57 protein-coding genes (1 of these 57 running past the window's edge) are annotated in these 57,399 nt (G+C 54.4%); 28 read left to right on the top strand and 29 right to left on the bottom strand.

What is annotated here, in order from left to right; genetic code table 11:
- Positions 1 to 633, top strand: a complete 633-nt coding sequence (locus MOY_RS07825) for a glutathione S-transferase family protein (protein WP_009098375.1) — start codon at positions 1 to 3, stop codon at positions 631 to 633.
- Between the two features lie 41 nt (positions 634 to 674).
- Here MOY_RS07825 and cheZ read toward each other — a convergent pair whose 3' ends face one another.
- The 6 genes from cheZ to ribA form a co-directional block, all read right to left on the bottom strand.
- On the bottom strand, positions 675 to 1,361 hold the full coding sequence (gene cheZ, locus MOY_RS07820; protein WP_035540399.1) for a protein phosphatase CheZ: 687 nt from the start codon (positions 1,359 to 1,361) through the stop codon (positions 675 to 677).
- 391 nt (positions 1,362 to 1,752) lie between these two features.
- Positions 1,753 to 2,184, bottom strand: coding sequence for a response regulator (locus MOY_RS07815; RefSeq protein ID WP_009098371.1), 432 nt, complete (start codon positions 2,182 to 2,184; stop codon positions 1,753 to 1,755).
- Entirely contained in the window at positions 2,181 to 3,494 is a 1,314-nt protein-coding gene (locus tag MOY_RS07810; RefSeq protein WP_009098369.1) for a sensor histidine kinase, read from the bottom strand. Before MOY_RS07810 ends, MOY_RS07815 begins: the two co-directional genes overlap by 4 nt.
- Entirely contained in the window at positions 3,494 to 6,052 is a 2,559-nt protein-coding gene (locus MOY_RS16680) for a PAS domain-containing protein (RefSeq protein WP_009098367.1), read from the bottom strand. The genes MOY_RS07810 and MOY_RS16680 overlap by 1 nt, the downstream gene beginning before the upstream one ends.
- A gap of 26 nt (positions 6,053 to 6,078) precedes the next feature.
- A complete protein-coding gene (locus MOY_RS07795) occupies positions 6,079 to 7,389 on the bottom strand; it encodes a GGDEF domain-containing response regulator (protein ID WP_009098366.1) in 1,311 nt (436 codons plus the stop codon).
- 70 nt (positions 7,390 to 7,459) lie between these two features.
- Positions 7,460 to 8,095, bottom strand: coding sequence for a GTP cyclohydrolase II (ribA, locus tag MOY_RS07790; RefSeq protein WP_035540358.1), 636 nt, complete (start codon positions 8,093 to 8,095; stop codon positions 7,460 to 7,462).
- Positions 8,096 to 8,332: 237 nt separating this feature from the next.
- Between ribA and hemE the strand changes: the two genes are divergently transcribed.
- The 8 genes from hemE (at position 8,333) to MOY_RS07750 (ending at position 16,422) form a co-directional block, all read left to right on the top strand.
- Positions 8,333 to 9,448: a uroporphyrinogen decarboxylase gene (hemE, locus tag MOY_RS07785; protein ID WP_009098362.1), complete on the top strand. Its 1,116-nt coding sequence runs from the start codon at positions 8,333 to 8,335 to the stop codon at positions 9,446 to 9,448.
- On the top strand, positions 9,445 to 10,305 hold the full coding sequence (speE, locus tag MOY_RS07780; RefSeq protein ID WP_009098361.1) for a polyamine aminopropyltransferase: 861 nt from the start codon (positions 9,445 to 9,447) through the stop codon (positions 10,303 to 10,305). The genes hemE and speE overlap by 4 nt, the downstream gene beginning before the upstream one ends.
- 127 nt (positions 10,306 to 10,432) lie before the next feature.
- Positions 10,433 to 11,443: an amino acid ABC transporter substrate-binding protein gene (locus MOY_RS07775; RefSeq protein ID WP_009098360.1), complete on the top strand. Its 1,011-nt coding sequence runs from the start codon at positions 10,433 to 10,435 to the stop codon at positions 11,441 to 11,443.
- Positions 11,444 to 11,687: 244 nt separating this feature from the next.
- A complete protein-coding gene (locus MOY_RS07770; RefSeq protein WP_009098359.1) occupies positions 11,688 to 12,713 on the top strand; it encodes an amino acid ABC transporter substrate-binding protein in 1,026 nt (341 codons plus the stop codon).
- A gap of 84 nt (positions 12,714 to 12,797) precedes the next feature.
- Positions 12,798 to 13,988, top strand: a complete 1,191-nt coding sequence (locus tag MOY_RS07765) for an amino acid ABC transporter permease (RefSeq protein WP_009098357.1) — start codon at positions 12,798 to 12,800, stop codon at positions 13,986 to 13,988.
- Positions 13,989 to 14,009: 21 nt separating this feature from the next.
- A complete protein-coding gene (locus tag MOY_RS07760) occupies positions 14,010 to 15,110 on the top strand; it encodes an amino acid ABC transporter permease (protein ID WP_009098356.1) in 1,101 nt (366 codons plus the stop codon).
- An 85-nt stretch (positions 15,111 to 15,195) separates the two neighbouring features.
- Positions 15,196 to 15,924, top strand: coding sequence for an amino acid ABC transporter ATP-binding protein (locus MOY_RS07755; RefSeq protein ID WP_009098355.1), 729 nt, complete (start codon positions 15,196 to 15,198; stop codon positions 15,922 to 15,924).
- Between the two features lie 102 nt (positions 15,925 to 16,026).
- Entirely contained in the window at positions 16,027 to 16,422 is a 396-nt protein-coding gene (locus tag MOY_RS07750) for a RidA family protein (RefSeq protein WP_009098354.1), read from the top strand.
- Here MOY_RS07750 and MOY_RS07745 read toward each other — a convergent pair.
- A complete protein-coding gene (locus tag MOY_RS07745; protein WP_035540356.1) occupies positions 16,419 to 17,012 on the bottom strand; it encodes a histidine phosphatase family protein in 594 nt (197 codons plus the stop codon). The genes MOY_RS07750 and MOY_RS07745 overlap by 4 nt on opposite strands.
- 158 nt (positions 17,013 to 17,170) lie before the next feature.
- On the opposite strand from MOY_RS07745, the gene phnD reads away from it, so the two are divergent.
- From phnD to MOY_RS07710, 7 genes are all read left to right on the top strand, one after another.
- Positions 17,171 to 18,160, top strand: a complete 990-nt coding sequence (gene phnD / locus MOY_RS07740) for a phosphate/phosphite/phosphonate ABC transporter substrate-binding protein (RefSeq protein WP_009098352.1) — start codon at positions 17,171 to 17,173, stop codon at positions 18,158 to 18,160.
- A gap of 57 nt (positions 18,161 to 18,217) precedes the next feature.
- Positions 18,218 to 19,024 (top strand): phosphonate ABC transporter ATP-binding protein, encoded by an 807-nt coding sequence (gene phnC, locus MOY_RS07735; RefSeq protein ID WP_009098351.1) that lies wholly within the window; start codon positions 18,218 to 18,220, stop codon positions 19,022 to 19,024.
- Positions 19,011 to 19,823: a phosphonate ABC transporter, permease protein PhnE gene (gene phnE, locus MOY_RS07730; RefSeq protein WP_009098349.1), complete on the top strand. Its 813-nt coding sequence runs from the start codon at positions 19,011 to 19,013 to the stop codon at positions 19,821 to 19,823. The genes phnC and phnE (MOY_RS07730) overlap by 14 nt, the downstream gene beginning before the upstream one ends.
- The gene (gene phnE, locus MOY_RS07725) at positions 19,817 to 20,626 is read left to right on the top strand and encodes a phosphonate ABC transporter, permease protein PhnE (protein ID WP_009098347.1); all 810 of its coding nucleotides are present in this window, start codon (positions 19,817 to 19,819) and stop codon (positions 20,624 to 20,626) included. Before phnE (MOY_RS07730) ends, phnE (MOY_RS07725) begins: the two co-directional genes overlap by 7 nt.
- 97 nt (positions 20,627 to 20,723) lie before the next feature.
- Positions 20,724 to 21,155, top strand: a complete 432-nt coding sequence (locus MOY_RS07720) for a host attachment protein (protein WP_009098345.1) — start codon at positions 20,724 to 20,726, stop codon at positions 21,153 to 21,155.
- 69 nt (positions 21,156 to 21,224) lie between these two features.
- Entirely contained in the window at positions 21,225 to 23,084 is a 1,860-nt protein-coding gene (locus MOY_RS07715; RefSeq protein WP_009098343.1) for a methyl-accepting chemotaxis protein, read from the top strand.
- Positions 23,085 to 23,092: 8 nt separating this feature from the next.
- A complete protein-coding gene (locus tag MOY_RS07710) occupies positions 23,093 to 25,201 on the top strand; it encodes a methyl-accepting chemotaxis protein (RefSeq protein ID WP_009098342.1) in 2,109 nt (702 codons plus the stop codon).
- 4 nt (positions 25,202 to 25,205) lie between these two features.
- Here the strand turns inward: MOY_RS07710 and MOY_RS07705 are convergent, their stop codons facing one another.
- Positions 25,206 to 26,132, bottom strand: coding sequence for a LysR family transcriptional regulator (locus tag MOY_RS07705; protein WP_009098340.1), 927 nt, complete (start codon positions 26,130 to 26,132; stop codon positions 25,206 to 25,208).
- Between the two features lie 181 nt (positions 26,133 to 26,313).
- Here MOY_RS07705 and MOY_RS07700 point away from each other — a divergent pair, with 181 nt between their 5' ends.
- Positions 26,314 to 27,090: a ferredoxin--NADP reductase gene (locus tag MOY_RS07700; protein WP_009098338.1), complete on the top strand. Its 777-nt coding sequence runs from the start codon at positions 26,314 to 26,316 to the stop codon at positions 27,088 to 27,090.
- Positions 27,091 to 27,256: 166 nt separating this feature from the next.
- Here MOY_RS07700 and glnK read toward each other — a convergent pair whose 3' ends face one another.
- The 3 genes from glnK to MOY_RS07685 form a co-directional block, all read right to left on the bottom strand.
- Positions 27,257 to 27,595 carry a P-II family nitrogen regulator gene (gene glnK / locus MOY_RS07695; RefSeq protein ID WP_009098335.1) on the bottom strand — a complete coding sequence of 113 codons (339 nt, stop codon included), beginning with the start codon at positions 27,593 to 27,595 and terminating at the stop codon, positions 27,257 to 27,259.
- Between the two features lie 207 nt (positions 27,596 to 27,802).
- Positions 27,803 to 29,050, bottom strand: a complete 1,248-nt coding sequence (locus tag MOY_RS07690) for an ammonium transporter (protein ID WP_009098334.1) — start codon at positions 29,048 to 29,050, stop codon at positions 27,803 to 27,805.
- Between the two features lie 46 nt (positions 29,051 to 29,096).
- The gene (locus MOY_RS07685) at positions 29,097 to 29,435 is read right to left on the bottom strand and encodes a P-II family nitrogen regulator (RefSeq protein ID WP_007112359.1); all 339 of its coding nucleotides are present in this window, start codon (positions 29,433 to 29,435) and stop codon (positions 29,097 to 29,099) included.
- Between the two features lie 349 nt (positions 29,436 to 29,784).
- Here MOY_RS07685 and MOY_RS07680 point away from each other — a divergent pair, with 349 nt between their 5' ends.
- On the top strand, positions 29,785 to 30,147 hold the full coding sequence (locus MOY_RS07680) for an accessory factor UbiK family protein (protein WP_009098331.1): 363 nt from the start codon (positions 29,785 to 29,787) through the stop codon (positions 30,145 to 30,147).
- Positions 30,148 to 30,362: 215 nt separating this feature from the next.
- Positions 30,363 to 31,871 (top strand): YifB family Mg chelatase-like AAA ATPase, encoded by a 1,509-nt coding sequence (locus tag MOY_RS07675; RefSeq protein ID WP_009098329.1) that lies wholly within the window; start codon positions 30,363 to 30,365, stop codon positions 31,869 to 31,871.
- On the opposite strand, the gene MOY_RS07670 is transcribed toward MOY_RS07675, so the two are convergent.
- A complete protein-coding gene (locus tag MOY_RS07670; protein ID WP_009098327.1) occupies positions 31,868 to 32,836 on the bottom strand; it encodes an alpha/beta hydrolase in 969 nt (322 codons plus the stop codon). The genes MOY_RS07675 and MOY_RS07670 overlap by 4 nt on opposite strands.
- A 208-nt stretch (positions 32,837 to 33,044) precedes the next feature.
- On the opposite strand from MOY_RS07670, the gene MOY_RS07665 reads away from it, so the two are divergent.
- The 3 genes from MOY_RS07665 to MOY_RS07655 all read left to right on the top strand — a co-directional run bounded on the left by MOY_RS07665 (position 33,045) and on the right by MOY_RS07655 (position 37,424).
- Positions 33,045 to 35,219, top strand: a complete 2,175-nt coding sequence (locus MOY_RS07665; RefSeq protein WP_009098325.1) for a malate synthase G — start codon at positions 33,045 to 33,047, stop codon at positions 35,217 to 35,219.
- Positions 35,220 to 35,345: 126 nt separating this feature from the next.
- On the top strand, positions 35,346 to 35,762 hold the full coding sequence (locus MOY_RS07660) for a PaaI family thioesterase (protein WP_009098322.1): 417 nt from the start codon (positions 35,346 to 35,348) through the stop codon (positions 35,760 to 35,762).
- 144 nt (positions 35,763 to 35,906) lie between these two features.
- Complete coding sequence (locus MOY_RS07655; RefSeq protein ID WP_009098320.1) at positions 35,907 to 37,424, top strand: methyl-accepting chemotaxis protein; 1,518 nt, start codon at positions 35,907 to 35,909, stop codon at positions 37,422 to 37,424.
- Between the two features lie 26 nt (positions 37,425 to 37,450).
- Here MOY_RS07655 and MOY_RS07650 read toward each other — a convergent pair whose 3' ends face one another.
- Positions 37,451 to 37,831: a DUF423 domain-containing protein gene (locus tag MOY_RS07650; protein WP_009098318.1), complete on the bottom strand. Its 381-nt coding sequence runs from the start codon at positions 37,829 to 37,831 to the stop codon at positions 37,451 to 37,453.
- A gap of 143 nt (positions 37,832 to 37,974) precedes the next feature.
- Here MOY_RS07650 and thiS point away from each other — a divergent pair, with 143 nt between their 5' ends.
- Genes thiS through trmB form a run of 3 tightly spaced genes read left to right on the top strand, consistent with a single transcriptional unit; the run spans position 37,975 to position 39,790 of the window.
- A complete protein-coding gene (gene thiS / locus MOY_RS07645; protein WP_009098316.1) occupies positions 37,975 to 38,196 on the top strand; it encodes a sulfur carrier protein ThiS in 222 nt (73 codons plus the stop codon).
- 37 nt (positions 38,197 to 38,233) lie between these two features.
- On the top strand, positions 38,234 to 39,028 hold the full coding sequence (locus MOY_RS07640; protein ID WP_009098314.1) for a thiazole synthase: 795 nt from the start codon (positions 38,234 to 38,236) through the stop codon (positions 39,026 to 39,028).
- A gap of 12 nt (positions 39,029 to 39,040) precedes the next feature.
- Positions 39,041 to 39,790 carry a tRNA (guanosine(46)-N7)-methyltransferase TrmB gene (gene trmB / locus MOY_RS07635; RefSeq protein ID WP_009098312.1) on the top strand — a complete coding sequence of 250 codons (750 nt, stop codon included), beginning with the start codon at positions 39,041 to 39,043 and terminating at the stop codon, positions 39,788 to 39,790.
- 40 nt (positions 39,791 to 39,830) lie between these two features.
- Here the strand turns inward: trmB and MOY_RS07630 are convergent, their stop codons facing one another.
- A complete protein-coding gene (locus MOY_RS07630; protein WP_009098309.1) occupies positions 39,831 to 40,832 on the bottom strand; it encodes a 2-hydroxyacid dehydrogenase in 1,002 nt (333 codons plus the stop codon).
- Positions 40,833 to 41,173: 341 nt separating this feature from the next.
- Positions 41,174 to 42,088, bottom strand: coding sequence for an AEC family transporter (locus MOY_RS07625; RefSeq protein WP_009098307.1), 915 nt, complete (start codon positions 42,086 to 42,088; stop codon positions 41,174 to 41,176).
- A 61-nt stretch (positions 42,089 to 42,149) separates the two neighbouring features.
- On the opposite strand from MOY_RS07625, the gene MOY_RS07620 reads away from it, so the two are divergent.
- The gene (locus tag MOY_RS07620; protein ID WP_235803679.1) at positions 42,150 to 42,698 is read left to right on the top strand and encodes a hypothetical protein; all 549 of its coding nucleotides are present in this window, start codon (positions 42,150 to 42,152) and stop codon (positions 42,696 to 42,698) included.
- A 5-nt stretch (positions 42,699 to 42,703) separates the two neighbouring features.
- The gene (locus MOY_RS07615; RefSeq protein ID WP_009098303.1) at positions 42,704 to 43,309 is read left to right on the top strand and encodes an SCO family protein; all 606 of its coding nucleotides are present in this window, start codon (positions 42,704 to 42,706) and stop codon (positions 43,307 to 43,309) included.
- Positions 43,310 to 43,323: 14 nt separating this feature from the next.
- Here MOY_RS07615 and MOY_RS07610 read toward each other — a convergent pair whose 3' ends face one another.
- From MOY_RS07610 to MOY_RS07580, 7 genes are all read right to left on the bottom strand, one after another.
- Positions 43,324 to 44,400, bottom strand: coding sequence for a PHB depolymerase family esterase (locus tag MOY_RS07610; protein ID WP_009098300.1), 1,077 nt, complete (start codon positions 44,398 to 44,400; stop codon positions 43,324 to 43,326).
- 3 nt (positions 44,401 to 44,403) lie between these two features.
- The gene (locus tag MOY_RS07605) at positions 44,404 to 45,084 is read right to left on the bottom strand and encodes an FKBP-type peptidyl-prolyl cis-trans isomerase (protein ID WP_035540384.1); all 681 of its coding nucleotides are present in this window, start codon (positions 45,082 to 45,084) and stop codon (positions 44,404 to 44,406) included.
- A gap of 134 nt (positions 45,085 to 45,218) precedes the next feature.
- Complete coding sequence (locus MOY_RS07600; protein ID WP_009098296.1) at positions 45,219 to 45,662, bottom strand: universal stress protein; 444 nt, start codon at positions 45,660 to 45,662, stop codon at positions 45,219 to 45,221.
- Between the two features lie 21 nt (positions 45,663 to 45,683).
- Positions 45,684 to 46,967 (bottom strand): TRAP transporter large permease, encoded by a 1,284-nt coding sequence (locus tag MOY_RS07595; protein ID WP_009098294.1) that lies wholly within the window; start codon positions 46,965 to 46,967, stop codon positions 45,684 to 45,686.
- Between the two features lie 17 nt (positions 46,968 to 46,984).
- Positions 46,985 to 47,572 (bottom strand): TRAP transporter small permease, encoded by a 588-nt coding sequence (locus MOY_RS07590; RefSeq protein WP_009098292.1) that lies wholly within the window; start codon positions 47,570 to 47,572, stop codon positions 46,985 to 46,987.
- A gap of 242 nt (positions 47,573 to 47,814) precedes the next feature.
- Complete coding sequence (locus tag MOY_RS07585) at positions 47,815 to 48,861, bottom strand: TRAP transporter substrate-binding protein (protein ID WP_009098290.1); 1,047 nt, start codon at positions 48,859 to 48,861, stop codon at positions 47,815 to 47,817.
- A gap of 205 nt (positions 48,862 to 49,066) precedes the next feature.
- The gene (locus tag MOY_RS07580) at positions 49,067 to 49,639 is read right to left on the bottom strand and encodes a TIGR02444 family protein (RefSeq protein WP_009098288.1); all 573 of its coding nucleotides are present in this window, start codon (positions 49,637 to 49,639) and stop codon (positions 49,067 to 49,069) included.
- 29 nt (positions 49,640 to 49,668) lie between these two features.
- Here MOY_RS07580 and MOY_RS07575 point away from each other — a divergent pair, with 29 nt between their 5' ends.
- The gene (locus tag MOY_RS07575; protein WP_009098286.1) at positions 49,669 to 51,615 is read left to right on the top strand and encodes an ATP-binding cassette domain-containing protein; all 1,947 of its coding nucleotides are present in this window, start codon (positions 49,669 to 49,671) and stop codon (positions 51,613 to 51,615) included.
- Between the two features lie 19 nt (positions 51,616 to 51,634).
- Here MOY_RS07575 and dtd read toward each other — a convergent pair whose 3' ends face one another.
- The 7 genes from dtd to MOY_RS07540 all read right to left on the bottom strand — a co-directional run.
- Positions 51,635 to 52,072 (bottom strand): D-aminoacyl-tRNA deacylase, encoded by a 438-nt coding sequence (gene dtd / locus MOY_RS07570; RefSeq protein WP_009098283.1) that lies wholly within the window; start codon positions 52,070 to 52,072, stop codon positions 51,635 to 51,637.
- A 78-nt stretch (positions 52,073 to 52,150) separates the two neighbouring features.
- The gene (locus MOY_RS07565; RefSeq protein WP_009098281.1) at positions 52,151 to 52,732 is read right to left on the bottom strand and encodes a chalcone isomerase family protein; all 582 of its coding nucleotides are present in this window, start codon (positions 52,730 to 52,732) and stop codon (positions 52,151 to 52,153) included.
- A 99-nt stretch (positions 52,733 to 52,831) separates the two neighbouring features.
- Positions 52,832 to 53,677, bottom strand: coding sequence for a universal stress protein (locus MOY_RS07560; RefSeq protein ID WP_009098279.1), 846 nt, complete (start codon positions 53,675 to 53,677; stop codon positions 52,832 to 52,834).
- A 157-nt stretch (positions 53,678 to 53,834) separates the two neighbouring features.
- Entirely contained in the window at positions 53,835 to 54,656 is an 822-nt protein-coding gene (gene thiD, locus MOY_RS07555) for a bifunctional hydroxymethylpyrimidine kinase/phosphomethylpyrimidine kinase (protein WP_009098277.1), read from the bottom strand.
- Positions 54,657 to 54,665: 9 nt separating this feature from the next.
- Positions 54,666 to 56,081, bottom strand: a complete 1,416-nt coding sequence (locus MOY_RS07550; protein WP_009098275.1) for a TRAP transporter large permease — start codon at positions 56,079 to 56,081, stop codon at positions 54,666 to 54,668.
- Entirely contained in the window at positions 56,081 to 56,629 is a 549-nt protein-coding gene (locus MOY_RS07545) for a TRAP transporter small permease subunit (protein WP_009098273.1), read from the bottom strand. The genes MOY_RS07550 and MOY_RS07545 overlap by 1 nt, the downstream gene beginning before the upstream one ends.
- Before the next feature lie 131 nt (positions 56,630 to 56,760).
- Positions 56,761 to 57,399: the 3' portion of an endonuclease/exonuclease/phosphatase family protein gene (locus MOY_RS07540; protein WP_009098271.1), read on the bottom strand. The gene runs 219 nt beyond the window's last position; only the last 639 of its 858 coding nucleotides appear in the window; the start codon falls outside the window, past its right edge; the stop codon is at positions 56,761 to 56,763.

Here is a 57,399-nt window from a genome sequence, read left to right as displayed (position 1 = left end):
ATGATAACCAACTACAGCTTTCCGAACTCTCGCTCGGTGCGGGTTACCTGGACACTTGAAGAGCTCGGCCTGGAATACCGCTGCCAGCATGTCGCATTGGATAAAGGCGAGGGACAAACCACTGCGCACTTAGTCCGACACCCCGACGGCAAGGTGCCCGTGATTGAAGATGGTGAGCTAATACTGTTCGAGTCGGCGCCTATCTGCCGATACCTCGCAGAACAGTATGGAGACGGCAACCTGCTGCCAAACAGCGCTGCCGAGCGTGCGCAGGTAGATCAATGGCTGAGCTTTATCATTACCGAAATTGAGCAGCCGCTGTGGCTACAGGCCAAGCATAAGTTTGCCCTGCCCCAAGAACGGCGTGTGCCCGCGGTTTTACCCACCGCCGCGTGGGAGTTCCAGCGCGCACTACACGCGCTTGAGCGCCGCTATGATGGCCAAGAAACCCTTGTCGGCGATACGTTTACCCTGGCAGATCTATTTCTTACCCATACGCTAAGCTGGGCAGCTAGCATGAAGCACCGGTTACCCGAGCCATTAGTGGCTTACCACGCTCGCCATTCGGCACGCCCGGCGATGGCGCGCGCCATGGAAAAAGAGCAGGCAGCAAAAGAAGAGAGTGAAGATTAATACAGCAGCTAACCGCGCCTAGCCACCGGGCTAGGTGTCGGTTAAAAGCCTAGCTCATCCAGCAGGTCATCAACCTGATCTTGCCCCGCCACTACATCAGTCTTGTTTTGACTGACCTGCGGTCCGTTTCGCAGCTTGGCATGCTCGTCACGGTTATCTTCTGCCTTAACCCCATCGGTTACATTCGGGACATTATCCACCAGCACCTGAACCAGCTGCTCTTCGATAAGCTTGATGACTTCCATCATCTTTTTGATCACTTGGCCGGTAAGATCTTGGAAATCTTGCGCCATCATGATTTCTAGCAGCTCTTTTTGTGTGGCGCCGGTGGCATCCGGCAGCGTCTGGCTTAGATAGTGCTGGGTATCTTCAATCAGCGTCGCATCTCCGTCCACCTTGGCCAGCGCGGCGGCAGCTTTCTGCCAGCGCTGGCTCAGCGCATCGCCGGCACTCTCAAGGTCATCTTGTAATGGCTGGGCTCGTTCAACAGCATTTAAAGCGCGCTCAGCGGCCTGCTCTGTCATTGCCGCCACATAGCTAAGCCGATCATTAGCATCAGGGATCGCCTGCGCTGCCTGAGAGATCTGCTGATCCAACCCCAGCTCTTTCATACTGTCGCGCAGCAGGCGAGTTACATAGCCTATGCGGTGAATCATGTCATCAGCACTATCGTGCTTTCCCAACACCGACGGCATTGTCGAATCGTGGGCATTCTTAGTCGTGCTCATCGTAGCCTCTACGCTTATTTTTTTATCAGCAGGATTAACATTTTCGCCCGCATTCACGAATAGCACTCAACACTCACTACACACCCTCAATGATCTGTATAGAAGCGTTTATCTAATACTCTTAGAAAATACGACTCATTACAAATTATTAGAAACGCTTCACCAGCGCAGGACTCACCATTGAGGTGAGCGCATTCCGTAACGAGCTAACTAACGTGATGATACCCCGCTCAACTTAAGACTGCCCTAATAAAGCTAACCATATAAAATTATGCTGCCGTAGATGCCCCATAAATTTACTCGTCATACTCTCAGTAATATCGCGCGAGCATTCACAATGATGATTAACAGGAAGGTTCTGGCGCATGTTAGAGAAACAACACGCACATTTTTAAGATGGCCTTCTTACCAACGTCAACCAGTACTCTTCTAGCGCCTGGATAGCGTTAATAAACTGATCTATATCAACAGGTTTGACAATAAAGCCCGAAGCGCCAAGATCGTAAGAGTCAATAATATCGGACTCTGCTTCCGACGTGGTTAATACAACCACCGGTATTTGACGAAGTGTTTCCAAGGTTTTGAATTTTTTCAGGAACGTTTTGCCATCCATACGCGGCATATTAAGATCGAGCAGAATTAAGTCCGGCTTTGGCGCATTCTGATAGGGGGCTTCCTGCTTTAAAAATGCTAACGCCTCAACACCATCTCCCACGTCATGCACATCCACCAGTACTTTACCTTCATTGAAGGCCATTTTAGTGAGGTGCACATCCGCGGGTTCATCTTCCACCAGCAATACTTTAAACTGCGCGCGCGTCATTTTTCACTCCCTGCCGATGGCAAATCAAATATAAAACAGGCTCCCCCTTGGGGGCCATCTTCAATGCTTATACGGCCGTTGGTCTTTCTAAGTGCTTTGGCCACCAGTGCTAACCCCATCCCTGTACCTGGGTACTCTTCGTTATTAGGCACTAGGCGTGAAAACATATCGAAGATTTGCTCACGATATTCAGGTGCAACACCCTGGCCATTATCCTCTACCCGAAAACGTACTCGGTCACCCACCTTCAGCCCACTCACCACCACACGTAGCGGCCTATCTTTACAGCGGTACTGCCAAGCATTGTGCAGTAATATTTTAAAAATAAGGCTTAGCTGTTTCTTATCAAAATAAACACGGGGCAGCGGTGTAGCTATCTCCAGCTCGCACTCTAACCGCATGGGGTCTAATAGACGTTCCATCTGATAGACATCTTGCAGGATGGACAGAGTATCCAGCCGCTCAAATACAGGCGGTACGGTACCCAGACTTAAATAGCGCTGTACATCTGCCACGAGCTCGCTTAAACGTTGAGACTGGGTACTTATATAGTGAACGGCCATTGCCGTGCCTGGAGAAGCAGCATCAACAACTTCCCTTTTTAATTGCTGAGAAAAACTAATTAAGCGTCGGCTTGGCTCTTGAAAGTGGTGGGCCATTGCATGACCTAGCCGCTCCAAATCGCGATTCTGATGAGAAAGCGCATCAATTAACTGTTCATTATCTTTCTTTGCTTTACGTAGCCGGAAAATCATAAAAAGCAGCAATGCGATAAACAACGCCTGCGCAGAGGTAGCGATTAAACTTATCCATCTCGTTCTACGTTCAGCGGCTATTAATGCGGCTGTCTGCAGGTCCACCTGCTGCTCAACGCTTTTGATATAGTGCCGCTCAGCAGAGCTTTCGAACTCGCTGGTATCGTAGATGGACGATATTAATACCTCGCGGCCATCGATATTGTGCCGCTGGGTATTAATACCAACTACTTTGATGTTGCCATTGGCAAGCCTATGGCGCATGAACAAATGGTTGGAAGAGCGTTCACTCGCGCGCGCAATTTCCTCTTCTATCTGTGCCGGCGTTAACAGATTAATTTGACGTATATTGCGCTGCTCAAGATCATCGTAGCCATAAAATTCATAAGCAGCGGCGTTGGCGCGCACAATGTCCCCACTCGTGGTGTCAATCATCCACATAGGCGCTGAGTGACGTTCAAAATATTCATCAAAACTTGGAGTGGCCCAGGCGAACATCGGCAATAATAGCTGCAACACCAGCAGGTAGCCGAGAAACCGCGGTGTGTGTCGCATTAATCGGCTCCTTGAGCGGCATTTCTTATGGGTAGTGTAAAGATACAACAGCTGCCTTTCCCCTCACCCTCAGACTCTATCCAAATGCGTCCGTCATAACGATCGATAATCTTGCGGCAAACCGCTAGCCCTACGCCAGTGCCTTCATATTTTTCACGGGTATGCAGGCGTTGAAACACTTTGAATAGGCGCTCAATGTGCTCTGGCGCGATGCCAATACCGTTATCGCAGATACTGATTTGCCAGCATGCTGGATCAGAGAGTTCGATGACGGCAATATCAATGGTCACTGCCTGGTCGGTTGCACAATATTTTAATGCGTTGCCTATCAGATTCTGAAAAAGCCGGGTCATTTCATCCGGGCTAGCGACGACGTCTGGCCAATCACCAGTAACCGTTACCTGCGCCTGCGCTTCATCAATACTAGGTTTTAGAAAGTGCAGCGCTTCATCAAGGGATGCCTTGAGAGACATCATTTGCATAGGCTGCCCTTTACGGCCCACTCGGGAATACTCAAGTAGCGAGAGCAGCATGGCATCCATACGCTTGGCACCATCACTCATGTAATGCAGCATCGTGCGGCCATCGTCATCTAGGGTGTCCCCCAAGTGGCGCTGTAGCAGCTGCCCATAGCTGGTCACCATGCGCAGCGGCTGACGTAAATCATGCGATGCCGCGTAAGCAAAATGCTCAAGCTCTTGGTTTGATTTTTCTAAGGATTCTCGGTATTCGTCGCGTTCCTTTTGCAGTAAGTAAGCAGCCGTTATGTCACGTAAGTAACCGTGCCATATGGTACCGCCATCGCTTAAACGCTCTGGCATGGCAATGCCGTCTATCCACAGCAGCTTGCCGTTAGGATGGTTAACACGGTAGTTAGCATGCCAAATAGTCAATGTCTCTGCTGACTGTCGAATACTCTCTGCGACGGTCTCCCGGTCATCCGGGTGAATAGCATTAAATATACGCGTTATATCACTTGCCGCTTCTTCAATAGTTACGCCATAAATAGCTTCAATGCCTGGGCTGGCGTAGGGAAAGCAGGCATGGCCGCTGGGCGCAAGGTGATACTGGTAGATGGTACCAGGCAGCAGGGTTGCCAACTTTTTGAGCTGCTCTGTCACCTCAAAGGCTTCTCCCTCTGCTTCTTTGCGAGACGTGATATCGGTATGCGTGCCCGCCATCCATAACGGTGCTCCTACTTCATCTCGCTCTACAATGCGGCCACGGTCATGCACCCAAACCCAATGCCCATCTCGATGGCGCATACGCGCTTCCATGCTATAGCTGTCTACACGTCCCTCAAAGTGGTCTTGAAGGGCAGCATTAGAGCGAGCTAGATCATCTGGGTGACAAAACGTCATCCACGTATCAATGGTCGTGGGCTGAAGCTCAGCTAGGCGATAACCAACCATCTCTGCCCAGCGTTCGTTAAAACGCGTTTCGCCTGTTTGAACATTCCACTCCCAGGTGCCTGCCGCCGTCCCCCACAAAATATGATTAAGTGCCTGGCGCTGCTCTTTAATTTTGACCAAGTGCTTACGCCCCCGCCAATACAGAACGCCCAGCAGCAGTAAAGAGACAATCAAACCACTTAGTAATACGGTGAAAACCCACAGCCAATTGCCAAGCTCACGCTGCAAACGTAGCAACAACGGGGCATTGACAGGGTTATAAGGCGGCACCTGCAACGCCCTAGCCGTCTCTTCAAGGCGCAAGTAATCCATAGGGGCAACAAACCCTAAGGGTGCATCGGGCGGCATATTAAGTAATGCTCTGCTCACCGTTCGTTTATCTTCTTCAGAGACGCGGGGCAGCGCGGCAAATGACCATTCGGGATACAGGCGAGTTGAGTGCTCAAGAGGAAAGTGAGTATGCTGCTGGGCATTCAATACCTTGAGTTGATCAATACCCTCCCTGCTCTCTTGCTGCCATAATTCGAGCGTCCCGGTTCTCACAAACCCCGCGTCTATGTCTTTATCTATCAAGGCTTGAATAACGGCGTCGTGGTTACCTAGTTCGCGATAAACAGCAAAACGTTCAGGGCGAAATCCATGCTGATAGATTTCATACGCTTGGGTAAGGTAACCCCCTAAAAAACGCTTACCCGGCATGCCAATGACTAAGCCTTCAAGGTCTTCAAGCTGCTGAAGAGCATCACGATTTGCATGTGTGACGATGACACCACCCAGTGCATTAAGCCGATGTCCTGCATAAGGACGGGAGAGTGTTGCCAAAGCGCCACTTACATCGTATTGGTGGCGTATCGTTAAAAAGTGCAGCGGATTGGTGAGAACAAAATCAAGGTTTCCCGCCTCGATAGCGGCTTCTAACTGCTCCAGGCTTAAAGCGCTAAGCTCGACAGTCCGCTCCGGAAAAGCGCTATTCACAGCGTCTGCCACAGGGGCAAACTCCTGCTCTACAGCGCTTGCGTCGCGGTAGGCAAAGACACCGATAGTCAGAGAAGCCTGGGCAATACACGGCAGGAGTAGTAGAAGCGCTAACACTAAAGGGGTGAGCCAGCCTTGCTTCGTTATTTTTATAGACGCGGCCAACTGCATACCGTTTATCCTTATCGCATTAAAAGCTAGGCACTATTTACATTCACACAAACACGATTCCGACCACTGTTCTTTGCGTTATAAAGCGCGCTATCTGCTCTGGCTAGCCCCCCGTCGGGTCGATCATCATCAGGGTGCATCATGGTAGCGCCTATACTGGTCGTTACCTTGATCGTTAATGTTTCATCAAGGTCAATATTTAGGCTTTCAACAGCCGCTCTAAGCTTTTCAGCCGCTTTTTCTACGCCATCTCGTTCCGTGTGAGGAAGTAAAACAGCAAACTCCTCCCCCCCTAAACGGGCAAATACATCGTTTTCCCTTAACTGCTCAGTTACCACGTGTGAAAAGCGTTTTAACACTTCATCTCCCGCAGCATGCCCATAGGTATCATTAACACTTTTAAACCTATCTAAATCGAGCATCAGCATGCCAACACAGTAGTCAGCTTGGCGCTTAACTCGCCCGTACTCTCTGTCCGCTATATTCATGAAGCTACGGCGATTAAGCAAACCCGTTAACTCGTCATGCATCGCTAAATGGATCAGCCGCTCCTCCATCGCTTTTCGCTCACTAATATCCTGTTGTACGCCTACCATGCGAATAGGGTTTCCCTGCGCGTCTCGCTCAGTGACGTGACCGGATTCAAATAACCACACCCAATGGCCATCACGGTGAAGGATACGAAATTCGCACTGGTAATTAGGCAACTCGCCAGACAGGTAGCGTTCAACGGCTAGCTCAAAATGTTGGCGCTCTTCAGGATGTATGCGCTCTATCCAGGCTTCAGCATTAGCGGGCAGGTCTGGACTATCAGATTTAAAGCCCACGGTAGCCAGCCAGCGATCACTAAAAACAAACTCATTGCGGTCAAACAACCAGTCCCAAACCCCTAGTTTGCCCCCTTCAATGGCTGCCGCCATGCGCTCTTCAGAAAGCACTAAACGTTGCTCAAGCTTAGCGCGGCTAATGGCATAGCGTATGGTGCGTTTTAAAGAGTCCGCATCGATACTGCCTTTAACAAGATAGTCTTGAGCACCCATTTCAAGCACTTCTAGCGCAAAGTGAGCGTCGTCGTAACCTGTCAATACAACGATGGGCGTTCCAGCAGCGAGCCTTTTACAGGCTTGTACCGTTGCAATACCGCTTGAGTCTGGCAAGCTTAAATCGAGCAGAATAACATCAGGGAGTAAGGGCGCTTGCTGTAAATAATCGGCTAACTCTGAGAGGCTGCTTACCCAATCTAGCGTGGTCTCTTGATCTTCATACTTAAGCGTATACTTAATAAGACCGGCATCACCGGGATCATCTTCCACAAGCAAAATAGATAAGCGTTGCATCATTATGCCTTTGAGTTATCAATAAATTTACTTTGCGTTAAAGGCATACAACGGTCAAGCCTCTTTTTTTCTACCCCTTACGCTCAATATCCACGTCGCTGGCCTGGGTAAAATCATCCAGCGCCATCATATGGCCGAGCTTGCCCGCTTTAGTGGAGAGGTAGTGTTCGTTGTGCGGGTTCAGACCTGTGGTAATCGGCAGACGCTCGACCACATTCACTCCATCCCGAGTCAAGGCATCCACCTTGCGCGGGTTATTCGTCATCAGTTTTAACGCCGTAATACCTAAATGGTTGAGCATCGGCACGCACAGGTCGTAGCGGCGCATGTCGGCACCAAAACCGAGCTGTTCGTTGGCCTCGACCGTATCGGCCCCCTGGTCTTGAAGGTTGTAGGCGCGAATTTTATTAAGTAGCCCAATACCGCGCCCCTCTTGGCGCAGGTAGAACAGTACGCCCCGGCCCTCTTCGGCAATACGCTTGAGCGCCTCCTGCAGCTGATAACCACAGTCACAGCGCATGGAGAACAGCGCATCGCCGGTTAAGCACTCAGAGTGCACGCGCCCAAGCACTGGCTCGCCGCCGCTCACGTCGCCCAGCGTTAGCGCAATATGGTCTTTGCCCGTGGCCTCGTCTTCGAAACCATGCATAGTGAATGTCGCCCAGGGAGTGGGCAGCCGAGAAGCGGCAATGAAGCGGATGGTCACAGGTTACCTCGCTGATCAACCAAACCAGTTAACCACACCAGTGTTGGCAAAGTGGGCACATAGTTTACCAGGAAGCGGCGGCGGCCTCACGGTATCCCTAGGGTGCAACGATTAATAGGGTGCGACGATTAATGCCAGCCCAGACGCCGCCATGCGTCCTATCTTCACGTACAATTCCTATCTTCAGGTACAAAGACTCCCTTACAATGCGGGCAAATTTCTTAAGAGCAAGTGTTTATGACCACCACACCTTTGCAAAACGACCGTTTTCTCCGCGCGCTGGCTCGTCAGCCCGTAGACCGCACTCCGGTGTGGATGATGCGTCAAGCAGGCCGTTACCTGCCGGAATACCGCGCCAGCCGTGCCGATGCGGGTAGCTTTATGGATCTGTGTCGCAACCATGACTTGGCCTGTGAGGTCACGCTGCAGCCTTTAGAACGCTACCCCCTTGATGCCGCCATTCTGTTCTCAGATATATTGACGATCCCTGACGCGATGGGCTTGGGGCTCTATTTTGAAACCGGCGAAGGCCCGAAATTCAAAAAAACCGTGCGCACGCCACAAGAGGTTGCCGCACTCACCGTGCCCAACGCCGAGCGCGACCTTGATTATGTGATGCGCGCAGTGTCGACCATCCGTCGTGAGCTCAACGGCCGTATGCCGCTGATTGGTTTTTCAGGCAGCCCTTGGACGCTGGCTACTTACATGGTGGAGGGCGGTTCAAGTAAAGATTTCCGCCACCTGAAAACTATGCTTTACGATACGCCAGACACCATGCACCAGCTGCTGGACACCCTGGCCCACGCGGTAACCGACTACCTGAATGCCCAGATTCGTGCGGGCGCCCAGGCGGTGCAGATTTTTGACACCTGGGGCGGCGCGCTATCTACCCCGGCTTACCTTGAGTTCTCGCTGCGCTATATGGAGCAGATTGTTTCCGGTTTGATCCGCGACCACGACGGACGCCGCGTGCCGGTCATCCTGTTCACCAAAAATGGCGGCCAGTGGCTTGAACACATCGCCTGCGCCGGTGCCGATGCGCTGGGTATCGACTGGTCTACCGAGCTGTCTGACGCCCGCGCACGGGTGGGTCATAAAGTAGCCCTGCAAGGCAACCTCGACCCTAACGTGCTGTTCGCACGGCCTTCTGCTATTCGCGCTGAAGTGGCACGCGTGCTTGAAAGCTACGGCCACGGCCCGGGCCACGTGTTTAACCTGGGCCACGGCATCAGCCAGTTCACTAACCCAGATAATGTCACCGCCTTTATGGACGCGCTGCACGAGTTAAGCCCCCAATACCACCAAGGCATTGCAACGCAAACCAGCGTCCCACGCTCAGGAGCAAAGTCATGAGCGAACTACGTAACGACCAGTGGTTCACCGAGGTATTTGATAGCCACGGCAGCGCCTTCTCGCTGAAAATCTCTGAAAAACTGCTGGATGTACAGAGCCCTTACCAGCACCTAGAAGTGTACGCCACGGAGACCTACGGCAACCTGATGGTGCTGGATGGCTGCGTGATGCTGACCGACCGCGACAACTTCCTCTATCACGAGATGATTGCCCACCCGGCGCTATTCACCCATCAAGACCCCAAGCGGGTGGTGATCATTGGCGGCGGTGACTGTGGAACGCTTAAAGAGGTGCTCCGCCACCCCGGCGTTGAAAAAGTCACCCAAATCGACATTGATGAAGAGGTCACCAAGGCGGCGGAGCGTTTTTTCCCGGCGTTGGTGGAAGCTAACGGCGACCCCCGAGCCGAACTGCTATTTGCCGACGGCGTGAAGTGGGTAGATGACGCTGCCGATGAGAGCATCGATGTGCTGATTATCGACTCCACCGACCCGGTAGGCCCTGCCGAAGGGCTGTTTAAAACCGACTTCCTGAAGCGCTGCCACCGCATCCTAAAAAATGGTGGCGTGATGGTGCAGCAGAGCGAATCACCGCTCTACCACAGCGGCTCTATCATTCGTGAGCTGCGCAACGATATGCGTGAAGCAGGCTTTGATAGCGTGGCCACCCTGCCCTTCCCACAGCCGGTGTACCCCTCTGGCTGGTGGAGTGTGACCTTGGCGGGTAAAAACGCCAACGTGGAAAGCTTTCGCGAACAAGCTGCCGCCAGCCACGAAATGCCGCTACAGTACTACACAGGTGATGCCCACCGTGGCGCCCTGGCACTACCGCCCTTTATGCGGAAAGCCTTTGCGTAAGTGAGCGCTAAGGTATTGACAGCGAAGGCCGGGCATTGCTCGGCCTTTTTTGTGCGCTTAGTTTTATTTGCTAAATCTGTTTGTTTGCTAAACCTGTTTATTTAGCTATCCACGTTAAGGAATAAAAATGAAAAACGTTCGTTGGTTGGGGTTAGGAATCAGCATACTGCTACCCACGGTGGCCATGGCCAGCACTTTGGAAACGGTGCAGAACCGTGACAGCCTTCGCTGTGGCGTCAATGCCGCCCAGCCGGGCTTCTCTTCACTGGATGACGATGATCAGTACCGCGGCCTGGATACCGACGTGTGCCGAGCAGTTGCCGCAGCGGCGCTCGGGGATGCAACAAAAGTAGATTTCGTACCGCTAGACTCTGTAGAGCGCTTTACCGCCCTGCAGTCTGGCGAAGTCGATGTACTATCCCGCACCACCACGTGGACATCGAGCCGTGACACCACCCTGGGCATGCACTTTACCGGCGTTAGTTACTACGACGGCCAAGCCTTTATGGTCGCTAGTGACCTGGGCGTGCAAAGCGCCAAAGAGCTGGATGGCGCGGCAGTCTGCACTCAGTCCGGCACCACCAGTGAGCTTAACCTATCCGACTACTTCCGCCTCAATGGAATGACCTACGACGCCGTGGTGTTTGATGCCCCTGAGCAGTCGATCATCGGCTTTGAAGCGGGCCGCTGCGACGTTTTAAGCTCCGATGCCTCCCAGCTCTATGCTCAGCGCATGCAGCTTGCCGACCCCAGCATGGCTGTTGTACTCCCCGAAATCATCTCGAAAGAGCCGCTTGGCCCCGCCGTGCGCCAAGGCGATGACCAGTGGTTCAACATCGTCAAATGGACGCTGTTTGCCATGCTTAACGCCGAAGAATTGGGCGTTAGCCAGGAAAACGTGGACGAGCATCTCACCTCAGAAGACCCCGATGTGATGCGCCTGCTAGGTCAGGACGGTAATTTTGGCGAAGCCATGGGTATTGAGACCGACTGGGCTTACCAAATCGTCAAACAGGTAGGCAACTATGCGGATATTTATGATCGTAACGTGGGTACAGGGTCAGATTTCAATATTGCACGCGGCTTAAACAGTCTTTGGAATGACGGCGGCATTCAGTACGCTCCACCCATTCGCTAAGACGTCCGATTATTAAGCTCTCAGCAGAGAGTATCACCTCTGCATTAGCGGCTACGCACCAAAAAAGTGCGCACGGTAGCCGCTAATGCACTTTCATGCACCACAACTTTGGTAGGAAATTGCTCCGTTTTGCGTTGAAAAGCGCTGAATTTAACGTCGTATCATTCTTGGCACCTTCCTTGCTAGCTTTTAGTGTCATGCACCTGCATGCATAACGACATTACATCTAGGAAGGGGAACTACCATGTTTAACAAGAAACACTTGGTACTGCTGGCATCTGCGGGCGCCATCACCGTTGCGGGCGTAGCAACTGCGCAGGCCAGCACGCTCGAAGATACCAAATCACGCGGGGCCGTTCAGTGTGGTGTTAGCGATGGCTTACCAGGTTTTTCCGCGCCAGACGATAGCGGCGAGTGGCAAGGTATCGACGTTGACGTATGCCGCGCCGTAGCAGCAGCGGTGCTGGGTGATGCCGATGCGGTTAACTACATCTCCTTAAATGCGGTTGAGCGCTTCACCGCGCTGCAGTCGGGCGAAGTGGACGTACTGTCACGCAACACCACCTGGACCACTACCCGCGATACGACCCTAGGTCTTAACTTTACCGGTGTTAACTTTTACGACGGCCAGGGCTTTATGGTTTCCCGCGACCTGGGCGTTTCAGAAGCCTCTGAGTTAGATGGCGCCGCTATCTGCATCCAGTCGGGCACCACTACAGAACTCAACCTAGCTGACTACTTCCGTGCTAACGACATGGAATTCGACCCGATTGTATTTGATACGTCTGAGCAAACGGTAGGTGGCTTCCAAGCTGGCCGCTGTGACGTACTCACCTCTGATACCTCTCAGCTTGCTGCTCTGCGCATCCAACTAGATGACCCAGATGGCGCCGTCATTCTCTCCGATGTTATCTCAAAAGAGCCCCTTGGCCCGGTGGTTCGCCAGGGCGACGACCAGTGGTTCAATATCGTCAAATGGTCACTCTTTGCCATGCTTAACGGTGAAGAGTATGGCGTTACCAGCGAAAACGCTGAAGAAATGCGCGACTCTGATAACCCCGACATTGCACGCCTGCTCGGCCAAGACGGCAACTACGGTGAAGGCATGGGCTTAGACGCTGACTGGGCTTACAACATCCTAAGCCAAGTGGGTAACTACGGCGAAAGCTTTGAGCGTAACGTAGGAATGGACTCTCCGCTGGAAATCGAACGCGGCGTTAACGCGCTGTGGAACCAAGGCGGCTTCCAGTACGCACCGCCGATTCGCTAAGCGTCTCGATTGACCCCGGCCCGCCCTCCTGTTTAGTGACGGCGGGCCATTTGATTGACCTGCCGTATCGCGGAGACGCTATCCATGTCCGTTCGACCCAACTCTCGCCCGGTCGGCCAAAAGCCTCCCTTCTGGCGAGACCGCGCTAAGCGCGCTCTTATTTTTCAGTTACTCCTTGTGGCCGCTGTCGCCGCTTTTTTGCTCTATATCGTCGGGAATACCCAGGACAACTTATCCGCACGTGGCATTACTACCGGGTTTGGTTTCCTAGGTAACACCGCAGGCTTTGGGATAGTTCAGAGTCTGATCGACTACTCATCCCAAAGCACCTACGGCCGCACGTTTGTCGTGGGCCTGCTCAACACCCTATTGGTAGGGGGTTTAGGGGTCTTAGCGGCGACCATCATTGGGTTTATTGTCGGGATTGCCCGCCTGTCGCCTAACTGGTTACTTGCCCGCTTAGCCAATGCGTATATCGAAACCTTTCGTAATATCCCACTGCTACTGCAAATTTTCTTCTGGTACTACGCAGTGCTTCGCACGCTGCCCAGCGCCAGGGACAGTCTCGCCTTTGGTGAAGTTATCTTCCTCAACGTGCGCGGCCTCTACCTGCCTGAACCGCTCTTTGAGTCAGGCTTTGGCCTCATCCCCGCAACCTTTATGGCCGCGGTCATTGCCAGCATTGCGCTGGTTGTTTGGAACAAACGCCGCCATGAGGCAACCGGCAAACGCATCCCAGCTTACTGGATTTCGTTTGCGTTAATTTTCGGCTTACCCATGCTGGTATTGGTGGCCACGGGTGTGCCGGTTACTTGGGATGTGCCAGAGCTGCGTGGCTTTAACTTCCGCGGTGGCATTACGATCATTCCTGAGTTCCTCGCTTTATGGCTTGCGCTGTCGATTTATACCGCCTCGTTTATCGCCGAAATTGTGCGCTCAGGCATTCAGGCCATTTCACACGGCCAAACCGAAGCCGCCCAGGCGCTTAGCCTGCCGCGCAATCTAGTACTGCGCTTAGTGGTCATTCCCCAGGCGCTGCGTGTGATTATTCCGCCGCTTACTAGCCAATATCTAAACCTGATCAAGAACTCATCGCTGGCCACGGCTATTGGTTACCCAGACCTTGTCTCGGTGTTTGCAGGCACCACGCTGAACCAGACTGGCCAAGCCATTGAGGTCATTGCCATGACCATGGCGGTCTATCTGACCATCAGCCTACTGGTGTCCATGTTTATGAACTGGTTCAACGCCCGCGTGGCGCTGGTTGAACGCTAGGCCAATGGCGAGGAAATACACATGATTCATAACCAATCGATGATTGATCCGAGGCCCGCCCCCAGTAGTTCAGTGGGGCCAGTCGCGTGGCTGCGCACCAACCTGTTTAACGGCCCAATCAATACCATCTTTACGCTTATCGGGCTTTACGTGCTGTATCTTTTGGTCGTGCCCACCGTGCAGTGGGCGTTTATTAACGCCGACTGGGTCGGCACGAGCCGCGACGACTGCTCACGTGAAGGCGCTTGCTGGGTATTTGTCAATGCCCGCTTTAGCCAGTTTATTTATGGCCTTTATCCGCGCACAGAAATATGGCGCGCTAACGTGGCGTTTGCGGGTTTCTTTGCGCTGATTGCATGGCTGGCTATTCCCAAGCTGCCCTTTAAACGCTGGGTGGCGGTGTTTGCCTTAGTGGGCTTTCCGGTAGTGGCCTACGTGCTGCTCCACGGCGGCTACTTCGACCTGCCCCGCGTACCCACTCACCGCTGGGGCGGTTTAATGCTGACCCTGCTGTTGGCCACCGTCGGTATGGTGGGCGCGCTACCCATTGGTATTGTGCTGGCATTGGGGCGGCGCTCTAATATGCCCATCGTCAAAAGCTTCTGCGTAGTATTCATTGAGTTTTGGCGCGGTGTGCCGCTGATTACCGTCCTGTTCATGGCCTCGGTAATGCTGCCGCTGTTCTTACCCTCAGGAATCAGCGTTGACCGCTTAGTACGTGCGCTTATCGGCCTTACGCTGTTCCAAAGTGCCTATATGGCTGAGGTTATCCGGGGTGGTTTACAGGCTATTCCCAAAGGCCAAGAAGAGGCTGCGGCCGCGCTAGGGATGACCTACTGGAAACGCATGGGGCTGATTGTGTTACCCCAAGCGCTAAAGATGATGATTCCAGGCATCGTGAATACCTTTATCTCGCTGTTTAAAGACACCACGCTGGTCATGATTATCGGCTTGTTTGACCTATTAGGGATCGTGCAAGCGGCACTGTCCGACTCTCGCTGGCTGGGCTTCTCGCTAGAGGGCTATGTATTTGCCGCGTTTATGTTCTGGATCTTCTGTTTCAGCATGTCGCGCTATAGCCAGTACTTAGAACGCAAGCTACACACCGGCCATAAGCGCTAACGCCGCTTTTATTAACGATTTTTAGCAGGATACTGACATGACACAAGCAGCCACCAACGTCTCTGGCACACGTACTTCTGATCTGATGGTTGAAATGCGCGGCGTTAACAAATGGTACGGCGACTTTCACGTGCTACGCGATATCGACCTAGAGGTTAAACGCGGTGAGCGTATCGTTATATGTGGACCTTCTGGCTCGGGTAAATCCACGTTGATTCGCTGCATCAATCATTTAGAAGAGCACCAGCAGGGTGAAATCGTGGTGGGCGGCGTGCCGCTGACCCAGGACGTTAAGCGTATCGAGCAGATTCGTCGCAGCGTGGGCATGGTCTTCCAGCACTTTAACCTCTTCCCCCATTTATCGGTGCTGGAAAACTGTTGTATCGCGCCCATGTGGGTGCAGAAAAAGCCGCGCCGCGAAGCAGAAGAGCAGGCCATGCGTTACCTAGAGCGGGTGCGCATTGCCGAGCAGGCCAAAAAGTATCCCGGACAGCTTTCAGGCGGCCAGCAGCAGCGGGTGGCGATTGCCCGCTCGCTGTGTATGCACCCCGATGTGATGCTTTTCGACGAGCCCACCTCCGCCCTTGACCCTGAAATGATTAAAGAAGTGCTAGACGTCATGGTCGAGCTGGCCAATGAGGGCATGACCATGCTTTGCGTGACCCACGAAATGGGCTTCGCCAAAACCGTCGCCGACCGGGTGATTTTTATGGATCAGGGGCAAATCATTGAGGAGAACGCGCCTGAGCCGTTCTTTAATAACCCACAGTCTGAGCGCACGAAGCTGTTCTTAAGCCAGATTCTGGGGCACTAAGTACGGGAATGGGTAAGACAATGGGCCTCATCGCAGGCCCATTTTTGTATTTCATTTATAACTAGCATCGCCGACACATCGACATAAGAGAGACAGTTTACGATGGAAAAGCTATTTATCGACCGCGCCCCACAGCCGATTGCGCCCTTCTCCCACGCATGCCGGGTGGGAGATTTGGTATTTATTACCGGCCAAATGCCCACTGTTCCGGAAACCAACGAAATGCTGCTGGGTACGTTTACCGAACAAACCCACCGCGTGATGCAAAACCTAGCGATTGTGCTGGAAGAGGTGGGCAGCAGCTTTGAGTACGTGGTTCAGTCACGGGTATTTATTACCAACATGGGCCACTTTGACGAGGTAAATGGTGTATATGCCAGCTACTTCCAGAAGCCGCTGCCTACCCGCACCTGTATTGGCGTTACCGGCCTTGCCGGTGGTGCGGACGTAGAAGTGGACATGATTGCCTGGATTCCGCCCAAAGAAAGCAACGCTTAACCGCCCAGCCGGGTAATACTCGCGGGCAGTAGTGCGGCCTGCTCACGGTGTTGCGTCAGCGGTTTATTGGCCAGCGCAGTGAGCAGTATCTGTAACGGATCCCCATGACTAACCACCAGCACCGTCTCGCCGCTGCACTGCTGCTCTAGCCCCTCGATCACTGCACACAATCTCGCAGCTACGCGGCTTACGGCTTCCACTTGGTACTGCTGATGGTCGGCATCCTGAGCATCTAGCGCCCATACATCGGGGTAATATCGATCCGCCTGACCATCAAGCTCACCAAAATAGCGCTCACGCAGGCGCTGCTCTTTCTTCAGCGTTAAACCAAAAGCACTGGCAACCCTTTCAGCGGTTTGTGTTGTACGTAAAAAGTCCGAATGCACTACCCGCGTCGGGGTTGGCCACTGCCAGTCTTCTACCGTCTCAAGCAGTTGCTGTTCTCCCAAAGCAGAAAGCCCAAACGCGTTAAGCCCCCTTTCAGGCGAGCTAATAATTAAGCCCTGCTCATTGGCTTGGCTATGCCCATGACGCATCAAGAGATAGCTGTTTCGCCAATGATAGGAAGAGGTTCTGAAAGTGTTTGACATAGCTTTGCAATAAATCCTAGATTGGAAGAGATCGTTTTCGAAAAATAAACATCTAGCATTACCAATGTCCACTTACGAAACGCACGCCAAGCAAAAGAAAGCGCTAAACGCGATAGTGGATAGCAAAACACAAAAATAACGCATATAAGAGGCTAACTATGGAAACATCACGTTTCTGCAAACGACCGCTTGCTATGTTCGCGGCGGCATCGCTGCTCCCCTTAGCACTGCTCTCTACCCACGCCTTCGCAGAATGCGAACGCGGCGATCTTGACACTATTTTCTGCGACGAAGATGGCGATATGGTCGCTGACCGGCCAAGCGATGAGTCAAAGTGGGTCAACCCAGACACTCTTATTTTTGCTTATACGCCCGTAGAAGATCCTGCCATTTATTCAGACATCTGGCAGCCTTTTATTGACCACTTATCTGAGGTTACCGAGCGTAACGTGCGTTTCTTCGCGGTACAGTCCAACGCCGCACAGGTTGAAGCCATGCGCAGCGGGCGATTGCATATCGCCGGTTTCTCAACCGGGCCAACCCCATTTGCCGTTAATTTAGCGGGTGCGGTGCCTTTTGCGCTGATGGGCTCCGACGACGGCCAGTTCGGCTACACCCTGCAGATGTTCACCCACGTGGACTCTGACATTGAGAGCCTTGAAGACCTTAAAGGTAAACGGGTAGCCCACACCTCACCTACCTCTAACTCTGGCAACTTGGCTCCGCGTGCCTTGCTGCCCGAACTAGGGATCACGCCAGAGGAAGATTATGACGTGGTCTACTCCGGCAGCCACGACCAGTCCATGCTGGGTGTTGTAGCGCGTGACTACGACGCAGCGCCGGTCGCTTCTGAGGTTGTCGAGCGCATGGCCGCACGGGGGCTTTACGATGAAGAGGATGTTCGGCTGATTTATGAGTCAGACCGCTTCCCTACCACCTCCTATAACTACGCCCATAACTTGCACCCAGACCTCGTGGAGAAAATCGAAGAAGCCTTTTTTACCTTTGATTTTGTCGGCACCGAACTTGGCGAAGAGTTTGAGGGCGTCGAGAAGTTTATTCCGATTAATTACAAAGATAACTGGCAAGTGATTCGCACCATCCAAGCCGCTAATGACGTGCGTTATACGCGGGAAAATTTGGAGTAACGCGTACCGCGCCGCTACTCGCGGCGCGGTTCTTCGTTTATCGATGGAAGCGAACCTATGCTGGAAATTACAAATCTGGTCAAGCGTTATGGCCACAACGAGGCGGTGCTAAAAGGCCTCGATCTTAAGGTAGAAGACAACAGCGTTGTGTCTATCGTAGGCGCTTCCGGTGCCGGTAAAAGCACCATGCTGCGCTGTATCAACCGCTTAGTAGAGCCCACGTCAGGCTCGATCAAACTCAACGGTGCTGAGCTGGTTAACGTGAAAGGGGCTGAGTTACGCCGTGCCCGGCGCAAAATTGGCATGGTGTTCCAGGGCTTTAACTTACTGGATCGGCTCACGGTTATGGAGAACGTACTCGCCGGGCGGCTTGGCTACGTTAACCTCTATCAAGCCATCTCACGTCGCTACCCCCAAGCCGATATAGAGCGCGCATTTAGCCTCATGGAGCGAGTGGGCATTGCCCATTACGCCAATAAGCGTGCCGATGAGCTTTCCGGCGGTGAGCGCCAGCGCGTTGGCGTAGTGCGAGCGTTAATGCAAGAACCTGACTTACTGCTGGCCGACGAGCCAACGGCATCGCTAGACCCACGTACGTCGGAACAAATCATGATTCTGCTGCAGAGCCTTGCCAGTGAGCTTTCGCTGCCAGTATTGATCAACATTCACAACGTTGCCCAGGCAAAAACCTACACAGAGCGCATTGTCGGCCTGCGCCACGGCAAGATGATTTTTGACGGGCGGCCCGCGGACTTTAACAAAGACGCGCTAGATGCCATTTATGGTGGCATTGAGGCACCGGATGAAACGGTTTCCGAGCAGCCGCACCGCTCAGCGGAGGTAGAACGCCATGACTCCGCCTGACCCCCAACCCCATGTGCCTCGCACCTGGAAAAAGCCGCCGTTTATTGCCAACCCCTTTATTCGCTACGGCATTTTTATTGTCGCCGCGATTTATCTGGTGTGGGCTTTCGGTTCTTTGCCGTTTAACTGGGCACGCATTTCGGAAGGCCTACCTAGGGCTGCCCGCATCTTTAGCGGCGGCTTCCCACCAAGCTTTGAGCGCTTTGGCCTGCTGCTCACCGGGTTTAAAGAGAGCTTTCAAATCGCCATTCTGGCAACGCTCTTGGGTGTGCTGCTCTCGATTCCTTTTGCGGTGATGGCCGCACGTAACATTGCCCCCCTACCGATCTACTTAATTGGCCGTTCGGTGATCATTATCTCGCGCAGCTTTCACCCAGTGATTGTGGCCATTTTATTTGTCGCAGCGGTGGGCTTTGGGCCGCTGGCAGGTATTTTAACGCTCACCCTCTACTCCATTGGCTTTGTAGGCAAACTGCTGGCCGAAGAGATTGAGGAGATTGACTGGGGGCAAGTAGAAGCCATGCGCGCAGCAGGTGCAGGCTATATAGCCACACTGTATTACGCTGTCTTCCCACAAATATTACCCCGTCAAGTTGGTTTATCAATGTATCAACTTGACAGCAATTTGCGCGCCTCTGCGGTGGTTGGCATCGTCGGGGCGGGGGGTATCGGTGGCACGTTAATGAATGCCTTTGGCCGTTACGATTACGACTTCGCCTTTGCGATTCTGCTGATCATTATTGCGGTTATTTTGCTCAGTGAAGGCATCAGCGGCTGGGTAAGGAAAAAAATATGGTAGATCACGCACAGCAACTCGCCGACCGCGTTTGGCAACGCTACGACCGTAAAGAGAGGCTCATCCGCTATGCGGTGCTACTAGGCACGTTGATGCTGGTGTTCTGGGCAGTTCGCGATATTGATATTTTCTGGCCCTGGGTGTGGGACGCCCCCAATCAAATGTCGAATTTGGGTGCGCGCATGTGGCCCCCGAGCGCTGCCGGGCTAAGCAATATTTTGAACGCGCTGCTGGAAACGGTGCATATCGCGACGCTAGCAACCTTTCTCACTATTTTTCTAGCCCTGCCGGTGGCCTATATCGCTGCCCAAAACACCACGCCCAATCGTGCGTGCCTGTGGCTCGGGCGCTTTATTCTGGTCTCAAGCCGCTCGGTTAATACAATTATATGGGCGCTGTTATTCGTGGCCATTTTTGGCCCCGGCGTGTTAGCAGGGATCCTGGCGATTGTGTTTCGCTCGATAGGCTTTATCGGCAAATTAATGGGCGAAGCCATTGAGGAAATCGATCGCCGACCGGTGGAGGCTATGGAAGCCACCGGTGCTTCCAAAGCCAAAGTGGTTGCCTACGCTATTGTGCCTCAGGTGATGCCGGCCTTTTTCGCCATTGTGATTTTGCGTTGGGACATCAACATTCGTGAGTCCACCGTGCTAGGGCTCGTGGGCGCTGGCGGTATTGGCGTGATTCTTCAGGGCGCTATCGATACCTTTGCCTGGCCCACTGTTGCCACCATTTTGATCGCGATCATCGTGCTTGTACTGATTGGCGAGGCAATTACCAGCTTACTGCGCAGCAAGGTACTTTAACTCTCCAAAACATGTTTTAGCCCTCGCAAGTGTTTGACCAAACGGCAAACGCTTGCCATGGTTAAGAGGCAACTAATGACAAGGAGGACGTATGACGATGACCACCTATATTGTGGTAGCCGATGCCGCCCGTGCGCGTATTTTCACCCGTGATGCACTAAACCTCGTTGAACAGGAGAGTTTGGTACATGCGGAAGGACGGCTGCATGAAGGAGATTTAATCACCGATCGTCGTGGCGCCGATGTCCATGAGTCAATGTCCACTACGTCACGCTCCTCCGGTGAAGAGGGAGCCGCTTCAAAACATGAGAACGAGCTGTTTGCTAAAGAAGTGGTTCAGCGCCTTTATACCGCTCGGGTGGAAAACAGCATGGAAAAGCTGATTATGGTTGCGCCGCCTAAGTTTCTAGGCCTACTGCGTGAAAAACTTGATAACCCCACTCAAAAGCTGGTTATTCACACGCTCTCTAAAGATCTAAGCAAAGCCTCTGTGCAGGATATTCAAAACGCGGTAAGCGATTTGCGTTAATCGTCACTCAAGTCGTGGTCGTTCTCGCCGATAGAGCTTTGGTATCCAGCCATCCTCGAGAGAGCGACCATGTTTTCCTCCCTTCGCATACGAATCTTACTTGCTGCCTTAACGGCAATTACCCTCGCTCTGATTATTAACGGCATTGCCAGCTATACCACTGTTAAGCATCACAATAGTCAACAAATTAGCCGTAACTTAAGCGCCGTCGTAGACGGCAACACACAAGCCATTAATGAGTGGTTTAACGCCCGTTATACGATGCTCGCCAGCATGGAAGATACGGTCGCTAGCGACTCCCCACTGGCTGCATTACGTCAGCTAGCTGATTCCGGCAGTTTTATGTCCACCTACATTGCCTACCCTTCTACATCAGCGGCCGTATTTTCTGACGAATGGCAACCCCCCAGTGATTACGACCCACGGCAGCGCCCTTGGTATCTAGAGGCTGCTGAAGCGCAAGATACTATTATTACAGCACCTTATGTGGATGCTCAATCAGGTGGATTGATTGTTACCTTTGCACGCCCTTTCTACCAAAACAATCAGCTTGCCGCCGTTATCGGTGCTGACATTAGCATTGGTGACGTCATCGATATCGTCTCAGGCATTGCGCCTACGCCTTCCAGCTTTGGCTTTTTAACAACAGAAGACGGCACCCTCGTCGCCCATCCTGATGCTGAATTAACGCTTGAAGCTTCTACGCAGTTGAGTGGAGACCTTACCAATGAACGCCTTAGCCAAATCATCCAAGGCAATGAGCCCCAAGCACTTAAGCTGCAAAACAGCGATAAGCTGCTTATGGGGAGCTATGTCGGCGGCAGTAGCGGTTGGCAGCTCATCGTTGCACTCGATGAACAAGAAGCGACCGCAGGGCTGCGCGCCATTGCCACCACATCGATAGTAACGCTGCTAATTGTCGCCGCCATTACCGCAGTTGTCTTTAGTATGCTGCTCTCACTGCTGCTGCGCCGCTTACTCGGGGTGCGTAATGCAATGGATAACATTGCCTCTGGAGAGGGCGATTTAACCCAGCGCCTACCAGAAGAGGGCAACGACGAGGTTTCCCAAATCGCCAGCGCCTTCAACCGTTTTGTCGGCAAAATGGAAGCGGTATTGATCGATGTACGCACCAGCAGCGAGTCGGTTCACCATGCGGCGAACGAAATCGCCCTGGGCGGCCAGGATCTATCCCGACGCACCGAGAACGCAGCGTCTAATCTGCAGGAAACCTCTGCCTCAGTGGAGCAGATAACGAGCACGGTCGAGCACACCGCCGCGTCCGCTCAAGAAGCCAACAAGCTCTCCCATACGGCCTCGAAAGTGGCTAAAGAAGGGGGACAAGTGGTAGCTAACGTGGTCACTACCATGGAAGACATCTCCCAGTCTTCCAATAAAATTGGCGAGATCGTCACGCTCATGAACAGCATTGCCTTTCAAACCAACTTATTGGCCCTCAATGCCTCCGTAGAAGCCGCCCGGGCGGGGGAGCATGGCCGAGGCTTTGCGGTCGTGGCCGATGAAGTACGCAAATTAGCAGGGCGCAGTAGTGACGCGGCCAACGATATTCAGAAATTGATCGAAGATTCACAAAGCAAAGTGAATAACGGCACCACATTAGTGCAAAACGCAGGGGCGACCATGCAGGATATCGTGGCCCATATTACCCGTGTTGCCGATGTGCTGGAGGAAATCAACTCCGCGACTAGCGAGCAGAGCGATGGCATTAAGCAAGTCAATATCGCCGTGGCGGAACTTGACCGTATGACCCAAGAGAATGCCGCCATGGTGGAAGAGTCCACTACCGCTGCGGAACAGCTAAAAGAGCAGGCCGATCACCTTAAGGGCACCGTCAGCAGCTTTAAGCTGTCGTCAGCAACGCCCCAGGCACTTGAAAGCCCTCGCCCATATATGGCCTTAAAGGGATAGCCACGCTTATGCATTTTCGCTCTTTACGCTCGTTTGTGGTTGCCTTAGCCGCGCCTTGCTTACTTGCCATCGTTGCAGCGCTGGTGGCGTATAACTTAATTGCCGCCGCCCGCACCCAACAAACGGTGGATGACTATACACGCCCCTTAATTAAGGGCGCGCTTGATGCGCGGCTGGATGCCATTGCCGATGCAGAGGGCGAGCGCATCCGCCGAGAGTTAGACACGGCGATGACCCTCGCGTCTCAACTGGCATCTACCAATGCCTTGATGGGCGTAGAAGATGAAGAAGGGTTCCGAGCGTTACACCTGAGCCGCCGCCAGTTATCGAACCTGGTTCGCCAAACCGTCGCCGATCACCCTGCTCTTTTGGATGCCTTTATTGGCTGGGAGCCCAACGCCTTTGGGGATGACGCACGCTACGCGGGTGATGAGCGCTACGGACATGACGGCAGCGGCCGTTTTATGCCTTGGTGGTACCGTACCGGCGACGGCTCCCTGGCGGTACTACCCCTGGGCGATACCATGGAGAGCCAAACACGTCTAGCCAGTGGCGTTCGCGAAGGCGAGTACTACCTGTGCCCGCGCGAAACGCTGGCCCCCTGCATTATTGACCCCGCCGCCTACGACTATGACGGCGTCACAGAGCTGGTCACCTCCTTCAACGCACCGATCGTGGTGGATGGGGAGTTTCGTGGCGTCGCAGGGGTGGATCTATCGCTTAACTTTATTCAAACGCTATTAAACGAAGCCAATCAATCCCTCTATAACGGAGCAGGCCGCATGGCGCTAGTAGCCGGCCGTGGCGGCTTAGTAGCGGACACCGCAGGCGAAAGTGGCCTTGGCTTACCAGCAAGCGAGTCGCTTAGTAATACGCTGATGTCTGGGATTGCCCAAGCGGCCTTTCAGGGCAGTCTCCACAGCAGCCTAGATGACGGCATGCTACAGCGCTACCAGCCTATTCCTCTGGGTACCGAGCAGCCCTGGGTACTGGTGTTGCAGCTACCCGAGTCACTGGTACTGGCAGAGCTAAATACGCTGCAAGGTTTGCTCGGCGACCAGCGCCAGCAAAACACGATCGGCATGACGCTTGTTGGCCTGTTACTTGCCTCTATTGGCGTCATAGCCCTTTGGTGGATTGGTGGGCGAATCGCACGTCCATTAAAGCGGCTTGCTAACCGTATGCAGGAAATTGCCTCGGGCAGTGGCGATCTTACCCAGCGTTTGCTGGTGCATGGCCGCGACGAGAGCGCAGCGTTAGCCGAGCAATTCAATGCGTTTGCCGCCAAAATCCAAGCGATTTTACTGGATGTACGGCGCAGCAGCGAAGCGGTCAATCATGCCGCCAATGAGATTACCCAAGGGGGCCACGATCTTTCACGGCGAACCGAACAGGCCGCTGCCAGCCTGCAACAAACATCTTCTGCTATGGAAGAGATTAGCAGCACCGTTAGCCATACGACCCACGCCTCTAAGGAAGCCAGTGGGCTTTCCGAAACCGCCTCGGAGCTAGCATCCCGCACGGATAGCGCATTTGAGCAGGTGGTCACCACCATGACGGATATTCGTACCAATTCTGATGAGATACAGAGCATTGTCAGCGTCATTGATGGCATTGCCTTCCAAACCAACCTGCTGGCGCTAAACGCATCCGTCGAAGCCGCTCGGGCGGGGGAACATGGGCGAGGGTTTGCTGTTGTAGCAGATGAAGTACGCAAATTAGCGTCGCGTAGTAGCGACGCCGCCAAAGATATTCGCCAGCGTATTGATGCCTCAGCCAACAAAGTAGAGAGCGGCACCCAAATGGTGCGCGATGCCGAAGCCGCTATGCGTGAGCTGGCCCAGAGCGTAACGCGCGTCACTCAGATGCTAGGAGACATCAGCACAGCAGCGCAAGAACAGAACGATGGCATCAGCCAGGTCAGTATTGCTGTGACCGACTTAGACCAGATGACCCAGCAAAACGCTGCCCTGGTGCAAGAATCCACCACCGCTGCCGAACAGCTGAAAGACCAAGCCGATCGGTTGGCCGCATTGGTGGGTGGCTTCACACTTGAAACGACTGGCAGCGAGGCGCTAAAAGAGTATTCACTGCCGGCTCCAGAAACGTGCCGCTGATGGGCTAAGGAATCGGCGGTAGCGGAATATCATCGCTACGCTTAGCGCCCGCGGTCATTTCGCGGCAGAGCCGCAGGAACTCACGCACTCCGGTGGTGAGGTACTTGTGGCGGTGCCAAATAAAGGTGAACTGGCGTCTTAAGTCTAACTCCGGCGTGGGCAGCGGCACTAAGCTGCCCCGTCGGAAGGCATCGCGTAGCGCCAACCTGGAAACGCAGCCGATACCCAGGCCCGATTCCACTGCCCGTTTAATGCCTTCGGTATGCTCAAGCTCCAGCAGGGTATTAAACCGACTGCGCCGATGGCGGGCGGCGTGCTCAAGGGTCATGCGCGTACCTGAGCCCTCTTCGCGCATTATCCAATCCTCACGGAGCAACTGCTCCAGTTCAAGATGCTCACGCCCCGCCAGTGGATGGCGCGGCGAGCAGAACACGCAAAGCTCATCTTCGACCCAAGGCTGGCTGATAATCATCTCGTCATCGCACTGCCCTTCAATCAGCCCCAAATCCAGCGAGTGCTGGCGCACGCCTTCGATGATATGCCGCGTATTGCGCACCGCTAGACGCACGCGGCTGCCGGGGTGCTGCTGCATAAAGTCACTAATCAGCAGCGTGGCTAAGTAGTTGCCAATGGTAAGGGTTGCCCCGACATCTAGCGCGCCTACCCCCTGCTGGCCGCGCAGTAGCTCCTCCACTTCTTCGGCACGGTCCAGCAAGGCCACGGCTTTGGGCAACAGCTGAAAACCGAGCGCATTAAGCTTTAACCGCTTACCTATACGATCCAGCAGTTGGCAGTCGAATTGGCGCTCTAGCTCCGCCAACGCCGTACTGGTCGCGGACTGAGACATGGCAAGCGCACGCGCTGCATGGGAAACGCTTTCGTGCTGGGCAACCGCCACAAAGACCTCTAGCTGGCGCAGGGTGTAATGCATAGCAGTGACCTATCCGTTCGGGGCTCTATATCTATTATTTAGATAAGTGTTATCAGTATAATTCACTTAACAGATATACCACCCGTTATTTAGAATTAGCAGCATCATATACAGCTATTTTTTATTCTTTTTTAGAATATGGCGGCGAGGCGTAGCCCACTCTGCCCCTAGAGGAGTCAGCATGAGCAAGTTTGCCTTAGAAGAAGTCCTCAGCGTTCATCACTGGAACGACACTCTGTTTAGCTTCCGCACCACCCGCGAGCGCAGCCTGCGCTTCAAAAATGGTCAGTTTGTGATGATCGGCCTGGAAGTAAACGGCAAACCGCTGATGCGTGCCTACTCCATCGCCAGCCCTAACTACGAAGACCACCTGGAGTTTTTCAGTATTAAAGTGCCCGACGGCCCTCTCACCTCGCGCCTGCAGCACTTAAAAGTGGGCGATCAAATTATGGTCAGCCGCAAGCCCACCGGCACCCTGGTATGCGACGACCTGCTGCCGGGTCGCAACCTTTACATGCTCTCCACCGGCACCGGTCTTGCGCCCTTTATGAGCCTGATCCAAGACCCTGAAGTGTATGAGCGCTTTGAGAAAGTAGTGTTGATACACGGCGTACGTGAAGTCTCGGAGCTGGCCTACGCTGACTTCATCACCAAGGAGCTGCCCGCTCACGAATACCTGGGCGAAGAGGTCGCCGAGAAGCTGGTTTACTACCCCACGGTCACCCGCGAAGAGTTCCACACCATGGGCCGCCTGACCGACCATATCCGCAGTGGAAAACTGTTTGAAGATACTGGTCTTCCGCCGATTGATCCGCGCCAAGACCGGGCGATGATTTGTGGCAGCCCCGCCATGCTGGACGACACCAGCGCGCTGCTGGACGAGCTGGGCCTGAATATCTCTCCGCGAATGGGCGAGCCAGGCGATTACGTGATTGAGCGTGCCTTTGTTGAGAAGTGAGTCGTGAGTCGTGAGTCGTGAGTAGAAAAATTCTAGTCACTTTAATGACCACATCACTAATACAAAGCCCCTGCTGGAGTTGATCCACAGGGGCTTTGTGCTGCTTACTATTTACAGTGCAAAAACTGACAGCTTTTTACTTCACCACTCACTATTCACCGTTAACCTAAACAGCGTCTTTCCCGGTTTCACCAGTACGAATACGGATCACCTGCTCAAGCGGCATGACAAAGATTTTGCCGTCGCCAATTTTGCCTGTATTGGCCACCTGCGTGATGGCATCGATGACCTGCTCCGCCATATCGTCATCGACCGCCACCTCCAGCTTTACTTTGGGCAGAAAATCCACCACATACTCTGCACCACGGTATAGCTCTGTGTGGCCTTTTTGACGACCAAAGCCCTTCACTTCAGTGACTGTAATGCCCTGCACGCCGATATCAGAGAGTGATTCGCGTACGTCATCAAGCTTAAACGGCTTGATAATGGCTGAGATTAATTTCATTGCGACATCCTCTAGCTTGGTGGCCTATTGTCGAAGGTTGGCGGGCCACTGTGGTTAAAGCCCATCACCCGTTACCGTTAAGCATACACCGCTACCGGCGGAGAATAAAAAATCAACGCAAATGTAGCCTAAGCGTATCCTAAAACAAAAAGGCCTCCCGGTTAGGGAGGCCAAGGGAGCGCGCCGGCTCACTTCATTAGCGCACGTTTATTTCTTAACGCTAAACTCAGGGTAGGCTTCAAGTCCGCACTCAGCGATATCCACCCCTTCATACTCTTCTTCTTCGCTAACGCGGATACCCATGATGGCTTTCAGCACCAGCCATACCACTAGGCTCGCCAAGAAGACCCAGGCGAAGATGCCCAGCATACCGATGATCTGCGCCCCGAAGGTGGCATCAGCGTTAGACAGAGGCACTGCCAGACAGCCCCAGATGCCTACCACACCGTGCACCGAGATCGCACCGACCGGATCATCAAGCTTCAGCTTGTCGAGCATCACGATGGAAACCACAACGATCAGGCCACCCACCATACCGATCAGCATTGCACCGAAGGCAGTAGGCGCCAAAGGTTCAGCCGTAATCGCCACCAAGCCCGCCAGTGCACCGTTAAGCGCCATCGTCAGGTCTGCCTTGCGGAACCATAGCTTCGCCAGGATAAGCGCAGCAATAACACCCCCCGCCGCTGCTGCATTGGTGTTTACCATGACTTGTGCAACATTATTAGCGGAGTCTACGTCTGACACCTTCAGCTCAGAGCCACCGTTAAAGCCGAACCAGCCCATCCACAGGATAAAGGTACCCAGCGTTGCCAACGGCAGATTAGCGCCAGGAATAGCCCGGATAGTGCCGTCGTTACCGTATTTACCCTTACGTGGACCTAATACCAGCACACCGGCTAAGGCAGCTGCCGCACCAGCCATGTGAACAATGCCCGAACCTGCAAAGTCTGAGAAGCCGATCGCATCAATCCAGCCGCCGCCCCAAGTCCAGTAGCCCGATACCGGATAAATCACACCCGTCATCACAACAGCAAAGGCTAAAAACGCCCACAGTTTCATGCGCTCGGCAACCGCACCCGACACAATCGACATCGCCGTGGCAACAAATACTACTTGGAAGAAGTAATCTGCACGCATGGAGTAGTAAGGCGCGTCATCACCGCCCGCGGTTACCGCATCGGCGCTGTTTTCACCGCCTAGCAAGAAACCAAGGTTAGGCAGGAAACCACCTTCCGCGCTGGAGTACATCAGGTAGTAACCCAACAAGAGGTACATGGTGCAGGCAATTGCAAACAGCGCGATGTTTTTGGTGAGAATTTCGGCGGTATTTTTAGAGCGCACCAAACCGGCTTCCAGCATCGAGAAGCCAGCCGCCATCCACATGACCAACACGCCACACATTAAGAAGTAGAAGGTGTCGAGCGCGTAACTCAACTCTGCAAGCTCGTTCATTGTCAGTTCCCCATTAACCATAGAAAGATGTTATTAGCTGGCTGGATTACACGGCATCAGCGCCGCGCTCACCGGTACGGATCCGAATCACGTCTTCAAGGGGTGTTACAAAGACCTTGCCGTCCCCGATTTTGCCGCTGTTCGCCGCGCTGCAAATAGCATCAAGAACGCTTTCCAGACGCGCATCATCAACAGCAACTTCCACTTTTACTTTGGGTAAAAAATCGACCACATACTCTGCGCCGCGATATAGCTCGGTATGCCCCTTTTGACGACCAAAACCTTTGACCTCTGTAACCGTGATGCCCTGAACGCCGTTGTCGGCGAGCGCTTCACGAACGTCGTCAAGCTTGAATGGCTTGATGATAGCGGTGATGAGTTTCATCCCGGTTCTCCCCTGCTGGATTAGCCCTGCTGAATAGGAGGCGACATGGTCGCCCGAAATAAGTGCTTGTCTCGTTAATGCGCATACCGTGCCACTCGATTTTTTTATTATTAAAGTCAGTAACTTGACAAAATATACGGAACCTTTAATACGCTTAGGACAAGAATTGAAATAGCGCGCAGCATGACGCTGCACCATAAGTGATCATTCAAAAAAGCTGCGCGCCCCATTTCGATGCAACGATAATCTGAGCGCACAAATGCAAACGACACATGCGTATTAGCGAAGGGTTGCGTATCCTTACTATTAAGCAGTTCACATTTATGCGTGTTCGTTTAAGGAGAGAACTATGGCGCCCCAAGACCGCATCAGCCGTCTCGCTCAGCAGATTGGCGATCGTTTACAAAACGCATCCCACGCTCCCGAAGATATCCAGAAAGGCGTACAGCAAGTCGTGCGTGGCGCCTTTGACCGCCTGGAACTCGTGTCACGGGAAGACTTTGATATTCTGATGGATGTGCTGCAGCGCACTCGCGCAAGGGTTGAAGCCCTGGAGCGGCAGGTGGCTAGCTTAGAAGCCACGGTAGAAGCCTCTGTGGCTAACAACACCACGCCGCTTGAGGCCGAGGTGCCCCCTACGCCTGATCACACCGACTCGACAAAGCCTATCCAGCCAGGGGCTGCTGCAAAGCCGAACGCCACCGACGAGTAAGCGTAAACGCGTCACCAAGACGGCAGTGCGTTGATACGCCTGCCGCCGCCCTCCTGCGCCAATGTGATGCATGATTATCCCGACTTCTCCCTACAGCACGCCATCGCCGCTAAAGGAACAGTGGTGGCTAATCCAGGGCGACTACTAGGTTTACTTGGTTAAAATAAAGTAAGATTTGGCTAAACCTGGATGATAACAAGTAGCGAGGGAGCGCGATGACATTAGCCATTGTTGCCACACGCGCAGGCGTTGGCTTAGAGGCACCGGCGGTACATGTAGAGGTTCATTTAGCCAATGGGTTGCCGGGACTTACGCTGGTGGGGCTGCCGGAAACCGCGGTGAAAGAGAGCCGCGAACGGGTGCGTAGCGCACTCATCAACGCAGTCTTTGACTTTCCCAACACCAAACGCATCACCCTGAATCTTGCCCCCGCCGACCTGCCCAAAGAGGGCGGCCGGTTTGATCTTCCCATTGCCCTGGGCATTCTTGCCGCCTCCGGGCAGATACCTGTAGAAGCATTGGAAGGCATGGAGTGCGCGGGCGAGCTAGCGCTAGATGGCAAGCTGCGCGCCGTGCCCGGCGTGCTGCCCTTTGCTTTGGCCACCCGGCGAGCGAACAAGGCGCTGATTATTCCTCGCGCCTGCGCCGATGAAGCGGCGCTGGCTGGCGATCTACCCGTTCTGCCCGCTGACTCGCTCTGGCAGGTAGTTGCTCACCTTTTGGGCCAGGAAAAAATCACACCCCATCAGCTCTCTGCGTCAGTTAAATCCACTGCCCCCATGGCAGATTTAGCCGACGTGCGCGGCCAGCATCAAGCGCGCCGAGCGCTAGAAGTCGCTGCTGCTGGCGGCCACAACCTGATACTGGCAGGGCCGCCAGGCACCGGCAAAACCATGCTGGCCAGCCGCTTGCCCGGCATTCTGCCGCCGCTTTCAGAAGAGGATGCGTTAGAAGTCGCCGCAGTGCGCTCCGTATGTGGGCTGCCGTTAGAAGCCGACTGGGGCCAGCGGCCGTTTCGCCAACCCCACCACAGTGCCAGCGCCGCCGCACTGGTCGGCGGAGGCTCTAAACCCAAACCAGGGGAAATCTCGCTAGCTCACCACGGCGTGCTGTTTTTAGACGAGCTGCCGGAGTTCTCCCGCAACGTCTTAGAAGTGCTGAGGCAACCCCTAGAAACAGGTACCATACATCTAGCCCGCGCCAGCCACGAGCGCCGCTACCCTGCTCAATTTCAGCTCGTAGCCGCCATGAACCCCTGCCCCTGCGGGCACTTAGGCGACCCACGCCAACGCTGCCAGTGCAGCGCCAGCCAAATTCAGCGCTACCAAGCACGGCTTTCAGGCCCGCTTCTTGACCGTATTGATCTACAGGTGGAAGTCCCCGCGCTGCCACCCGAGCAACTCACCGCCCAAACCCAGGGCGAGCCTTCAAGTGCCGTGCGGGAGCGCGTAATGGCCGCACGCGAACGGCAGATGGCCCGAGGCGCACTTAACAGCCAGCTGAGTGGCAAAGCCTTAGAAGCCGCCTGCGCGCTTAACGACGAAGAGCGCGCCTGGCTGGCAAGCGTGCTGGAAAAGCTCAAGCTTTCCGCCCGCGCCTACCATCGCGTGCTCCGCGTTGCGCTCACCCTGGCGGATCTACAGGGCGAGCCTAAACCCTCACAGCCGCACTTTATCGAAGCCATCGGCTACCGGCAGTTAGATCGAATGTTGAAAGGGGCTTAACGCACACTCTCGACAAAATGATCCAGCGCTTCAAATAGCACATCGCGGATAGGTTCCGCTTCGTTGACGAGATGGTGGCGGGCATCTGGGTGGCGGTGCACCTCAGCATTAGGGAATTTCTCCGCTAACACATCTAAGTTCCACTCCCAGTCGACGGTTAAATCCTGCTCACCTTGCAGAATCAAGGTAGGCAAGGGGTTAGGCTGCAGCGCCAGCAACCGCGGCATCCAGCGGCGCATGGCAGTAATCCAGGCAACGCTTAAACGCTCGGGCTGGAGCGGGTCGTGGTCGCGGAGAAACTCGGTAAACTGCTCATCGGTGGAGTTGGGCCGATAATTACGCGGCAGCTCCTTCACAAACGGGCTGGCTATCAGATGCAACCAGCTAGCTTGGCTCCAGCGCCAGGGGCGCACTAGCGGCGCCAGCAGCACAATGCCCGACCAGCCGGATGCTTCCCGCCGGGTAAGGGCATCAGTTGCCAGTATCGCCGCACCGGTACTTTGCCCTACGCCCAGCCACGGCTTAGGAGCCATACCCTGAACTTGCAGGGCAGTCTGCAAATGCATTAAGCAGTGCTGATAATCGTCAAAGTCTTCGATCTCTGCCCGGGGGCCGCTGGAAAGCCCATGACCGGGCAAGTCCCAAAGCACCACCCGCCACCCCTGCGCCAGCAGGCAGCCAAGCAAGTGCCGGTAAAGCCCTAAATGGTCAAAGTAACCGTGAATGACAAATGCGGTTCCAGTGGGCCTAGGAGGGCTCCACACCTGGCACCACAGGGCAAAACGGCCCGTATCAATGAATCCAGCATGTACCTCGCTAGTGTCATTGAGCAGTGCTTCTAAACCGTAATGGCAAAAATAGTCATTTACGGCGTCTGTTAGCGCGTCACCCAGCCGTAAGCGTGAGAGCGATGACTTACCTGCCGCTTGCCGAAACAAGCCTTCCAAGTGTTGGAAATTATGCATCAACGTCGCTCCATAAATGCCACCTTCCATTGGCCAAGAGTCAGGCAATAGGGGCTACCTTTCTCATCATTTGGTCGAGCATTTTGCCGCTTTAAAGAGTAGGCTGTTTACATGTACGTTCAGATATGGAAGTATTTTCCATAAATATACCTTTACCCTGACCGTGGACCTTTCCTTAACCCACGGGCACCTTCACAGGAGAGACCCCATGAGTGAGCGTATCACGCGTCACCGTTTACAGGTGGCAGCCGACTTAGACCGCTTCATCAACGAGCAGGCGCTGCCGGGGACTGGCGTCGACGAAAGCGCTTTTTGGGCCGGTGTCGATGCCTTGTTTCATGATTTGACCCCCAAAAACCGTCAACTACTCGAAAAGCGCGATGTGCTGCAAGAGAAGCTCGATACCTGGCACCGTGAAAACCCCGGTCCAGTCAGCGACATGCCTGCTTACCGCCGCTTTTTGAAAGAAGTCGGTTACCTCGTCGAGGCACCGAACAGCGTAAAAGCCACCACTGCCAATGTTGACCGTGAAGTCGCTGTTCAAGCAGGCCCACAGTTGGTAGTGCCGGTGAGCAACGCCCGTTATGCGCTAAATGCGGCTAACGCGCGCTGGGGCAGCCTTTACGATGCGCTGTACGGCACCGATGCAATTTCAGAAGAGAATGGCGCTGAGAAAGGCTCCAGCTTTAACCCCAAGCGCGGCGAAAAGGTGATTGCCTACGCCCGTGGCGTGCTGGACCGCGCAGCGCCGCTGGCCACTGGCTCGCACCGGGATGCGATTAAATACGTTATTCGCGACGAACACTTGGTGGTCACGCTGGAAGGCGGTCGCGAAACCGGTTTGAAAGATTCCGGCAAGCTGATCGGCTTTAACGGCGAAGCATCTGCCCCAGAAGCAATCCTGCTGGCCAACAACGGCCTGCACCTGGAAATCCAGATCGACGCCAGCCATCCGATCGGTAAAACCGACCCCGCCCACGTAAAAGACGTGGTGGTAGAAGCGGCGCTAACGGCCATTATGGACTGCGAAGACTCCATTGCCGCGGTCGATTCTGAAGATAAAGTGGGTGTATACCGTAACTGGCTCGGCCTGATGAAGGGCGACCTGGAACAAAGCATCGATAAAGGTGGCAAAACGTTTGTCCGTAAGCTGAACGATGACCGCACATGGAAAACCACCGATGGCGGAAGCGTCACGCTGCCCGGCCGTTCGCTGCTGTTTGTACGTAACGTGGGCCACCTGATGACCACGCCAGCGGTGCTGGACGAGAACGGCAACGAGCTACCGGAAGGCATTCTGGATGCTGTGGTCACCTCACTGATTGCCCTGCACGACCTGAAAAAAGACGCCGACCAAGCGCGTAACTCCCGCACAGGCTCGGTATATATCGTTAAGCCGAAGATGCACGGTCCGAAGGAAGTGGCCTTTGCCAATGAACTGTTCTCCCGTGTGGAAGACATTCTGGGCATGAGCCGTGACACCCTAAAAATGGGCATCATGGACGAAGAGCGCCGCACCACGGTCAACCTGAAAGCGTGTATTGCTGAAGCCACCTCCCGCGTTGTGTTCATCAACACCGGCTTCCTCGACCGCACCGGTGACGAAATGCACACCGCCATGGAAGCAGGCCCGATGGTTCGCAAGGGCGATATGAAAAGCGCCGCCTGGATCTCTGCGTACGAGAAAAACAACGTACAGATCGGCTTGGCCTGTGGCCTGCGCGGCCGCGCCCAAATCGGCAAAGGCATGTGGGCCATGCCGGACCTAATGCACAGCATGCTGGAGCAGAAAATTGGTCACCCGAAAGCCGGTGCCAACACCGCATGGGTGCCGTCGCCTACCGCTGCGGCGCTACACGCACTGCATTACCATCAGGTAAACGTCACTGATGTTCAGCGCGAATTAGAAGCCCAAGGTGAGCCAGACTACCTCGATGACCTGCTAACCGTACCGGTGGCGGAAAACCCCAGCTGGTCGGACGAAGAGATCCAGCAGGAGTTGGACAACAACTGCCAGGGCATTCTGGGTTATGTTGTTCGCTGGGTAGAGCACGGCGTAGGCTGCTCGAAAGTACCGGATATCCATAACGTCGGCTTGATGGAAGACCGCGCCACGCTGCGTATTTCCAGCCAGCACATTGCCAACTGGCTGCACCACGGCATTGTGGACGAAGCACGGGTGGAAGAGACACTGAAGCGTATGGCGAAAGTGGTCGATGAGCAGAACGCGGGCGACCCCACCTACACCGCCATGAGCGCTAATTTTGAAGGCTCTACTGCCTTTAAAGCGGCTTCAGACCTTGTCTTCAAAGGCCGTGAACAGCCTTCCGGCTACACCGAACCGCTACTGCACGCGTGGCGTCAGGTGCATAAAGCGAAGTAAACGCTGCGCACTGACTAGACAATAGTCGCTAAAAGCCCCTCACGGTCTCGCACCTTGAGGGGCTTTTGTTTAGCTTAATAACATGCTTACGTTAACGTTAACGAAATCAATCACAGGAAAATAACAATGACCGTCATGACCGCCGAACAAATCGAACACTTCCTTGATGATGTATTTCCTCAGCGCATGGGCAAGATAGAAAACGTAGGCGATATGTGCGCCACCATGCGCTTAACGATTGGCAATGAGCACCTTCGCCCTGGCCCCCGCGTTTCTGGCCCCACCATGATGGGCTTCGCCGATGTAGCGCTTTACGTAGCGATTCTGGCGCAAATTGGCCCGGAAGCCATGGCGGTCACCAGCGACTTAAACTGCCATTTCCTGCGGGCCGCTTCTGGTGATCACGACATCATCGCCCACGCCAAGCTGATCAAGCTGGGCCGTCGCCTTGCGGTGGGTGAAGTGCAGATTTTTTCCGCCAGTGACGAAACCAAGCCGGTCGTTCATGTCACTGCTAGCTATGCATTACCTGCCTACACGTAACGTTGGTGCTCCTGGCATCGTAATAAACGTTATTTCTTTATATTCTCTCCAGCTATATACATTTTCATTAAAGGCATTGACATCCAAGCCGATAATCGTGGTACCGATTGATTACGCCTTACCAGGCTGCAAGGAACACTCTTAATGACCAACGCTTCTTTTTCACACCATATTGCGCGTACCGATAGGCTCATGTGGTGGCCGTTAGGTTTTATAGCGCTCTTATGCTTGGTCGTAGGCGTTTTCACTCATACGCTGATGCTCGTTACCGTGGTCGGAGTGGTGACGCTTCCACTCACCTATCTTCTTCAACAAAAGCTCACTGGGCACATTGCCAATGGGTTCGTTAAAGCCGCGGTCATGATGGTTTGGGCTGCGACGCTCATCGAACAAAGCGGCGGGATGATCGAAGCTCATTTCAGTATTTTTATCCTACTATCGGTATTAATTCTCTACAGCGATTGGCGGGTGATCGCCGTTGGCGGGTTGGTCATCGCCCTCCACCATGCGCTGTTCACATGGCTGCAATATCAAGGTGTTGTGCAGCTGTATATCAGCATGGGCGACATGGACAGTATGGCCCACGGCGAAACGACTCACGGCCCGATAGACTTAATATACTGCTTGCTGATGCATGGCGGCGCCGTGGTCGCCCAGGTGATTATTTTGGGCTACCTGGCCAAAGTGCTGGAGAGAATGGTGAAGGAAAGCCTGCACGTCAGCCGCTTTGCCGTTGCCGCAGGCGGCGGCAAGTTAGATATGGTGTTTAGCGATACCGAACAGCAGTTACCCGGGGTAGCCGCTATTATCAATATGCGCGATCAGGTTGCTGAAAGTTTACGCAAGACACAAACCGCAGCAAGCCAAGTCACCGATTACAGCCAACACCTTTTTACGGCCCAGGAGCAGTTGCGTACGCAAACAGCGCGTAATAGCAGCCAAACGGAACGCATCTCCACTGGCACCGCTGAACTAGCGGCCACTACCCGCGAAACAGCGGAAGAGTCCCAGCACATTCGCGATCTGGCCAATCATGCTGAGCAAGTCGCTCGCCAAAACGGTGAGCAGGTCGAAGAAATGCGCGAGATGATGCGTTTAATTAATCAGCATGCGGGTAACATCCACGAAATGCTGAGCGAAATTGACAACATTACGTTTCAAACCAATCTGTTAGCACTCAACGCATCGGTTGAGGCGGCCAGGGCCGGCGAGCACGGGCGAGGCTTTGCTGTCGTCGCCAACGAGGTTCGCACGCTGTCTAAAAACACCCAGAGCACCGCTTCTCGAATACGTCAAACCATTGCGGTCACGACTGACCAAGTCTCTCAAGGCGTTGATCAGACCACCACGATCGCCAAAACCACTCAGTCGCTTATCCAAAGCTTTGAACAAGTGGCTATGCGTTTAACCAATATGGACAGCGCGTTACAACAACAGCATCAAGGCGTAGAAGAGCTAGAGCAAAGCGTTAACGAGATTTACAATGCCTTGGAGCTGTCACGCGAAGCAGTGGATAACTCGCACAGTATGGCTGAGCAGCTATCCGGCACCGCCGACACCCTAATGCTCGCTGTGAGCGGCTTTACACTGCCCGCATCCTCAAGCGCGCCAGCAGCGCAACAAGTGCTCATCGCATCACCCAAGCGCCAACAGGTTAGCTAACTGGCAGAGTCGACGGCGGAGGTTGACTAGGGGCGACTAAAAAGCGCCACCGCCCCAAGTGCCAGCCAACCTGACATTAACAACAACCCACCAACCGGGGTCACGAGACCCAGGCCTAGCCCTGCCAGGGCCATCAGGTAGAGCGAGCCTGAAAAAGCGATGATTCCCAGCGCCCAGAGCGTTAGCACAACCCGCTGCCCTGCCAGTGGGCAGCTGCTGCGCCAGACCAACACAGCCAACATCGCTAAGGTATGCCAAGCTTGGTAGCGCACGCCGGTTTCCACAATATCGACCATCGCCGCACCAGCGCTCGCCGCCAACCCATGGGCAGCGTAGGCACCTAACATCACCATCAGCGCACCGGAAAGCGCCACCAAACACCACCACAGACTATCTACTCGCTGCACGCTTTACTCCTCTTGATAAATCTTGATAACCACCGTTTACTGATTAAAACGCTCAGATATTAACGTCACCGCATACCTTGCACGCCGCTAAACCGCTACAATAGAGCGCGTTTTGCCTCACAAAAATGGGACGTTCACCGTTTATGTCTACCCTCAATGAGTCGATACAGCTTACGCTCAACGGCGAACCCTACGCCATTGCTCCTCGCCTAACCGCCGCAGACCTAGTGGAACAGTTGGGCCTTAGCGGACGCCGTATCGCCGTCGAAGTCAATGAACAGATTGTGCCCAAAAGCCAGCTGGCCGCCACCCTCTTAGCGGATGGCGACCAGGTCGAAGTCGTTCACGCTATTGGCGGCGGCTAGCGCTGCCTTCCGCTTGTGCTTTTTCCAAGGATTCGTCATGACGCAACTGACCGATACACCGTTTACCATCGCCGGACGCGACTTTAGCTCCCGCCTGCTCGTGGGCACCGGAAAGTACAAAGATTTTACTGAAACCGGTGCTGCCATTGCCCAAAGCGGGGCAGAAATTGTCACCTTCGCTGTACGCCGCACCAACCTTGGTCAGGACGCCGACGCTCCGAACCTGCTGGATGTGATTTCGCCTAAGCGCTACACCCTGCTGCCCAACACCGCGGGCTGCTACAACGCCAAAGATGCGGTGCGCACCTGCCGCCTGGCGCGGGAACTGCTGGATGGCCACAACCTGATCAAGCTGGAAGTACTCGGCGACGACCACACGCTTTACCCCAACGTGGTCGAAACCCTAAAAGCTGCCGAAACGCTGCTGGCCGATGGGTTTGATGTCATGGTCTACACCAGCGACGACCCTATCGTGGCACGGGAATTAGAAGCCATGGGGTGTTGCGCCATCATGCCGCTAGGTTCGCTGATTGGTTCGGGTCACGGCATTCAAAATCCCCACAACGTGCGCCTGATTGTTGAACAGAGCAGCGTGCCGGTTCTGGTAGATGCTGGCATTGGCACGGCATCTGATGCCGCCATGGCCATGGAGCTGGGCTGCGATGGCGTATTGCTCAACACCGCCATTGCCCATGCCCAAGACCCGCTGCGCATGGCCAACGCCATGAAACTTGCCGTAGAAGCAGGCCGCGATGCGTTTTTGGCAGGCCGCATGCCGCGCCGCCAAAGCGCCGACCCCTCTTCGCCTTTTGCAGGCCGGATTAACGGCTGAAATAGAGACACCATGACCGATACGAACGACACCACGCCCGAAAGCAGCACCACCGGCCCTGAAAGCGTTGATGCCCCGCTGCACCGCCGGGGCATTAAAAGCTATGTGATTCGCGCCGGGCGTATGACCCCCGCCCAAAGCCGTGGCCTGGAAGAAGTATGGCCCCGCTTAGGACTCACCATCGCCGATGGCCGCCAGGATTTAGACGCTCTGTTTGGCCGCCAAGCGCCCCGCGTGGTGGAAATTGGCTTTGGTATGGGCAATTCGCTGGTTGAGCAGGCCGAAAGCCATCCGGACACTGACTTCATTGGCATTGAGGTTCACGCCCCCGGCGTTGGCAAACTGCTTGATGAGGTGGATAAACGCGGCCTATCTAATCTGCGCGTTTACCGTGAAGATGCCCTCGCCGTGCTTGAACAGTGCTTGCCAGAGGGCTCGCTGACTACGCTGCAGCTGTTCTTTCCTGACCCGTGGCCCAAAAAGAAGCATCACAAACGTCGCATTGTGCAGCCTGCTTTCGTGGAGCTCATTCGTACGCGTCTCAAGCCAGGCGGCACTTTCCATATGGCCACCGACTGGGAAGCCTACGCCGAGTGGATGGCCGAGGTCATGGAAGCCGCCCCCGGCTACGCGAATACAGCCAGTGCAGAAACTGCCCCCTACGTCCCGCGCCCGACGTTCCGCCCGTTGACGAAGTTTGAAGCCCGCGGCGAAAAACTCGGCCACGGCGTATGGGATTTGATCTACCGCCGAGAAGACTAAAAAGCGACGCAGCCGTCGGGTAAAGCGGCTTAACTATCTCTCAAACGCGCTTGCTGTAAACGACCCGGTGCAACGTGCCGCTGCCACATTCAAAGGCATCTACATTGGCCAGGGTCGTTTCAGCAATATTGGTGAGCGCTTCGTCAGTGAAAAACGCCTGATGGCCGGTAATCAGTACATTGTGGAAAGTGGTTAAGCGCATAAACTGGTCATCCTCGATGATCCCATGGGATAAATCTTCGAAAAACAGCTGCTCCTCCTCTTCGTAGACATCCAGACCCAGGCGGCCGATATGGCCGCTTTTCAAACCAGCAATCACCGCCGAGGTGTCCACCACGCGGCCACGCCCCGTGTTGATCAGCATTACCCCCCGCTTCATTAACGCAATAGCATCGGCATCAATCAAGTGATCGGTATCCGGGGTTAACGGGCAGTGCAGCGAGATAATATCCGCCTGGGCGTAAAGTGACTCCAGCGGCACATACTCTACAAACGCCTTGGCCTGTGGGTTAGGTTGCGGGTCATAAGCCAAAATACGGCAACCAAAACCGTGCATGATGTCAGCAAAAATCAGCCCAATATGGCCGGTACCAATCACGCCCACGGTTTTGCCATGTAGGTCAAACCCCAGCAGGCCGTCCAGCGCAAAATTACCTTCCCGTACGCGGTTATAGGCACGAAAGGTCATACGGTTCAGGCTCAACACCAACGCCACAGCGTGTTCGGCCACCGCGTGGGGCGAATAAGCGGGCACCCGCGCCACGGTAATCCCAAGCCGTTCGGCAGCCGCTAAATCCACATGGTTAAAGCCCGCCGAACGCAGCGCCACTAAGCGCGTGCCACCCGCGTGAAGCTGCTCAAGTACAGCACTATCCACGTGGTCGTTAACAAAGACGCATACTCCGTCAAACCCCTTCGCTAACGGTGCGGTGTCATGGGTCAGCCGCGCATCAAAAAAGCTCAGCTCATGGCGGTTAGCGGCATTCGCCCGGGTTAAAAAGGTTTGATCGTAGGGTTTAGCGCTAAAGACGGCGATGCGCATGGCGGTTTCTCCTTACTCGTTATTGGCGCTCAGCAACTGATTAACGCTAAGCATGACGTGAGACATTATCTGCCCAAAAGTGACAAATAAGCGTAACGGTGATCCACAAAGAGGAGGGTAACTAGAAAAAGAGTAGCCAGAAAAAAGAAGCCGCTCCAAGGGGAGCGGCAAAAGACCGTGACTAGCAATGAGAGGGAGAAACCATGACAGAAAATGAGTTGATACTGCTTACCAAGTATCTGTCGAGGTTCGTGGCGTCTCATCAAACGCCGACAAACACAATATAATCATTCTCATTTAATCTGTCAACACAAATGCGAATAGTTTGTATTTATTTTTAGCTAGACCACCAATTTCAGCCAAAAGGGCAACGTCAGCATTGCCAACAGCGTTTGCCCGGTAATAATCGCCGCCATCATCTCCGCGTCGCCACCCAGCTGACGAGCCAGGATGTAAGCTGACGTCGCCGTCGGCAGTGCGGCAAATAAAAGTGCTACATCGCGGCTTACCGCATCCAGCCCCAGCGACCAGGACAGCAATAGAACAAACGCTGGCATTAACAGCAGCTTGACACTGTTGGTGGCCATGACGCCTCGGTCAAACCTCAGCAGCGCCGACGGACGCAGTGCTACGCCAACAGCCACTAGCCCTAACGGCAACGCCGCACGCCCTAGCAGCTCCACGGTGTCTTGACTCCAACCGGGCAAGCCTATCCCCGTCAGGTTTAATGCGATACCCGCTAGGCAGGCCAGTATTAGTGGGTTTTTCGCCAGCGCTATGGCGCTTTGACCCATACTTGCGCGCCCCAAGGTGCCTGCGGCGACAAAACTTGCAACACACATTACGTTAACCACCGGCACCATGATGGCTACCGCCACCGCTGCCGTCGTGGCGCCAAGGCTGCCATGTAGCGCCGCGGCACCGGCCACGCCCACGTAGGTATTGAAACGCACCGCCCCCTGAAACACTGACGTAAACGCCGCAGGCGATAACCCCAACCAAGCGCGAAAGTGCCACAAACCAAGGCCAAACAGCCCCATGGCACCTAATAGCACCAGCGCTAGCCGCCCCACGGGTACTTGGCTTACATCCGCGGTGGCAAGTGTGCTTACCAGCATGGCTGGGAACAGCACAAAATAGATTAAGCGCTCCATTTGTGGCCAAAAGGTAGCGTTGGGCCAGCGCCCATAACCAATCGCAGCCCCTAACAAAATCAATAAAAACAGCGGCCCTAACGCACCAGTGATACTCCCCATGGTCGTTCCTTAGTAAGTGCGACATCCCAGCACAGCGGACATCTGCGCGATTGCTGTTACCATGAGCCCATCTCCGCCTCACGGCCTGCGTAGCGACTATTCTGCCATGAAGAAATTGTCTAAACCTGTCTACTTTACGGGTTTTCCCGCACTTAAAGTGCTTATTCTTGTGACCGGCTTAGCCCTTGCCGCCTGCACATGGTACGTGTTTGCCAACTCGCTGCGGGACGATAGCGATGTCACCTGGTTTGCACCCAACGCAGGCTGTGATTTACACACCCACCCCTGCACTGCCATGCTCGGCGACAAAGGGCGAATCACGCTAACGGTTGATACCGATGGGCGTATTGAAGCGTTGGAGATTGTGCCGCTGGAAGTACACGTAGAAGGTATTGACGCCCAACATGTTAGCGTTGATTTTATCGGCCGAGATATGGATATGGGCCTACACCGCTTTGGCTTAACCGCGACCGCCGCTGATCATTTTTATGGCCAAGGTCAGGTAGGTATTTGTACGMAAGCCGTAATGCCCTGGCGTGCACGTGTCATACTGGATACCCCAGAAGGCAAATTGGGCAGTTGGTTCGACTTTGACGTGATTCGGAGTTAATAAGCATGGCAGCTAGAACAAAACGTAAATCTCTTTGGCTAGGCTTAGGGCTGTTAGTCGCCCTGGTGATAATCAGCCTTATCGGTCTCTACCAAACAACCCTGAATAACGATAGTGGTGAGCCAGCAGGCGGGGCCATCGAAATGCCTTCGACCCACGGCGATTTCTCTTTGGCGCAGCTTGATGAAGGGGATATTGCTATTGTCTCGTTTGGCTATACCTACTGCCCCGACGTATGCCCCATCAATCAAGCCGTTAAACGCCAGGCGCTTGCCCAGTTAGACGAAACACAGCGCGAGCGCGTACTGCCCCTATTAATTACCGTCGATCCAGAGCGTGATACGCTTTCGCGAATGGAAGAGTACATGCAGTTTTTCGGAGACGAATTTATTGGCTTAGTGGGAAGTGCCACACAGCTTGAAGATGTAGCGGCGCGCTACGGGGTCATCTGGCGCCGGGTAGAAGCACCTGATTCAGCGATGTCATACACCATTGATCACAGCGCATCGCTCTTCCTGGTAAACCGTGAGGGCGAGATTTTGCAGCGAGTACTCTACTCGCCCACGCCCCACGCCTTAATATCAGCATTGGAAAACGAACTGGATGGATGAGCGATGATGCCGCGTCACTCCTGGTGAGCTGACGCGCTCTCCTCCGTCACCTCACCTTCTAGCCTGTCCAGCATGGCCATTAATGCCCTAACTTGTGTGCCATCGCGGGTGTCGTGAAGCGGATTTATCTGCCAAGTACTTTCGGCAAAGCCCCACCAGTCCCAGCACCCTTGGGGGTTTGCCATGCTGCTTTTCGCCTGGGGGTATAACACCACCTGCCCGTTCTCTTCTGCCCAGCGGTTTAAGCCGCTGTGACGGATAAACGTATCGCCAATAGCATCAACGCTCATTTGGCAACCATGCAGTGCAACGGACACCGGGCAGCCGCCCGCCTCGCACGCCTCGGGTATAAACACATAGCCTGTATCCGCCAGCCCTTTTACCGCAAATTCCGACTGGTCAAACGCCACGAGTTCACCGCTACTTGGTGAAGAAGGGCGCTCGGGATAGAGCCACGACAACATCTCGCTGGCGACGTCTTCATTGCAGGCCAGTACATGGCTTCCACCACCCTGACGACAGCCACCCAACGCCTGAGGGTCGATGGCTGCTTCTTGGGGCAACCGCACCGGCCACCCATGACCGGTATGCTCGCTTTTAACCCAGCGAAGCTGCTCTTCCGGTGAGGCAAGCCAAGCTTCCCACTGTTCAGCTAGCAGGCTTCCAAGTTCAGGCGTGACCACACTGTCCTCGGCGCCATGCCAGATATAGGCGCGCAGCTGGCTGAGTGCCTCCTGGCTGCCCACCAGCTCTTGCGCGGCGTAACGCTCCCGTCGTGCATCCAAGTCATCCAGGGAAGGTAGGCCACGACGGGTTGTCATGCACTGGTTAAGCGCAAGGCTTAATGCCCCTTGGGCACAGCTCCATGGCCCAGCGGCCAGCACCCCAACACCGCTAAAACGCTCGGGCCATGCCACCGCCAGTTGCGTTGCCATATAGCCCCCGGACGATACACCCAGCACGCTGGCCTGGTCACTATCAGCACTTAATTCGGGCAGAGGGGCAGGAGTCTCAGCGTAGGCAGCGCTGCTGCCCAGCATAATAAGCGCGCCCATCAGGCAACGCACAGAAGCAGACGGGGCTGAGCGCATGGCTTACTCGACGCCTAGTAGTTCAACGCGGAACGTCAGCATTTCGTTCGGACCGATAGGGCCTTGGCCGCCTTCACCGTAAGCAAGTTCGGCAGGAATATACAGCATCCAGCTATCGCCAACGCTCATCAGTTGGAGCGCTTCCTGCCACCCTTCGATAACTTGGTTGACCTGGAAGCTCACCGATTGACCACGCTCAAAAGAGCTATCAAATACGGTGCCATCCAGCAGCATACCTTCGTAATTCACTTCAACAGTGTCTTCAGCGCCCGGCGTTGCGCCGTCACCCGACTCCAGCACTTCGTACTGCAAGCCTGAGTCCGTTACTTCCACCTCATCACGCTCGGCGTTTTCAGCCAGGAAAGCTTCACCCTCTTCCAGATTCAGCTGGGCGATTTCAGCGGCTTCCTGTTCACGAGCCTGCATCGACTGCGCCTGGAATGCCACCAGCGCTTCCATCATCTCTTCTTCATTCAGCGCTAAGTCATTGCCCTCAAATACATCACGCATGCCGTCAGTGAAGGCATCGAGGTCAAGATCTTCGATATCGGCTTGCATGCTTTCGCCTAAGGTGACCCCTAAGCTGTAAGCAAGACGCTGTTCGTCCGTTTCAGGTGACGCCGCGGCGAAAGGTGCCACCAGTAACAAACCCGTTAATGCGGTTGAAGAGAGCAGTACTTTCATGAAAAAAACCTTATTCAGGGGCGCGGTACGCCAAAAATTGAGTGCCTTAAAGACTAACACCCGCCGCCCCAGGCTGCATTACCTGAAACGGCGGGTGATGCTCAGACCACATAAGTGAGTAGAGGTTTAATGCATCACACCACCAATGTAGGACAGTGCGCTGCACCCGCCACACGCTGAGAGACGCTGCCCAGCAGGAGGTTCTTCTCGCCATTGGTACCCTGAGCGCCAATCACAATAAGATCGCACTCTCGCTTACGGGCAAAACGCACAATCGTGCGCGACGGGCGCCCGCCCTTAACAAAGGCCCTGACCCTAGTGCTGTCGGTGCCTAGTTCAATCGCGTAAGACTTAGCGTGTACGGCGATTTCAGTCGCGTACTCCTTAAGCGCATCATCGGGGATGTCGAGCTTGTTAGGCCGCACCATAGAAAGCGACGCTTCCAGCAGACTGTGGTGTTTAAATACACACAGCAGGTAAAGCTCAGCGCCGGTCAGCATATGCAGTCCGATAGCTTTTTCAAGTGCCTTAATCGCCCCTTTTGAGCCATCCACCGGCACTAAAATGCGGTTAAACATGTGCGTTATCCTTGTGATGGTTTAGCGGAAGGCAAGGTCGCGCAGGAACAGTGCAATTTGCGGATAAGCAATAATAAGCGCCGCTGCGGAAACCAGCATAAAGATGAACGGTGGCGTTCCTTTTATCACTTCCAAGTAAGGCCGCTTAAAGATCGCAATCGCCGTAAATATGTCGCACCCAAAGGGTGGCGTAGCCGAGCCTATGGCGACTTGTAGCGTGATCAACACACCCACGAGCACGGGATCTAGACCAGAAGCCGCTATAGCGGGGGCAAAAATCGGCGTTAGTACCAAAATCACCACAATGGGATCAACGAACATACAGGCGACAAAAAACGCAATAGAAATAGCGATTAATACGCCAACTGGCCCTGCCTCGTTAATACCAAAGGTGCCCAGTATTGCCTGAGGAATCTGGGCAAAGGAAATAACCCATGAGAAACCATTACCTGCTGCTACCAAAATAAAGACCACCGCGGTAATCAAACCGGTGGACTTTGCAATGGTGAACATATCGGGCAGCTTCAAGGAACGGAAAATCACAAACTCAAGCAGCACCGCGTAGAGAACACAGGCAGCAGCAGCTTCGGTAGGGCTAAACACGCCGCCATAGATACCGCCAACAATTAAAACCGGGAAACCCAGCGGCCATAATGCCTTTTGCACCGCAACCCCGCGCTCTTTCCACGACGCTTTTGGCTCAGTAGGCACCTTATTCACAATGGCGTAGATAATACAGTAGGTTGAAAACATAGCCAGAATCAGCAGGCCAGGCCCAATACCGGCAATAAACAGTTCAGCAATGGAGGTTTGCGAAATAACTCCGTAAATAATCATGCCAATACTTGGCGGTATCAAAAAGGCAATGTCGCTGGAGTTAATAATCAGGGCAAGCGTAAAAGGGTCTTTATAACCCGCCTTGAGCATCCGCGGACGCAGCGGCGAACCTACCGCAACAACGGTTGCCTGAGTTGAGCCAGACACCGCACCAAACAGCGTACAGGAAGTCGCCGTACTCACCGCTAGTCCGCCTTTGATATGCCCCACAAAGGACATCACCATATCGATCAAGCGGTTAGCCGATTGGCCTCGTGTCATAATATCGGCAGCCAAAATAAACATCGGCACCGCAATGAGCGCGGTAGGACTTATCCCGCGCATCATCTGTTGGATCAGGGTTTCCATTTGCCCTAAACCGCCGAAGCTCATAAAGAAGCCCACAAACGCCGCGGTCATCAGTGGAATCATCATCGGGAAGCCAAGCAGCAGCAGCACGATCATGATGGTAATTATCGTTGCAGTCATGTGTCGCTCCTCGCGGCCTAAACTTCCGTTTCGGTATCTTTATAGCCATCCACTACGTGGGTCGAGAGATAAACATCTTTCGAAATCACGTTGGTATAGGCCGTCATGAGGTACTGAATCCCCGTTACTGCAAACCCAACGGGGACCCATACGTACATCCACCATGCAGGAATGCCAGTAGAGGGAAGGCTGCGACCACGTCCCATAACCGTCGTGATGTAGCCAACGGCGTAGTAGCACAACACAAACATCACCAGCGCAGTAAACAAGCTGATAAAAATCATCAGCCAGCGACGCCCGCCGGTAGGCAGCGCATCATAAATGGCCGACATCCGAATATGACGGCCATGACGTGCGGCATAACCAATACCCGCAAAGGTTACCAGCACGATTAGCATGCGGTTTACTTCTTCAGAAAAGTGCAGGCTCTCTCCAAAAACAAACCGCCCTACCACGTTGGCCACCGTATTCACCGCCATTAAGATGACACCGGCACCTAAAATGACGGCCTCACCTTTACTGATCCAGGTATCCAATACGCCAAGCGGGCCAGGCAACATGGAGCGATACTTTTTTTCTGCAATATCATCTTCGCTCATATCCATCGCATTTGCTCCTCTTGGTTCCCCTGACGCTAGTCACTGCGTCCTGTTATTTAGCCAGCGGTGTTATCTAGTGCCGAGTGATGCAGAGACGCTAAGCACATGGGGCTAATACACGTCCCTCTACACTGTAACGATTAACCGCTACCCAACATTCAACGCTGATTAGCCGCACAAGCCTTTAATGCAAAAGGGGCAGCCTATGGCCGCCCCTACACACGTTGCGCTAACCATCCAAAGGCTGATTAGTTGCTTTGTACTGCTTCCAGGTCTTGCTTGAACTGTTCAAGCAGCGCAGCACCACGTTCACCGGTCAGCTCAACAAAACGCTCTTCAACCTGCGGTGCACGCTCACGGAAGGCTTGAATCTGCTCTTCATCAAGACGGGTAACCGTAACCTCATCAGACGCGGCCTGGATTTTCTCCAGTGACTCATCTGCTAAGCCTGAGATGTGCTCAATGATGTGCTCGTAAGCGGCTTCCGTCGCATCACGCACTAGCTGCTGGTCATCTTCAGACAGCCCTTCATAGAAATCCTGGTTGGCCATCATCGCGGTGGTGAACCAGCCGTGGCCAGTAAAGACTAAGTTAGGCGACACTTCGTAAAGACCACCAGACTCGATCCAGAAAATCGGGTTTTCCTGGCCTTGCAAAATGTTGGTTTGCAAGCCGCCGTATACTTCACCCCAAGGTAGCGGCGTGGGGCTGGCACCAAAAGCACGATACGTTTCTGCCAGAAGTGGGTTGGTCATCGTACGAATATTTTTACCGCGCAGCTCTTCCGGCGTAGTAAACGGCTCATCAAGCGTTACTACCATTTCGCCTTCCGGATACATCTTCAGCAGCTCAAGGCCCTGTTCGGCGTAAAGCTCTGGGAAGGTTTCATGAATAGCGGTACTGGTGTTGAAGAACTCAATAACCGTTTCTTCATCGGTGGGCAGCAGATAAGGCACAAAGAAAATTTGCGCTTCAGGAATCAGCGCCCCGGTGAAGCCCGGTGATTGGTTAACAAACTGGAGAATCCCCGCCTGGGTCTGTTCCATAATATCGTCAGACTCGCCAAGCTCACCAAAGCGATAGACTTGAACGGTGTGATCAGAGTTCTCTTCGACGTACTCTTTAAACGCCATTGCGAAAACGTCTTGTACATCGCCTTCGTATTCTTCGTGGGCGTAACGCCAGTTATCCGCCTGGGCAGCAGCGCTTAGGCCAAACAGCAGGGCGCCAACGCTAGCCGTGGTCAATAACTTTGTCGTTACTGAACGAGTCGAAAAAGTTTTTTTTGCCTTCATGCAGAGTTCCCCTTTCAGTGGTCAGCGCGCTATACAAGTGCGCCAAAATCTTATTTTTTGAATAACGCAGTTTCCTATTTTGCTAGCTCACAACGACTCTAAAGCCAACGCATATCACCCCTGCTGATTAGTTAGTTATTGCTGTGATTTAGCAGATGATTTATTCAGCGTATGCCGCGTTATTCAAAAATAGCTTAATTTCAGGCTAGCGTGATGAACCCAAGCGGTCAAGCTGGCAAGCCACTACCTCCAACGCCGACAACAGGTCTCTACGAGTGTGGCTCCCGTTTTGTCTTTGCTGATCAAATTCCAGAAAAAACAGCGTATCATGCAGCCATCTTGCGACTTCTGGCGGGCTGATTTGATTATTTGTTAATCGTTGATTACTCGCCGTGGCGTGCCAGGCCCACGCCTGCCAGCGTTGAAGGTTTTCACGCTCGGCTTGAAGCTCAGCCTGCTGAATGGTTTTGCGCAGCGTAGTAATGGAGTCACTTCCTTCCGCTTGCGGCTTAAGCTCACGACGCAGCGATCTTAGCGCCTCGGTGACCCGCTGCTGCCAGCCTAAACGCTCTTGACGGATGGTATTTAACGCCATAGGAGCAGCTTGCAAACCATACTGATAAAGCCAGCTATGGAACAGCAATTCGCACACATCACCGCCTGCTTTGTCCTGTAATACGAGGCAAGCCTGCTCAACCCCGGGCTGGGCATAAAGTGCCAGTGCGAAATCCCACAGCGGAGCCTGCTGTAAGCGCTGTAATCGGTTAGAATCGAGCATTGATTTACCCACTTTTATCGGGAGAATGCATGATCGCACTGCGCCAAGTCGCCCTGCAACGGGGCACACAAACGTTACTCGATAACGCTGACCTTATGCTCCACAGCGGCATAAAGGCGGGCATTATCGGGGCAAATGGCGCCGGTAAGTCGAGCCTGTTTAAACTCCTGCTAGGCGAGCTTGGGCCCGACCAGGGCGACGTTGAGATGAGCGGTGGTCAGCGAATTGCCCACATGGCCCAGGAAGTAGACGCCCTAAACCGCCCCATTGTGGAGTATGTACTGGATGGCGATCACGCGCTGCGTCGCGCGCAGGCAGACCTGCTGGCCGCTCGCGAAGCAGACGATGCGCACCGGGAAGCCGAATTACATGGGCTGATCGAAACGCTGGATGGCTACACGGCCGAATCACGGGCGGCTCAGCTGCTGGTGGGGCTTGGGTTTGTACAAGCCGATCTTAAGCGCCCCCTGTCGGACTTTTCCGGTGGCTGGCGTATGCGGGTGAACCTAGCGCGCACGCTGTTTATGCCTTCCGATCTATTACTGCTTGATGAGCCGACCAACCATCTGGATCTTGACGCCCTGCTTTGGCTAGAACAGTGGCTGACTCGCTACCCAGGCACGCTGCTGCTGATTTCTCACGACCGTGACTTCTTGGATGCTGTGTGCGATCACATCGTCCACATGCATCACCAAACGCTTGAGCTTTACCGCGGCAACTACTCCCGCTTTGAACGCACGCGGGCTGAAAAGCTTGCGTTGCAACAAGCAGAAGCCGCCAAGCAGCAGGCCCGGCGCGAAGAAATTGAGCGCTTTATTGCACGCTTCCGCGCCCAGGCAACCAAAGCGAAGCAGGCACAAAGCCGCGTGAAAATGCTGGAGCGCATGGGAGACATTGCCGTCGCCCACACGGATTCGCCTTTTCACTTCACCCTGCCTGCCGCCGACAAAACATCCCACCCTCTCCTCGTACTTGACCAAGCCACCCTGGGCTATCGCGGCGACGCGGGCGATGTCGCGCAGCTAGAGAAGGTCAACATTACCCTGCTGCCCGGCAGCCGTATCGGCTTGTTAGGCCCCAACGGAGCGGGTAAGTCGACGTTGATCAAATCACTGACCGGTGAGCTTGCGCTGCTCGAGGGTAAGCGAGTGCCTGGGGAGCATTTAGCCATTGGCTATTTTGCCCAGCACCAGCTGGAAAGCCTCGACGTGACCACAACGCCCTTTGTGCATGTGCAGCGTCTCTCACCCACAGCGAGCGACCAAGACATTCGCAATTTCCTCGGCGGCTTTGGCTTTAAGGGCGATGACGCCTTTGGCGAAGTGGCTACTTACTCCGGTGGTGAAAAAGCGCGTTTGGCACTGGCGCTGGTTGCCTGGCAAAAACCCAACCTACTGCTGCTCGATGAACCAACTAACCACTTGGACTTGGAAATGCGCGAAGCGCTTACCGAGGCACTGGCAAGTTTCGAGGGTACGGTGATTCTGGTCTCCCACGACCGCCACCTGCTGCGCGCGACGGTGGATGAGTTCTGGCGGGTGGCCGATCACCGTGTGGAACCCTTCGACGGGGATCTGGACGACTACCGGATATGGCTGAAGGCACGCCTGGAAGAGGGCCGCCGCGATGCGCGTAGCGAAAAGAGCGAGCGCCAAAGCCAGCAGCCCAGCAGCGACCGCAAAGCTACCCGCAAGGCGGCGGCGGAACTGCGCGAGAAGCTGCGGCCGCTGAAAAAACAGCGCGATCACGCTGAAAAAGCCATGGAAAAAACTCAGCAGGCGCTGGAAGAGGTCGAATCCGTGCTCGCCGACCCCGCGCTCTACACCGATAGCGCTCGAAAGGCTGAATTAACCCAAGCGCTTGCCCAGCAAGCAGACATTAAGGCGCGTTTAGACGGCGCCGAACAAACCTGGCTCGCCGCCGAAGAAGCGCTTGAAGCCATGGAAGCCGAGCTACTGGCAAGCGAAGATACCTAACTTGGTGGGCGGACAGCCCCTAGCTTTCCAGCAGAAACGTAACCGGCCCGTCGTTCACCAGTGCTACCTGCATATCAGCGCCGAATTGGCCGGTTTCAACCTTGGGCCAAGCAGCGCGGGCTTGGCTAACTAAGTAATTAAACAGTTGCTCCCCTTCCCCCGGGGGAGCTGCGCTAGAGAAGCTGGGCCGCAGCCCCTTGCGGGTATCAGCGACAAGGGTAAATTGGGAAACCAGCAAAAGCCCCCCGTCAGCCTGCTGCAGGTTGTGGTTCATCTTGCCGTCAGCATCGCTAAATACGCGGTAGTGCAGCAACTTGTGAAGTAGCTTATCGGCCTCTGTCTCGCTATCGCGCTTCTCCACCCCTACCAACGCCAACAGCCCGTGGTTAATATCACCGACTACGTCGCCATTTACCGTGACGCTGGCACTTTTTACCCGTTGAATCAGTGCTTTCACGCTTTCCCCTTGCATGGTTCTCTACAGTGAGGACAGTGTAAGCGCCGCCACCCGATTCAACCAAAACTCACCGCGCATTTAGTTCTGGCCCAACAATGCATCACGAAAGCCTTCACCAAGCGGACGTTCGCCCAACCAGATACTAAACATGGCGCTGGCAAACTCGGCGCTATCGTCTTCAAAGAGCATTTCACCATTAAGCCCAAGACGCAGTTGCTCGCCGTCCCAGCTCAACAGGTAGCGGTCGCCGGGCACAACGTCGCGATAACGCTGGTTAAACCGCTCAAGGGGCTCCTGAATCTGGTTGAATTCATAAAGCGTTAGCGACGCTTTTAGCGACTCTTCGGTCGCTTTTGCGAAGTCGCTGGCATCAATGGCGTGAAAGTAAGCAAGCTCCAGGCGGCGCGGCACGTTGCTTAACGGCTGCGGCTGGTCTTCACCTTCAAGCTGATAGTAAGCCCCTGCGTAAGCGGTCCAGATCATATAGCGAAACACTCCGCTGCCAAGCAGCCGATAGCGCTGGCCGTTCTCCTCAACAACACGGTCAAAGCGTTCACCACGCTCGGTAACGCTATCGGCTAAGGCCGCTGACGCAAAAAGCGCCATACCGGCCATCAGTATGACGCTTGCGATGCTGCGATTAAGAGTAATAAGGGGCACGGTCAAAACCTCCGAATTGAGTGGCATAAGGGGCGGCCTTTTTGGCCCTACACCTCAGCTATACATACAAACTCAACTCATAAAGGTTCCGTATCACTTTCACCACGCACGGCACAGCATTAAATCGCAGTGGGGTTCGTTAAGCAGCATCTCGGTTAACTGGCTGGTGTGATGGGGCTGGCCACGACTTCCGATCATCACTAGGTCAGGGGTGTGGCGCTTTATGTAATCGTGCAATACGTTGCAGGGCTGGCCCTGTTCCAGCACAAGCTCTATATCAGGCACACCATCAAGCTCACGCAGCAGGCTCTCGACTTCGTTATCCAGTGCTTCGCGTAACCGCGATACCTCGTGGTCGCGCCACTGGGCGTAGTAAGCTTGCGAGCCAAGCTCACGCTCGCCGGGCAGGCTCCAGGCATGGAGTAACGTCAGCTTTGCTTCAGGAAAGCGAATTAACGCCTCTTTTAAGGTTTGACGATCCGCCAGCGAAAAATCAATGGGCACCAAGATATGTTGCCAGGGCTGGGTAGGTAGATACGACGCTACTACCACCGGGCAAGGCGCGCTGCGCAGCACCCGCATCACGGTGGTACCCATGAGCAGGTCTTTCTGACCGCGCTTACGGTGCATCCCCATAATGATCAGCGAAGCATGCCGCTCATGGGCTTCGCGGACGATCTCCACATGGGGAGAGCCTGCTAGCGTCTGAATCATTAGTGCGGGGGCTTCTAACGCATAGTCCTCGCGAAGATCCGTCAGCGTGGCGCTAATGTCTTCACTGACCGCACGCTCCACCTCATGCAGAACCCGATGAGGCAAGTAGGGATCGAGTACGTGCAAAATATCGAGCTGGGCACCCTGAGCGTAAGCGAGGCGCAGCGCTCGGGCAAACGCAGCGCGGTTATCTTGGGAAAGGTCAGTGGCAAACAGCAGGGTCTGAGACACAGCACAACTCCTTGGCCGAGCAGTCGGCGCAGTCGTAAGACAAGCAGGCACTCTTCAGCATGGTGCCCGAATGCGCATACCGCAAGCAGGCGCTGCCCTAACCTTGGCTGTTCTGTTCGTTTATCTGCGCCAGGACAATATGTCCATCGTCACTCAGTCACCACCAGGCATGAAAATGGTGCACCGGGCCACGCCCTTTACCAACGCTTAACCGCTCACTCGCTTCTAACGCGGTGTGTAGCCACTGTTTTGCCTCACTAATGGCCTCTATCGGCGCCTCAGCGGCGGCGTCTTGGGGCAGCTTGGCCAAGCACGCGGCAATCGCTGAGGAGAGCGCGCAGCCGGTTCCGTGCAGGTTTTTGGTAGCAATACGCGAGGCCGGTAGCCATGAATGACCGCCGGGTGAGGCTAATAGGTCGGGGCAGGTTTCGCCCCGCAAATGCCCACCTTTTAACACCACATAGGGTGTGCCTAGCTGGCTGAGACCTGGCAGCATAGCTTCCATCTCATCTAAAGTGGTGGGCGACGCAGTGCCCAACAGCACCGCGGCCTCGGGTATGTTGGGGGTTATCACGTCGGCTAACGGCACCAAAATATCGCGTACCGCACGGATACCAGCATCATCGACCAAGATATCACCACTTTTTGCCACCATCACCGGATCCAGCACAATCCAGCGGGGGCGGCGTGTGCTCAGCACGTCAGCAATGACTTCGGCCACCTCACGGCTAGCAACCATGCCAATTTTGACCGCATCCACATGGACATCGTCCAGCAGGTGTTCAAGCTGTTCATGAATGGCCTGTGGCGAGACAGGGTAAACAGCGGCCACGCCGCCGGTGTTTTGTACCGTTAGCGCCGTTATCACGGTGGTACCGTATACACCCAACGCAGAAAACGTTTTAAGGTCTGCCTGGATACCTGCGCCACCGGAAGGGTCGGAGCCTGCGATGGTCAATACATTGGCTATATGAGTCATATACCCCTCTTACATGATCGATGGTAGCCAGGTGGCAAGCCCTGGGAAAAAGGCTAGCGCCAACAGCATACTTAACTGCAACAGGATAAACGGTATCACCCCTTTATAAATTGCCGAGGTGGGTACGCTCTGCGGCGTAACACCGCGCAAATAGAACAGCGCAAAGCCAAACGGCGGGGTTAAAAAAGAGGTTTGTAAGTTAACCGCAATCATAATGCCTAGCCAAATAGGGTCGACGCCCATGGCTAGCAGTACCGGCCCCACAATAGGCACCACTACAAACGTGATTTCAATAAAGTCGAGAATAAAGCCCAACAAGAAAATGACGAGCATCACAACTAACGTGGCGCCAACGACCCCACCAGGCATGGCTTCAAACAGCTCGGTGACAAGCTCTTCACCGCCATAGGCGCGAAATACCAGCGAGAACAGCGCTGCGCCAATCAGAATCAAAAACACCATGCTGGTGACCTGTGCCGTCGAGTGCAGCACCTCTCTCAGCATAGTGATATTCAAACGGCGGTTAGCGGCAGCCAAAAACAGCGCACCAAATGCACCCACGGCTGACGCTTCGGTGGGTGTAGCAAACCCACCTAAAATGGAGCCTAAAACAGCGACGATCAGCAGTACGGGGGGCAGTAAACCTTTTAATAGCAACGGCCAAATACTGCCTGTATGGCCCAGCTCCGCTTTTAGAGCTGCACGATCAGCTGCGGGAGCCGTTGAGGGTTTTAACCAAGCGGTGATTAACAGATAAACAATATACGCAACCACCAGCAGCAGGCCGGGCACCAGAGCCCCAATAAAAAGATCACCAATAGAGAGTGTTTTAGGGCTCCACACTCCCATGGACAGCTGGGCCTGCTGGTAAGCATTCGACAGCACATCCCCCAAAAGAACGAGGGCAATAGAGGGCGGAATTATCTGCCCAAGCGTTCCCGTTGCACAGATTGTGCCCGTCGCCAATGCGGGGGAATAACCACGCTTCAACATCGTGGGCAGCGATAGCAGCCCCATCGTCACCACGGTTGCACCCACAATGCCGGTGGAGGCCGCCAGCAGCATGCCGACAATTACGACCGCTATGCCCAGCCCGCCACGCAGGGCGCCAAACGCCATGGCCATCGCATCGAGCAGCGTTTCCGCCACTCGGGACTTCTCTAAAAGCACCCCCATCAACACAAACAGCGGCACCGCCAGCAGCGTTTGGTTGGTCATAATGCCGTAAAGCCGGTTAGGCATGGCGTTCATCATGCGGGCTTCAAAGGGCACAGCCACGCCCATGGACTGGAGCATTAAGCCAAAGCCCGCAAACGCCAGCGCGGTACCTGCCAACGCTAGGGCAACCGGATAACCAAGCATGAGCACTGCACACACCGTAGCGAACAGCACCAGCGGCATAAATTCTAGTAAAGTAGCCAGCACTAGAGAATCTCCTCATGCTCGTGGGAGGCGTTGGATAGCTTGCCGCGAATAATCAATGTCTGGCGCATTAGCTGCGCAACCGCCTGCAGCAGCAGCAGCCCCACCATAACTAAAATCAGCGTTTTGAGCAGAAACACGCCTGGGATGCCGCCATCGGGGGAGCGCTCCATCACCGCCCAACTGCTCTGCACATAGCGAAAGCTGCTAATAGCGATAAATAGCGCGACAGGGATGAGAAGAAACAGCGTTCCAAGCAAGTCTATCCAGGCGCGCCCTTTCGCCGATAAGCGGCGGTAAAAAATATCGACCCGTACATGGCCATCGCGCTTAAGCGTCCAAGCCGCACCCAGCATGAAAACAGCGGCATGCATGTACATCACCGACTCTTGCATCACGATACTGTTGATACCGATGAAATAGCGCATCACTACAACAGCGAATTGAATCGCCATCATGAAGATTACTAGCCAGGCAATGGCCCGGCCCACCCCTTCGGTCAAGCAGTCGAGCCAGCGCAATAAGCGGGGCTCCTGGGCATTTGCGCGCATTGTTGTTGTCCTGCATTAATAAAACGGCCCAGAATCATCGCTGATTCTAGGCCGGACGTCATCCCCATAAGCACGCTATTCGGCGCTAAGTGACAATTAATATGCTTATTCGGCGCATTAGCGCGTGTTGGCTAATGCCTCGGCTTCTGCTCTGCATCGGCTAAAGCATTTAGACAAGCGGCAGGCAGCGGCAGATCTACGGCAATCGGCAGATGGTCCGAAAACAGATGGTCTAACACGCGCACTTCGGCGGCTTCGAGGGTTTGCGAGAGTAGGATATGATCTAGCGCACGGCGTGGCTGCCACGACGGATAGCTTAAAAGCGGCTTGACCGGGTGGAGCGGCAGGGACGTACTAAAACGCTCATGGGCATGAAGCTGTTCAGGCGTGCAGTTCAAATCACCCATCACCACGACATGACGAAGCGGCTCGATGATTTCACTGAGATAATTAAGCTGCCGAACACGGCCACGATGGCTGAGCGCCAAGTGGGCCACAAAGATATGCAGTGCATCAGGCCCATTGCCATAGCGCACATGTATCGCCCCACGCCCAGGCATCGCACCCGGCAAGCGGTGCTCCTCAATACGGCTGGGCACTAAACGGGATAAAAGGCCGTTACTGTGCTGGGCAATACGCCCCAAATTACGGTTTAGCTGTTGAAAATAGTGGGGAAACCCCGCCTGACCGGCGAGGAATTCCACTTGGTTAATACTGCTGGAGCGGAAGCTACCGCCGTCCACTTCCTGCAGCCCAACCACATCGAATTG

Source organism: Halomonas sp. GFAJ-1 (assembly GCF_000236625.2).
Lineage (GTDB): Bacteria > Pseudomonadota > Gammaproteobacteria > Pseudomonadales > Halomonadaceae > Vreelandella.
This window is presented reverse-complemented; position numbering and strand designations above follow the sequence as displayed.

Bases quoted from the DNA above. Each gene is read 5' to 3' on its own strand.
- MOY_RS07825 (WP_009098375.1), top strand. From the start codon at position 1: ATGATAACCAACTACAGCTTTCCGAACTCTCGCTCGGTGCGGGTTACC.
- cheZ (WP_035540399.1), bottom strand. From the start codon at position 1,361: ATGAGCACGACTAAGAATGCCCACGATTCGACAATGCCGTCGGTGTTG.
- MOY_RS07815 (WP_009098371.1), bottom strand. From the start codon at position 2,184: ATGACGCGCGCGCAGTTTAAAGTATTGCTGGTGGAAGATGAACCCGCG.
- MOY_RS07810 (WP_009098369.1), bottom strand. From the start codon at position 3,494: ATGCGACACACACCGCGGTTTCTCGGCTACCTGCTGGTGTTGCAGCTA.
- MOY_RS16680 (WP_009098367.1), bottom strand. From the start codon at position 6,052: ATGCAGTTGGCCGCGTCTATAAAAATAACGAAGCAAGGCTGGCTCACC.
- MOY_RS07795 (WP_009098366.1), bottom strand. From the start codon at position 7,389: ATGCAACGCTTATCTATTTTGCTTGTGGAAGATGATCCCGGTGATGCC.
- hemE (WP_009098362.1), top strand. From the start codon at position 8,333: ATGACCACCACACCTTTGCAAAACGACCGTTTTCTCCGCGCGCTGGCT.
- speE (WP_009098361.1), top strand. From the start codon at position 9,445: ATGAGCGAACTACGTAACGACCAGTGGTTCACCGAGGTATTTGATAGC.
- MOY_RS07775 (WP_009098360.1), top strand. From the start codon at position 10,433: ATGAAAAACGTTCGTTGGTTGGGGTTAGGAATCAGCATACTGCTACCC.
- MOY_RS07770 (WP_009098359.1), top strand. From the start codon at position 11,688: ATGTTTAACAAGAAACACTTGGTACTGCTGGCATCTGCGGGCGCCATC.
- MOY_RS07765 (WP_009098357.1), top strand. From the start codon at position 12,798: ATGTCCGTTCGACCCAACTCTCGCCCGGTCGGCCAAAAGCCTCCCTTC.
- MOY_RS07760 (WP_009098356.1), top strand. From the start codon at position 14,010: ATGATTCATAACCAATCGATGATTGATCCGAGGCCCGCCCCCAGTAGT.
- MOY_RS07755 (WP_009098355.1), top strand. From the start codon at position 15,196: ATGGTTGAAATGCGCGGCGTTAACAAATGGTACGGCGACTTTCACGTG.
- MOY_RS07750 (WP_009098354.1), top strand. From the start codon at position 16,027: ATGGAAAAGCTATTTATCGACCGCGCCCCACAGCCGATTGCGCCCTTC.
- MOY_RS07745 (WP_035540356.1), bottom strand. From the start codon at position 17,012: ATGTCAAACACTTTCAGAACCTCTTCCTATCATTGGCGAAACAGCTAT.
- phnD (WP_009098352.1), top strand. From the start codon at position 17,171: ATGGAAACATCACGTTTCTGCAAACGACCGCTTGCTATGTTCGCGGCG.
- phnC (WP_009098351.1), top strand. From the start codon at position 18,218: ATGCTGGAAATTACAAATCTGGTCAAGCGTTATGGCCACAACGAGGCG.
- phnE (WP_009098349.1), top strand. From the start codon at position 19,011: ATGACTCCGCCTGACCCCCAACCCCATGTGCCTCGCACCTGGAAAAAG.
- phnE (WP_009098347.1), top strand. From the start codon at position 19,817: ATGGTAGATCACGCACAGCAACTCGCCGACCGCGTTTGGCAACGCTAC.
- MOY_RS07720 (WP_009098345.1), top strand. From the start codon at position 20,724: ATGACCACCTATATTGTGGTAGCCGATGCCGCCCGTGCGCGTATTTTC.
- MOY_RS07715 (WP_009098343.1), top strand. From the start codon at position 21,225: ATGTTTTCCTCCCTTCGCATACGAATCTTACTTGCTGCCTTAACGGCA.
- MOY_RS07710 (WP_009098342.1), top strand. From the start codon at position 23,093: ATGCATTTTCGCTCTTTACGCTCGTTTGTGGTTGCCTTAGCCGCGCCT.
- MOY_RS07705 (WP_009098340.1), bottom strand. From the start codon at position 26,132: ATGCATTACACCCTGCGCCAGCTAGAGGTCTTTGTGGCGGTTGCCCAG.
- MOY_RS07700 (WP_009098338.1), top strand. From the start codon at position 26,314: ATGAGCAAGTTTGCCTTAGAAGAAGTCCTCAGCGTTCATCACTGGAAC.
- glnK (WP_009098335.1), bottom strand. From the start codon at position 27,595: ATGAAATTAATCTCAGCCATTATCAAGCCGTTTAAGCTTGATGACGTA.
- MOY_RS07690 (WP_009098334.1), bottom strand. From the start codon at position 29,050: ATGAACGAGCTTGCAGAGTTGAGTTACGCGCTCGACACCTTCTACTTC.
- MOY_RS07685 (WP_007112359.1), bottom strand. From the start codon at position 29,435: ATGAAACTCATCACCGCTATCATCAAGCCATTCAAGCTTGACGACGTT.
- MOY_RS07680 (WP_009098331.1), top strand. From the start codon at position 29,785: ATGGCGCCCCAAGACCGCATCAGCCGTCTCGCTCAGCAGATTGGCGAT.
- MOY_RS07675 (WP_009098329.1), top strand. From the start codon at position 30,363: ATGACATTAGCCATTGTTGCCACACGCGCAGGCGTTGGCTTAGAGGCA.
- MOY_RS07670 (WP_009098327.1), bottom strand. From the start codon at position 32,836: ATGCATAATTTCCAACACTTGGAAGGCTTGTTTCGGCAAGCGGCAGGT.
- MOY_RS07665 (WP_009098325.1), top strand. From the start codon at position 33,045: ATGAGTGAGCGTATCACGCGTCACCGTTTACAGGTGGCAGCCGACTTA.
- MOY_RS07660 (WP_009098322.1), top strand. From the start codon at position 35,346: ATGACCGTCATGACCGCCGAACAAATCGAACACTTCCTTGATGATGTA.
- MOY_RS07655 (WP_009098320.1), top strand. From the start codon at position 35,907: ATGACCAACGCTTCTTTTTCACACCATATTGCGCGTACCGATAGGCTC.
- thiS (WP_009098316.1), top strand. From the start codon at position 37,975: ATGTCTACCCTCAATGAGTCGATACAGCTTACGCTCAACGGCGAACCC.
- MOY_RS07640 (WP_009098314.1), top strand. From the start codon at position 38,234: ATGACGCAACTGACCGATACACCGTTTACCATCGCCGGACGCGACTTT.
- trmB (WP_009098312.1), top strand. From the start codon at position 39,041: ATGACCGATACGAACGACACCACGCCCGAAAGCAGCACCACCGGCCCT.
- MOY_RS07630 (WP_009098309.1), bottom strand. From the start codon at position 40,832: ATGCGCATCGCCGTCTTTAGCGCTAAACCCTACGATCAAACCTTTTTA.
- MOY_RS07625 (WP_009098307.1), bottom strand. From the start codon at position 42,088: ATGGGGAGTATCACTGGTGCGTTAGGGCCGCTGTTTTTATTGATTTTG.
- MOY_RS07615 (WP_009098303.1), top strand. From the start codon at position 42,704: ATGGCAGCTAGAACAAAACGTAAATCTCTTTGGCTAGGCTTAGGGCTG.
- MOY_RS07610 (WP_009098300.1), bottom strand. From the start codon at position 44,400: ATGCGCTCAGCCCCGTCTGCTTCTGTGCGTTGCCTGATGGGCGCGCTT.
- MOY_RS07605 (WP_035540384.1), bottom strand. From the start codon at position 45,084: ATGAAAGTACTGCTCTCTTCAACCGCATTAACGGGTTTGTTACTGGTG.
- MOY_RS07600 (WP_009098296.1), bottom strand. From the start codon at position 45,662: ATGTTTAACCGCATTTTAGTGCCGGTGGATGGCTCAAAAGGGGCGATT.
- MOY_RS07595 (WP_009098294.1), bottom strand. From the start codon at position 46,967: ATGACTGCAACGATAATTACCATCATGATCGTGCTGCTGCTGCTTGGC.
- MOY_RS07590 (WP_009098292.1), bottom strand. From the start codon at position 47,572: ATGGATATGAGCGAAGATGATATTGCAGAAAAAAAGTATCGCTCCATG.
- MOY_RS07585 (WP_009098290.1), bottom strand. From the start codon at position 48,861: ATGAAGGCAAAAAAAACTTTTTCGACTCGTTCAGTAACGACAAAGTTA.
- MOY_RS07580 (WP_009098288.1), bottom strand. From the start codon at position 49,639: ATGCTCGATTCTAACCGATTACAGCGCTTACAGCAGGCTCCGCTGTGG.
- MOY_RS07575 (WP_009098286.1), top strand. From the start codon at position 49,669: ATGATCGCACTGCGCCAAGTCGCCCTGCAACGGGGCACACAAACGTTA.
- thiD (WP_009098277.1), bottom strand. From the start codon at position 54,656: ATGACTCATATAGCCAATGTATTGACCATCGCAGGCTCCGACCCTTCC.
- MOY_RS07545 (WP_009098273.1), bottom strand. From the start codon at position 56,629: ATGCGCGCAAATGCCCAGGAGCCCCGCTTATTGCGCTGGCTCGACTGC.